This is a genomic window from Halalkalibacter oceani, assembly GCF_040544555.1.
GTDB lineage: Bacteria > Bacillota > Bacilli > Bacillales > Bacillaceae_D > Halalkalibacter > Halalkalibacter oceani.
In genome coordinates, this window is record NZ_JBEPKD010000022.1 from 1 (window position 1) to 57,546 (window position 57,546).

At 48.0% G+C, this 57,546-nt stretch carries 61 protein-coding genes (1 of these 61 only partly in view); 56 read left to right on the top strand and 5 right to left on the bottom strand.

Translation table 11 applies throughout. The annotated features are described in order from the left end of the window. A partial coding sequence (locus ABMB67_RS18155; RefSeq protein WP_354572947.1) for a transposase occupies positions 1-353 on the top strand: 353 nt, incomplete at its 5' end. 204 nt (positions 354-557) lie between these two features. After that, positions 558-1,454 carry a patatin-like phospholipase family protein gene (locus ABMB67_RS18160; protein WP_251224014.1) on the top strand — a complete coding sequence of 299 codons (897 nt, stop codon included), beginning with the start codon at positions 558-560 and terminating at the stop codon, positions 1,452-1,454. A gap of 20 nt (positions 1,455-1,474) precedes the next feature. Here the strand turns inward: ABMB67_RS18160 and ABMB67_RS18165 are convergent, their stop codons facing one another. Continuing rightward, on the bottom strand, positions 1,475-1,879 hold the full coding sequence (locus tag ABMB67_RS18165) for an SA1362 family protein (protein WP_251224013.1): 405 nt from the start codon (positions 1,877-1,879) through the stop codon (positions 1,475-1,477). A gap of 286 nt (positions 1,880-2,165) precedes the next feature. On the opposite strand from ABMB67_RS18165, the gene ABMB67_RS18170 reads away from it, so the two are divergent. The 29 genes from ABMB67_RS18170 to spo0A all read left to right on the top strand — a co-directional run bounded on the left by ABMB67_RS18170 (position 2,166) and on the right by spo0A (position 26,802). Continuing rightward, positions 2,166-2,648: a YqhR family membrane protein gene (locus ABMB67_RS18170; protein WP_251224012.1), complete on the top strand. Its 483-nt coding sequence runs from the start codon at positions 2,166-2,168 to the stop codon at positions 2,646-2,648. 65 nt (positions 2,649-2,713) lie between these two features. Beyond that, a complete protein-coding gene (gene aroQ / locus ABMB67_RS18175) occupies positions 2,714-3,148 on the top strand; it encodes a type II 3-dehydroquinate dehydratase (RefSeq protein WP_251224011.1) in 435 nt (144 codons plus the stop codon). Positions 3,149-3,153: 5 nt separating this feature from the next. Then, a complete protein-coding gene (locus tag ABMB67_RS18180; protein WP_251224010.1) occupies positions 3,154-4,224 on the top strand; it encodes a M24 family metallopeptidase in 1,071 nt (356 codons plus the stop codon). Positions 4,225-4,335: 111 nt separating this feature from the next. Continuing rightward, on the top strand, positions 4,336-4,893 hold the full coding sequence (gene efp / locus ABMB67_RS18185) for an elongation factor P (protein ID WP_251224009.1): 558 nt from the start codon (positions 4,336-4,338) through the stop codon (positions 4,891-4,893). Positions 4,894-5,163: 270 nt separating this feature from the next. After that, positions 5,164-5,445 carry a YqhV family protein gene (locus tag ABMB67_RS18190; protein ID WP_251224008.1) on the top strand — a complete coding sequence of 94 codons (282 nt, stop codon included), beginning with the start codon at positions 5,164-5,166 and terminating at the stop codon, positions 5,443-5,445. Positions 5,446-5,463: 18 nt separating this feature from the next. Further along, a complete protein-coding gene (spoIIIAA, locus tag ABMB67_RS18195) occupies positions 5,464-6,393 on the top strand; it encodes a stage III sporulation protein AA (protein ID WP_354572948.1) in 930 nt (309 codons plus the stop codon). Further along, positions 6,390-6,902 carry a stage III sporulation protein SpoIIIAB gene (spoIIIAB, locus tag ABMB67_RS18200; protein ID WP_251224006.1) on the top strand — a complete coding sequence of 171 codons (513 nt, stop codon included), beginning with the start codon at positions 6,390-6,392 and terminating at the stop codon, positions 6,900-6,902. Before spoIIIAA ends, spoIIIAB begins: the two co-directional genes overlap by 4 nt. 21 nt (positions 6,903-6,923) lie before the next feature. After that, positions 6,924-7,130 carry a stage III sporulation protein AC gene (gene spoIIIAC / locus ABMB67_RS18205; protein WP_251195445.1) on the top strand — a complete coding sequence of 69 codons (207 nt, stop codon included), beginning with the start codon at positions 6,924-6,926 and terminating at the stop codon, positions 7,128-7,130. Between the two features lie 14 nt (positions 7,131-7,144). Beyond that, on the top strand, positions 7,145-7,534 hold the full coding sequence (spoIIIAD, locus tag ABMB67_RS18210) for a stage III sporulation protein AD (RefSeq protein ID WP_349775623.1): 390 nt from the start codon (positions 7,145-7,147) through the stop codon (positions 7,532-7,534). A 59-nt stretch (positions 7,535-7,593) separates the two neighbouring features. Continuing rightward, complete coding sequence (gene spoIIIAE / locus ABMB67_RS18215; protein WP_354572949.1) at positions 7,594-8,769, top strand: stage III sporulation protein AE; 1,176 nt, start codon at positions 7,594-7,596, stop codon at positions 8,767-8,769. A 13-nt stretch (positions 8,770-8,782) separates the two neighbouring features. Beyond that, a complete protein-coding gene (spoIIIAF, locus tag ABMB67_RS18220) occupies positions 8,783-9,439 on the top strand; it encodes a stage III sporulation protein AF (RefSeq protein ID WP_354572950.1) in 657 nt (218 codons plus the stop codon). Then, positions 9,436-10,098 carry a stage III sporulation protein AG gene (gene spoIIIAG / locus ABMB67_RS18225; protein ID WP_251224002.1) on the top strand — a complete coding sequence of 221 codons (663 nt, stop codon included), beginning with the start codon at positions 9,436-9,438 and terminating at the stop codon, positions 10,096-10,098. Before spoIIIAF ends, spoIIIAG begins: the two co-directional genes overlap by 4 nt. Next, a complete protein-coding gene (locus ABMB67_RS18230; protein WP_354572951.1) occupies positions 10,098-10,742 on the top strand; it encodes a SpoIIIAH-like family protein in 645 nt (214 codons plus the stop codon). Before spoIIIAG ends, ABMB67_RS18230 begins: the two co-directional genes overlap by 1 nt. Before the next feature lie 171 nt (positions 10,743-10,913). Continuing rightward, a complete protein-coding gene (locus ABMB67_RS18235; RefSeq protein ID WP_251224000.1) occupies positions 10,914-11,285 on the top strand; it encodes a hypothetical protein in 372 nt (123 codons plus the stop codon). A 234-nt stretch (positions 11,286-11,519) separates the two neighbouring features. Further along, positions 11,520-12,017 carry an acetyl-CoA carboxylase biotin carboxyl carrier protein gene (accB, locus tag ABMB67_RS18240; protein WP_354572952.1) on the top strand — a complete coding sequence of 166 codons (498 nt, stop codon included), beginning with the start codon at positions 11,520-11,522 and terminating at the stop codon, positions 12,015-12,017. 14 nt (positions 12,018-12,031) lie between these two features. Then, entirely contained in the window at positions 12,032-13,417 is a 1,386-nt protein-coding gene (gene accC / locus ABMB67_RS18245) for an acetyl-CoA carboxylase biotin carboxylase subunit (protein WP_354572953.1), read from the top strand. Positions 13,418-13,419: 2 nt separating this feature from the next. Continuing rightward, entirely contained in the window at positions 13,420-13,815 is a 396-nt protein-coding gene (locus tag ABMB67_RS18250; protein ID WP_251223997.1) for an Asp23/Gls24 family envelope stress response protein, read from the top strand. 257 nt (positions 13,816-14,072) lie between these two features. Beyond that, positions 14,073-14,480, top strand: a complete 408-nt coding sequence (gene nusB / locus ABMB67_RS18255; RefSeq protein WP_251223996.1) for a transcription antitermination factor NusB — start codon at positions 14,073-14,075, stop codon at positions 14,478-14,480. Between the two features lie 13 nt (positions 14,481-14,493). Next, complete coding sequence (gene folD / locus ABMB67_RS18260; RefSeq protein ID WP_251223995.1) at positions 14,494-15,339, top strand: bifunctional methylenetetrahydrofolate dehydrogenase/methenyltetrahydrofolate cyclohydrolase FolD; 846 nt, start codon at positions 14,494-14,496, stop codon at positions 15,337-15,339. Between the two features lie 8 nt (positions 15,340-15,347). Next, positions 15,348-16,709: an exodeoxyribonuclease VII large subunit gene (xseA, locus tag ABMB67_RS18265; protein WP_354572954.1), complete on the top strand. Its 1,362-nt coding sequence runs from the start codon at positions 15,348-15,350 to the stop codon at positions 16,707-16,709. Further along, positions 16,706-16,939, top strand: coding sequence for an exodeoxyribonuclease VII small subunit (xseB, locus tag ABMB67_RS18270; protein ID WP_251223993.1), 234 nt, complete (start codon positions 16,706-16,708; stop codon positions 16,937-16,939). Before xseA ends, xseB begins: the two co-directional genes overlap by 4 nt. A 3-nt stretch (positions 16,940-16,942) precedes the next feature. Further along, positions 16,943-17,833 carry a polyprenyl synthetase family protein gene (locus ABMB67_RS18275; RefSeq protein ID WP_354572955.1) on the top strand — a complete coding sequence of 297 codons (891 nt, stop codon included), beginning with the start codon at positions 16,943-16,945 and terminating at the stop codon, positions 17,831-17,833. Between the two features lie 700 nt (positions 17,834-18,533). Beyond that, positions 18,534-19,142, top strand: a complete 609-nt coding sequence (locus ABMB67_RS18280) for a CNNM metal transporter family protein (RefSeq protein ID WP_251223991.1) — start codon at positions 18,534-18,536, stop codon at positions 19,140-19,142. A gap of 10 nt (positions 19,143-19,152) precedes the next feature. Beyond that, a complete protein-coding gene (dxs, locus tag ABMB67_RS18285; RefSeq protein WP_251223990.1) occupies positions 19,153-21,042 on the top strand; it encodes a 1-deoxy-D-xylulose-5-phosphate synthase in 1,890 nt (629 codons plus the stop codon). Positions 21,043-21,047: 5 nt separating this feature from the next. Continuing rightward, a complete protein-coding gene (locus ABMB67_RS18290) occupies positions 21,048-21,866 on the top strand; it encodes a TlyA family RNA methyltransferase (protein WP_354572956.1) in 819 nt (272 codons plus the stop codon). A 313-nt stretch (positions 21,867-22,179) separates the two neighbouring features. Beyond that, positions 22,180-22,629: a transcriptional regulator AhrC/ArgR gene (gene ahrC / locus ABMB67_RS18295; RefSeq protein WP_251195463.1), complete on the top strand. Its 450-nt coding sequence runs from the start codon at positions 22,180-22,182 to the stop codon at positions 22,627-22,629. Positions 22,630-22,642: 13 nt separating this feature from the next. Next, positions 22,643-24,364 carry a DNA repair protein RecN gene (gene recN / locus ABMB67_RS18300; protein ID WP_251223988.1) on the top strand — a complete coding sequence of 574 codons (1,722 nt, stop codon included), beginning with the start codon at positions 22,643-22,645 and terminating at the stop codon, positions 24,362-24,364. 123 nt (positions 24,365-24,487) lie between these two features. Next, positions 24,488-25,765 carry a SpoIVB peptidase gene (gene spoIVB, locus ABMB67_RS18305; protein WP_251223987.1) on the top strand — a complete coding sequence of 426 codons (1,278 nt, stop codon included), beginning with the start codon at positions 24,488-24,490 and terminating at the stop codon, positions 25,763-25,765. Positions 25,766-25,995: 230 nt separating this feature from the next. Then, positions 25,996-26,802: a sporulation transcription factor Spo0A gene (gene spo0A / locus ABMB67_RS18310; protein ID WP_251223986.1), complete on the top strand. Its 807-nt coding sequence runs from the start codon at positions 25,996-25,998 to the stop codon at positions 26,800-26,802. A 591-nt stretch (positions 26,803-27,393) separates the two neighbouring features. On the opposite strand, the gene ABMB67_RS18315 is transcribed toward spo0A, so the two are convergent. The 3 genes from ABMB67_RS18315 to ABMB67_RS18325 all read right to left on the bottom strand — a co-directional run bounded on the left by ABMB67_RS18315 (position 27,394) and on the right by ABMB67_RS18325 (position 30,241). Then, the gene (locus ABMB67_RS18315) at positions 27,394-28,416 is read right to left on the bottom strand and encodes a DctP family TRAP transporter solute-binding subunit (RefSeq protein WP_354572957.1); all 1,023 of its coding nucleotides are present in this window, start codon (positions 28,414-28,416) and stop codon (positions 27,394-27,396) included. Between the two features lie 63 nt (positions 28,417-28,479). Then, positions 28,480-29,745, bottom strand: coding sequence for a TRAP transporter large permease (locus tag ABMB67_RS18320; protein WP_354572958.1), 1,266 nt, complete (start codon positions 29,743-29,745; stop codon positions 28,480-28,482). Between the two features lie 13 nt (positions 29,746-29,758). After that, positions 29,759-30,241, bottom strand: a complete 483-nt coding sequence (locus tag ABMB67_RS18325) for a TRAP transporter small permease (RefSeq protein ID WP_354572959.1) — start codon at positions 30,239-30,241, stop codon at positions 29,759-29,761. Positions 30,242-30,466: 225 nt separating this feature from the next. Between ABMB67_RS18325 and ABMB67_RS18330 the strand changes: the two genes are divergently transcribed. From ABMB67_RS18330 to ABMB67_RS18345, 4 genes are all read left to right on the top strand, one after another. Then, positions 30,467-31,123: a cyclase family protein gene (locus ABMB67_RS18330; protein WP_354572960.1), complete on the top strand. Its 657-nt coding sequence runs from the start codon at positions 30,467-30,469 to the stop codon at positions 31,121-31,123. A gap of 218 nt (positions 31,124-31,341) precedes the next feature. Beyond that, positions 31,342-32,466 carry a putative cytokinetic ring protein SteA gene (steA, locus tag ABMB67_RS18335; protein WP_354572961.1) on the top strand — a complete coding sequence of 375 codons (1,125 nt, stop codon included), beginning with the start codon at positions 31,342-31,344 and terminating at the stop codon, positions 32,464-32,466. Beyond that, positions 32,459-33,121: a glycosyltransferase family 2 protein gene (locus tag ABMB67_RS18340; RefSeq protein ID WP_354572962.1), complete on the top strand. Its 663-nt coding sequence runs from the start codon at positions 32,459-32,461 to the stop codon at positions 33,119-33,121. The genes steA and ABMB67_RS18340 overlap by 8 nt, the downstream gene beginning before the upstream one ends. A 2-nt stretch (positions 33,122-33,123) precedes the next feature. Continuing rightward, entirely contained in the window at positions 33,124-33,918 is a 795-nt protein-coding gene (locus ABMB67_RS18345; RefSeq protein ID WP_251223979.1) for a hypothetical protein, read from the top strand. A 75-nt stretch (positions 33,919-33,993) separates the two neighbouring features. On the opposite strand, the gene ABMB67_RS18350 is transcribed toward ABMB67_RS18345, so the two are convergent. Beyond that, a complete protein-coding gene (locus ABMB67_RS18350) occupies positions 33,994-34,236 on the bottom strand; it encodes a DUF2627 domain-containing protein (RefSeq protein WP_251223978.1) in 243 nt (80 codons plus the stop codon). Between the two features lie 253 nt (positions 34,237-34,489). Here ABMB67_RS18350 and ABMB67_RS18355 point away from each other — a divergent pair, with 253 nt between their 5' ends. The 21 genes from ABMB67_RS18355 to ABMB67_RS18455 all read left to right on the top strand — a co-directional run. Next, positions 34,490-36,535 (top strand): sigma 54-interacting transcriptional regulator, encoded by a 2,046-nt coding sequence (locus tag ABMB67_RS18355; protein WP_354572963.1) that lies wholly within the window; start codon positions 34,490-34,492, stop codon positions 36,533-36,535. Positions 36,536-36,698: 163 nt separating this feature from the next. Next, positions 36,699-37,796: a branched-chain amino acid dehydrogenase gene (gene bcd, locus ABMB67_RS18360; RefSeq protein WP_251223976.1), complete on the top strand. Its 1,098-nt coding sequence runs from the start codon at positions 36,699-36,701 to the stop codon at positions 37,794-37,796. Between the two features lie 18 nt (positions 37,797-37,814). After that, positions 37,815-39,236: a dihydrolipoyl dehydrogenase gene (lpdA, locus tag ABMB67_RS18365; RefSeq protein ID WP_354572964.1), complete on the top strand. Its 1,422-nt coding sequence runs from the start codon at positions 37,815-37,817 to the stop codon at positions 39,234-39,236. A gap of 27 nt (positions 39,237-39,263) precedes the next feature. After that, positions 39,264-40,256, top strand: coding sequence for a thiamine pyrophosphate-dependent dehydrogenase E1 component subunit alpha (locus tag ABMB67_RS18370; RefSeq protein WP_251223974.1), 993 nt, complete (start codon positions 39,264-39,266; stop codon positions 40,254-40,256). An 18-nt stretch (positions 40,257-40,274) separates the two neighbouring features. Then, positions 40,275-41,258: an alpha-ketoacid dehydrogenase subunit beta gene (locus tag ABMB67_RS18375; protein WP_251223973.1), complete on the top strand. Its 984-nt coding sequence runs from the start codon at positions 40,275-40,277 to the stop codon at positions 41,256-41,258. Between the two features lie 16 nt (positions 41,259-41,274). Beyond that, positions 41,275-42,534 carry a dihydrolipoamide acetyltransferase family protein gene (locus tag ABMB67_RS18380; protein ID WP_354572965.1) on the top strand — a complete coding sequence of 420 codons (1,260 nt, stop codon included), beginning with the start codon at positions 41,275-41,277 and terminating at the stop codon, positions 42,532-42,534. A gap of 91 nt (positions 42,535-42,625) precedes the next feature. Continuing rightward, positions 42,626-43,084, top strand: coding sequence for a hypothetical protein (locus tag ABMB67_RS18385; protein ID WP_354572966.1), 459 nt, complete (start codon positions 42,626-42,628; stop codon positions 43,082-43,084). A gap of 895 nt (positions 43,085-43,979) precedes the next feature. Then, positions 43,980-45,026 carry a LacI family DNA-binding transcriptional regulator gene (locus ABMB67_RS18390; protein WP_354572967.1) on the top strand — a complete coding sequence of 349 codons (1,047 nt, stop codon included), beginning with the start codon at positions 43,980-43,982 and terminating at the stop codon, positions 45,024-45,026. Positions 45,027-45,040: 14 nt separating this feature from the next. Further along, positions 45,041-45,580 (top strand): TRAP transporter small permease, encoded by a 540-nt coding sequence (locus tag ABMB67_RS18395; protein ID WP_354572968.1) that lies wholly within the window; start codon positions 45,041-45,043, stop codon positions 45,578-45,580. Between the two features lie 26 nt (positions 45,581-45,606). After that, on the top strand, positions 45,607-46,884 hold the full coding sequence (locus ABMB67_RS18400; RefSeq protein WP_251223969.1) for a TRAP transporter large permease: 1,278 nt from the start codon (positions 45,607-45,609) through the stop codon (positions 46,882-46,884). 90 nt (positions 46,885-46,974) lie between these two features. After that, complete coding sequence (locus ABMB67_RS18405; protein ID WP_251191888.1) at positions 46,975-48,033, top strand: TRAP transporter substrate-binding protein; 1,059 nt, start codon at positions 46,975-46,977, stop codon at positions 48,031-48,033. A 96-nt stretch (positions 48,034-48,129) separates the two neighbouring features. Next, entirely contained in the window at positions 48,130-48,555 is a 426-nt protein-coding gene (locus ABMB67_RS18410) for a MaoC family dehydratase (protein WP_251191889.1), read from the top strand. 29 nt (positions 48,556-48,584) lie between these two features. Next, positions 48,585-50,351 carry an FAD-binding protein gene (locus ABMB67_RS18415; protein WP_354572969.1) on the top strand — a complete coding sequence of 589 codons (1,767 nt, stop codon included), beginning with the start codon at positions 48,585-48,587 and terminating at the stop codon, positions 50,349-50,351. Beyond that, a complete protein-coding gene (locus ABMB67_RS18420; RefSeq protein ID WP_251191891.1) occupies positions 50,332-51,105 on the top strand; it encodes an enoyl-CoA hydratase/isomerase family protein in 774 nt (257 codons plus the stop codon). The genes ABMB67_RS18415 and ABMB67_RS18420 overlap by 20 nt, the downstream gene beginning before the upstream one ends. Before the next feature lie 19 nt (positions 51,106-51,124). Then, a complete protein-coding gene (locus ABMB67_RS18425) occupies positions 51,125-52,336 on the top strand; it encodes a CaiB/BaiF CoA transferase family protein (RefSeq protein WP_354572970.1) in 1,212 nt (403 codons plus the stop codon). 69 nt (positions 52,337-52,405) lie between these two features. Beyond that, positions 52,406-53,557: an acyl-CoA dehydrogenase family protein gene (locus tag ABMB67_RS18430; protein ID WP_354572971.1), complete on the top strand. Its 1,152-nt coding sequence runs from the start codon at positions 52,406-52,408 to the stop codon at positions 53,555-53,557. A gap of 13 nt (positions 53,558-53,570) precedes the next feature. After that, the gene (locus ABMB67_RS18435) at positions 53,571-54,017 is read left to right on the top strand and encodes a MaoC family dehydratase (protein WP_251223963.1); all 447 of its coding nucleotides are present in this window, start codon (positions 53,571-53,573) and stop codon (positions 54,015-54,017) included. A 17-nt stretch (positions 54,018-54,034) separates the two neighbouring features. Further along, positions 54,035-55,234, top strand: coding sequence for a hydroxyacid-oxoacid transhydrogenase (locus tag ABMB67_RS18440; RefSeq protein ID WP_354572972.1), 1,200 nt, complete (start codon positions 54,035-54,037; stop codon positions 55,232-55,234). A gap of 66 nt (positions 55,235-55,300) precedes the next feature. Then, the gene (locus tag ABMB67_RS18445) at positions 55,301-56,071 is read left to right on the top strand and encodes an electron transfer flavoprotein subunit beta/FixA family protein (RefSeq protein ID WP_354572973.1); all 771 of its coding nucleotides are present in this window, start codon (positions 55,301-55,303) and stop codon (positions 56,069-56,071) included. A 14-nt stretch (positions 56,072-56,085) separates the two neighbouring features. Continuing rightward, positions 56,086-57,066, top strand: a complete 981-nt coding sequence (locus ABMB67_RS18450) for an electron transfer flavoprotein subunit alpha/FixB family protein (protein WP_354572974.1) — start codon at positions 56,086-56,088, stop codon at positions 57,064-57,066. A 113-nt stretch (positions 57,067-57,179) separates the two neighbouring features. Beyond that, positions 57,180-57,546, top strand: partial view of a (Fe-S)-binding protein gene (locus tag ABMB67_RS18455; RefSeq protein ID WP_390188852.1) — the start only. Its footprint extends 1,730 nt past the window's final position; the window shows 367 of its 2,097 coding nt (coding positions 1-367); it begins with the start codon at positions 57,180-57,182; its stop codon lies off the right edge, out of view.

Here is a 57,546-nt window from a genome sequence, read left to right on the forward strand (position 1 = left end):
GAATATCTTATCGACTCGGTAGTATTATCCTAGCAGAAATAGGCGATATACACAACTTTAAGACACCTAGTCAGCTATTGGCTTTTGCGGGGATGGAGCCATCCATTTATGAATCGGGTGATGGAAGAGGGAAAGGGAAGATGGTCAAACGTGGCTCTCCTTATTTGCGTTGGGCTCTGTATCATGCCGCACGATTGGTTGCCATTTATTCACCGACCTTTAAGAATTATTATCAAAAGAAACAATCGGAAGGAAAACATTATCACGTCGTGCTTAGTCATATCGCGAAAAAACTGATAAGAGTCATCTTTCATTTACTTCGGAAAGAAGAAACCTATAAAGAAGCCCAATAACCCCCATTTTTTAAAAGGAGGCCATTATAGGCTTCTTTGTCATGCTTACATTTCTATTTTACGAAAGCTTTACCCTTCTCCTATTACTGCTTGACTTTATATAGTTAGTCTCTTACATCATGAACAGTACATAACAACTTAGCAAAAAACATAGGCTTGGTTCCCTTCTCCTCTCACATAGGATGGAGAAGGGGGTGTGTACACATGAAGGTTGATGGAGTGTTTGCGGGAGGTGGCGTGAAAGCATTTGCCTTTGTCGGCGCGCTGCAGGTGATGGAGGAAAAGGGGTATGCCTTTGAACGTCTGGCCGGAACGAGTGCCGGCTCGATTATTGCTGCGCTGATAAAAGCCGGCTATCAGAGCGGCGAGCTTTACACCCTACTAGATGAACTCGATGTCGAATCGTTGAAAGATGAGCGGATGTCTTATTTGCCGTTCCCGATGATGAAATGGATTCATCTCTATTTCAAATTGGGCTTATACAGAGGGGATCGCCTTGAAGCCTGGATGAAACAGCTGCTGGATGCAAAAGGAATCAGAACTTTTGCTGATTTGCCGCATGGCTCGCTTCGCATCATTGCTTCGGATTTATCAAGGGGAAGGCTGCTTGTGCTGCCCGATGACCTAAAGGAATACGGCGTCATTCCGGAGAAGTTTCCCGTGGCGCGGGCTGTCCGGATGAGCTGCAGCATCCCGTTTTTCTTTGAACCTGTGAAAATGTATAATCGGACGGATGGCGGCAAAGGTTCTTATATTGTCGATGGCGGCGTGTTGAGCAATTTTCCGATGTGGCTGTTTATGGACGGGAAAAAAAGAAAAGGGAAACGGCCGGTGATCGGCTTTCAGCTGACCCCCGAATTGAAGGAAATGCCGACGAATGATATTAAAAACGCGATTTCGATGTACCGCGCGCTTTTTGAAACGATGAGCTCGGCCCATGACACACGGTACATTGTCGCTGATCATGCGAAAAATATCGTCTTTATCCCGATTCTGGATGTGAAGGCGACGGATTTTGAGCTGTCCGAGGAGCAGAAGGAACAGCTCATTACTCTTGGAAGAACAGAGACGGAGGACTTTATTAGAAAATGGTGTTATTAAACGCAAAAAACCGGGAGCGATTAAAATAAAGCCCGGTTCTTTTTTTTATTTTTCTTGCCCTCAATCACCGTTAAATGAGGGTTGGCTGTTCTATGTTTTGCAAGCCGCGCAGGCTTGGATTTAGATGCTCGTAATGTTTTGCCTCGTGCGAGAAAGGATGGGGGTGCGGACTCTGCTTTCTTCGAGCTTGTTCGCTTCGCTTTACGGAGCTGGGCCCGCGTCGGTCCAGTTCGAGAGGGAAACAGGCTGGTGCCGTAGCGTCGCGCCATCACCCAGCGGATCACGAGAAAAAGCAGTCCGGCAAACCCGGCAATGACAAGCAAATTAACAAGAAAACCGGCAGCATTAAAGATCAGTTGATACCCAAGCCCGATTAGAGCAAACAGAAAAACGACCGGAATGATATATTTCATAAATGAACGCATGTGCCCACCTCCGTAGAAAATAGATGCGTTACCACCTGTTTTAGAGCATGCTTCTTCTTAGTAAATTCCCATTTTTCATGTGGTTTAAACAGAGAATCCTTTCATTATAATATATATGCTTTATGATGAAAAGGGAATCACATTCGTGGAGTTTGTATAGTATTTCGCTAAAATAGGGAAAAAATCCTTTTTACAAGCTGTGACAACTTTTTGAGAAACAGACTGTTCATAGAAGGCTATGGAAATCCTGTCAGGCGGACATACTAAACCCGTGGAGGTGAGATGATTGGGAAAACAGCATCTGGAACAGAATGAGCAGGAAATGCAAATGTCATTTCCGGCCAAAGTGGCGCTGATCGGGATATTTGGCGGGATCATTTGGTCGCTTTTAGGCTATTTTGCCTTCTTTTTTCATTTCATTCGTGTCGGGCCGGCTCTGGCCTTGATGCCGTTTGCGTTAGGCGACTGGAAAGACACCTATATCGGCCAGTTTGTCGGAGTGGCGGTCATCGCTGTCTTATCAATCGGAGTGGCGTTTACTTACAAGCTTCTTTTGCAAAAACAGCATAAGATGTGGGTTGGTGTCGTCTTTGGTCTCGTTCTTTGGGGCCTCGTGTTCTATGTTCTTAATCCTATCTTTCCGGGACTTAAACCGATCGGGCAATTGGATTCAAATACGTTGATTACGTCGCTTTGTTTGTATGTACTTTACGGTGTGTTTATCGGCTATTCGATTTCATATGAATATGAGCAGCAGCGTCGAAACTAATTCAATCAGCGGTTTAGTTTGTGCTACAATGAAAGCGTACAAATGATGGAAAGAGGGGAAACGATTTGAAGCATTTCTATGTGATTAATGGGCCTAACTTAAACCGTTTAGGAAAAAGAGAACCGACTGTATACGGGAAGGAAACGCTTGAAGATCTGGAAGCGTATGTTTCGACGAAGGCTGAGGCATTAGGGTGTAAGGTGACATGTTTTCAATCGAATATCGAAGGCGAGATTGTCAACTGGATTCACCAGGCGGAAGATGAGCAGGCTGCTGGGATTCTGCTTAACCCGGCAGCCTTTACGCATTATAGCTACGCCATTCGCGAAGCAATTTCCAGCGTTGCGGTTCCCGTGATTGAAATTCACCTTTCTAATGTGCACGCCCGTGAACCGTTTCGCCATCAATCTGTGACGGCGGCTGTCACGAAGGGGCAAATTGTCGGATTTGGCTTTAGAGGCTACGAGCTTGCCTTACGTGCTTTACTTGAAGAGGAGTGATGAAGATGGATCGATTAACGAAGCTGAGAGAGCAGTTTACCACGTATAACATTGACGGGCTTTTGATTACAAGCAGCTACAACCGCCGCTACATGGCCCGCTTCACAGGGACGGCAGGCGTTGTCCTGATCGCGGCCAAGGAAGCGGTGTTTATTACCGATTTCCGCTACGTAGAGCAGGCGAAAGAACAGGCCGCAGGTTTTACGATTGTCCAGCACACTGGTCCGATTTATGAGGAGGTCGCGCGGCAGGTCGAGCGGCTTGGCATCACGAAGCTCGGTTTTGAACAGGCGCAGCTTACATACGAGGCGCACTCGATTTACAATAATGTTATTAAAACGGCAGAACTTGTCCCGGTTGGTGGACTCGTCGAGGACATTCGCTTGAAGAAGGATGATGAGGAAGTTAAAATCATCCAGGAGGCGGCGGATATTGCCGATGCCGCTTTTGCGCATATTACCACGTTCATCCGGCCGGGTGTAACAGAGCTTGAGGTCGCCAATGAGCTTGAATTTTTTATGAGAAAGCAGGGGGCGCAAAGCTCTTCCTTTGATATTATTGTCGCCTCCGGTTATCGTTCAGCTCTTCCGCACGGCGTCGCCAGTGAGAAGGTCATTCAAACGGGAGAACTTGTCACGCTTGATTTCGGCGCCTATTATAAAGGCTACTGCTCTGATATTACCCGCACCGTTGCGGTCGGACAAATCAGCGAGGAGCTTCATACGATTTACCATACTGTGCTCGAGGCTCAGCTCCGTGGAATGGCGGGAATCAAAGCAGGGATGACCGGCAAGGAGGCCGATGCGTTGACGCGCGACTATATTACGGAGAAAGGCTACGGGGAGTATTTCGGTCACTCGACAGGCCATGGGTTAGGCTTGGAAATCCATGAAGGACCGACGTTATCGATGCGTTCTGAAACCGTGCTTGAACCGGGGATGATCGTCACCGTGGAACCGGGTATTTATATTGCCGGTGTCGGCGGGACGAGAATTGAGGATGATATTCTCATTACGGAGGATGGCAACTCGACCTTTACCCACTCGCCAAAGGAATTGCTTGTCATTGGTGGATGATCACTTGAAAAAGCAGGGTGAAATAGTAAAGGAAACTTTTTCAAAGCTGTGGTATAGTAATGGTTGTGAGTGAACATCTGATGATGCAGATGGAAGATGGAGGAAACGAATATGATTTCAGTAAACGATTTTAAAACAGGTTTAACGATTGAAGTGGATGGTGGAATTTGGCAGGTTATCGAATTCCAACATGTAAAACCGGGTAAAGGGGCCGCCTTTGTTCGTTCAAAGCTGCGCAACCTGAGAACGGGAGCGATTCAGGAAAAAACATTCCGCGCGGGCGAGAAAGTGTCAAAAGCCCATATTGAAAATCGCCGTATGCAATATTTATATGCCAGCGGTGATATGCACACGTTCATGGATAACGAATCCTACGAGCAAATTGAACTGCCGAGTGCGCAAATTGAGCGGGAGCTGAAATTTTTAAAAGAAAACATGGAAGTGCAAATCATTACGTATCAAGGGGAGACCCTTGGTGTCGAAGTCCCTAACACGGTACAGCTTGAAGTGACGGAAACGGAGCCGGGTATTAAAGGGGATACAGCGTCTGGCGGCACGAAGCCGGCTACGCTGGAAACCGGATTAACGGTTCAGGTGCCTTTCTTTATCAATCAAGGGGACGTCCTTATTATTGATACGCGCAGCGGCGCTTACGTATCACGGGCATAACATGATAATACAGAAATCTCCATCAGGTCATGTGCTTGATGGAGATTTCTTTGTTTGCGCGACAAAAGCAGGAAAATAGGGGGCGGGGCTGTTCTAGCGCTTCAGGGCTGTGTCTATCAAGAGGTAAGCGCAGAGAAGAATCGGACGGCGGCTTGCTTTAAGCTTGAGAAAAAGGTGGAAAACGACCTTTTTTCTCAAGCTTTTTTTATAGTTCTAAACCGGGGCCGCCCACTCATAGGTTGTACAAAGAAAGAATGTCGAGGTGAAGGTATGAAGACATGGTTTCACGCGGTGGAAATGACGCTGTTGGTCATGGTCGGGTTACGCGTTCTTTCAGGCTTAATAGAACTGACCGCGGCCGGTTTGATGCTTCGTTTTAATAGTGTTGAAAAAGCGATTGGCTTAAATGCGATGCTTGTCATAATTGGTCCGACTATTTTTATTACTTCGATTGCAGTTGGACTGATCGGGATGTCGGATCGTTTATCGTTTTCAAAATTTGCTTTTATTGGAGCTGGTGTCCTGCTTATTTTAATCGGGATCAGAAAGTGACGAAAAGGAGAGAGGGCTATGCTTGAGGATGTGCTGCGCATCTTGCCGGAAACGATACGCCAAATGCTGAAAAACATCGAACCTGCTTTGCAGAATAAAATCGAAGAGATCCGGGTCCGTGTCTCAAGGCCGCTGGAGGTGATGATTGCCGGCAAGCCCTATTATCCGTCCAGTTCTGCCGGTGTTTATCAAGTAAAAGGTGATGATGCCGCTTTTTTGTTAAGCCAGCTTAGTCAATATTCGATTTATGCCTTTGAAGAAGAGTTGCGCAGAGGCTTCATTACGATAAAAGGGGGCCATCGCGTCGGTCTTGCCGGAAAGGTCGTTCTTGATAAAGGACAAGTCAAAACATTGCGCGATATTAGCTCGTTCAATATCCGGATTGCCCGCGAAACGATTGGCGCAGCGGATCGGCTGGTGTCCGAGCTTTATCAGGGCAGGTGGCTTAACACGCTGATTATCGGTCCGCCGCAGGCCGGAAAAACCACTTTGCTGCGCGATTTGGCGCGATTGATCAGCGAAGGGATGCCGGAGCGGCAGATTCCGTCATTAAAGGTCGGAATCGTCGATGAGCGCTCTGAAATCGCCGCCAGTATGAAAGGCGTTCCCCAGCTTCAGCTAGGAGGCCGGGTCGATGTGCTTGATGGTTGTCCGAAGGCTGAGGGAATGATGATGATGATTCGTTCGATGAGTCCGGATGTGCTCGTCGTTGATGAAATTGGGAGAAAAGAGGACGTCATCGCCGTTCAGGAGGCGCTGCATGCCGGGGTGAACGTCATGACAACAGCACACGGCTTTTCCGTTGAGGATGTGAAGCGGAGGCCGGCGCTTCAGGAACTGCTCGCCCAAGGCGCATTTGAACGGCAAATCGAGCTGACAAGGCGAACAAAACCGGGAGTCGTCAAGCGGATTCATCAGCAGAAGCGAAATGACGTGATCATCCGATGAAGCTGCTCGGTGCGATTTTCATTCTGTTGGCGACGACAAGCATCGGCTTTGAATATGCGAAGCGGCTGAGCGAACGGCCGCGTCAGCTGCGCCAGCTGAGGGTGGCGATTCAATCATTGGAGGCTGAAATGATGTATGGTCTGACGCCGTTGGCCGAGGCGAGCAGGCATATTGCCGAACAGCTGCCAAAGCCGCTTTCACTCTTTTTCATGAGCTTCTCGGAGCGGCTTTCCCACTACGAGCAAACGGCGTTTGACGCATGGAAGGAAAGCGTGGACGAGACATGGCAGAGGACGTCTTTGTTGGATAGTGAACGGGAAATCATGCTGCAATTTGGCACGACGCTCGGCCAGCATGATCGGGACCAGCAGCAGAAGCAAATTAAGTTGACCCTCGCTCATTTAGAAAGAGAAGAGCTGGAGGCGAAGGACAGACAAACACGGTATGAACGGATGATTAAGAGCCTCGGCTTTCTTAGCGGCTTATTGATTGTTGTACTGATGTTGTAGGCGGACGAAGGAGGAGAGGTTGTGATGTATGATGTAAACACCATTTTCCAGATTGCCGGAATCGGCATTGTTGTCGCGATGATCCATACGGTTTTAAAGCAGATGGGAAAAGAAGATTGGGCGCATTGGGTGACATTGATCGGCTTTATCATCGTCCTTTACATGGTGGCGACAATGGTTGATGACTTATTTCAAAAAATCAGGGGTGTTTTTTTGTTCCAAGGGTGAAGGAGTGGGTTGCGATTGACATCATTCAAATTGTCGGGTTAGGGCTGATTGCGACCTTCCTAGCCCTCGTTGTCAAAGAGCAAAAACCGATATTTGCTTTCATGCTAACAGTTTTTGTCGGCGTTTTGATTTTTCTTTTTTTAATTGATGAAATTACAAAAATTATCGCGATGCTCTCCGGGATTGCCGAGCAGGCGAATATGAATATGATGTACTTGCAAACGATTTTGAAAATCATCGGAATTGCCTACATTGCGGAGTTCGGGGCGCAAATTGCCAAGGATGCGGGACAAGCCGCCATCGCCTCGAAGATTGAACTGGCAGGGAAAATTTTAATTCTTGTGATGGCAATTCCGATTTTGACGGCGGTGATCGAAGTCGTTCTTACGTTGATTCCGAATTGAAGCTTCTAAGCGATGGACATGATGACCACCTTCGTACGTGGAATGGAAGTGAGATCAAAATGAAGAAAATCATCTTTATACTGAGCTTTACGCTCCTGCTCTTTATCGTATGTCAGCCGGCGGCAGCCGAGGAAGAGAGAATGGACGAGCATGGCTTTGTCGAGCAGCAGCTTGAGCAGCTTCAGCTTGACGAAGTAAGAAGCTATTGGGAGCAAATTTCGAACGAATATGGTGGTTTTTTGCCGGAGAGCCAAAAGGGTTCATTTCTGGAATTCGTCCGCGGTGAAAAGCAATTCTCGCCCAAAGAATGGGGCGTTGGCGCAGTAAAGTTTTTGCTGCATGAGCTGTTAGTCAGCGGCAAGCTGCTCGGTTCGCTTATTTTGCTGACGGTGTTCTGCATGATTCTCCAATCGCTGCAAAACGCTTTTGAACAGCATACGATCAGTAAAGTCGCCTATGCGGTTACGTATCTCGTGCTGATGATTATTGCGTTAAACAGCTTTCATGTCGCGATCAGCTATGCCTCTGACGCGATCAGCAGCATGATTCATTTTATGATCGCGCTCCTCCCTTTGCTGCTGGCGATCATGGCTTCGATCGGCTCGATTACATCGGCCGCTTTGTTTCATCCGCTGATTATTTTTTTCGTCAATACGAGCGGCCTCCTTATTCAGCATCTTGTGCTGCCGCTATTGTTTCTGTCAACGATTCTGAGTATTGTCAGCACGTTGACCGATCATTACAAGGTGACGAAGCTGGCGACTTTTCTCCGCAATTTGGCGGTCGGCATTCTCGGTGTTTTTCTGACGATTTTCCTAGGGGTTATCTCGGTCCAGGGAGCATCGACGGCGGTCACGGATGGCATCACGGTCCGTACGGCTAAGTTTCTCGCCGGAAATCTGGTGCCTGTCGTTGGCCGGATGTTTACCGATGCCGCCGATACGGTACTGAGCGCCTCGCTGCTGTTAAAAAATACAATCGGCGTCGCCGGGCTTGCGATTCTTTTATTGCTTTGCGCGTTCCCGGCGATGAAGGTCCTCTCACTGGCGCTGATTTTTTCGATTTCCTCAGCCGTGCTGCAGCCGCTTGGCGGGGGGCCGATTATCGATTGTTTAAGCATCATCGGCAAATCAATGATGTTTGTCTTTGGCGCAATGGCCGTCGTTTGTCTGATGTTCTTTCTGGCGGTGACGATTATGATTGCTGCGGGAAATGTCTCGTTAATGATCAGGTGAGGAGGATAAGGGGATGGAATATATCACGGAATGGCTAACGACGATTATTTTGCTCATTTTGTTTGCGACCGTACTGGAGCTGATGATCCCGAATTCAGCGATGCAGCGCTATGTCAAAATGGTCGTCGGCCTTATGCTTCTTGTCGTCATGCTCCAGCCGCTTCTCTCGATTTTTCAGGACGATGTCGACAGCTGGCTCTTTGCTTTAACAACCGAGGAGACAAATCGTGCCGAGCAGAACGTCACGAATTCGATAAATTTGCAAAAAAGAGAAATAGAGCTCGGACAGCGTGCATATATTTCTGAACAGGTGGCTGTCCAATTAGAGAGTCAGGTGGAAGACATGCTGGAAGAGGAGCATCACTTGAATATTGCGCAGGTCGAGGTGGAACTGGCGGAGGATGCCGGTGCAGAGGAGCCTTTCACAGAACAGCAGGTCAAAGCGGTCCATGTCGAGGTGCAGGAGCGCGAGCGGGAGGATGAGCTTGAGCCGTCCGACGCGGTTGATGCTGTGGAAGTTGTTCGGATTGACACATCTCTGTCAGTGGAAAGTCAAGCTTCGCCCCGCACCGACGAGCTTAGTAACATCGTGCCGCTGCTCTCCGAATATTGGGACATCCCTGAAGAAATGATTTCAATCGCGTGGGAAGGGGGGAAACGAGCCGAATGAATCAGGATGAACAGAAGGATCGCCAATGGCTGACGGCGTTATTCAAAAAGACGGATAACGGCAAAGGCCGGAAATGGCCTCTCCACTATGTGCTGCTTGTAGGCTGCATTGGAGTCGCGCTGATGATCACAGGCAACCTTCTGACAAACACTACAGATGAAGAAGAACCATCCTTGCCCGTCTATCAGGAAGATCAGGAGGATGAAGCAGTCTTTGGATCAAGATCCTCAGCTGAGCCGAATTCAATGGAAGATTATGAGATTCAATATGAAAATCAGCTGAAGGAGGCGCTTGAGCAAGTGGTTGGCTTATCGGATGTTTCCGTCATGATCAACTTGGCCGAGACGGAACGTTATGTTTACGAAAAGGATACGAATACAAAGGTTCAAAACACCGATGAAACGGATCGTGAAGGGGGAACACGACAGGTGGAGGATCACAGCAGGGAGGAGCAGGTTGTGATTATCCGAAATGGCGATAAAGAGGAGCCGCTTCTCATTCAAAAAGAAAAACCGGAAGTCCGGGGAGTGCTGATCGTCGCCAAAGGCGTTGAAAATGCTCAGATTAAAAGCTGGGTCGTAGAAGCCGTTAGTCGGGTGCTGGACGTTCCGTCTCATCGAGTATCGGTCATGCCGAAAAAAACAAGGGAGGATTCATAATGGTCTTGAAGAAACAAACGGTTTGGTTGTTAACAATGTTGAGCTTAATTGTCGTGCTTTCTGTCTATTACGTCACGTCTCCTGATCAAATTCCGGGTGATGAGGTCGCGTATGTGGGGGATGAAGAAAATGGCGAGATGACACTGGAGCAGATGCCGCATGATGATCAGGGATCTGTCGTCGATATGGAAGAAGAGCTAGCAGAAGCAATGGAAGGGGAAAGTGAAGAAGGAGAGGCAGCGGGAAGTGAAGAAGAAGCAGCAAGTGAGACACTCTCAAATGCGGCCGGCAATGACACGTTCTCGACCATTCGCATGGATCTTCAGGCATCAAGAGACCGGATGGCTGAGGAGCTGACGCAAATCGTCGCTTCCGCTGATGCTTCGGCTCTGATGAAGAGTGAAGCCCATGATAAGCGGATGGAGCTCCAGCGACTGGCGCAAAACGAAGCGACATTAGAGACGCTGATCAAAGCGAAAGGCTATGAGGATGTCCTCGTTATGACAGAGGAAGACAGAGTCCGCGTGATCGTCCAGACGGATGAATTATCACGGGCTGAAGCGAATGAAATTTATCATATGACCTTTGATCAGCTTGGCGTAGGGATGGATGTCGCGGTAACGCACCAGGCGGCAGCTCAATAATAAAGCCCGATTGAAAAAAAAAAGCGGTTTTGCTGTGGAGCGGGTCTCCGCCGCGAAGCCGCCTTGCTCATTTCGACCCTTCTTTTAGCCGGATCTTTCGTCAGAAGGTGCATCTCCTTATTTGTCTATGATATAATACGCAACGTAACTTACTCGTGAGGAGAGATTGCCATGGAATGGACGGATTTAACGGAAGGTGCGAAGGCAGTACTTGAGCAAACACGCAATATGAAAAATGATAATATTCAAATCGTCGAATTTGAAATTGGATTTGAACAGGAATTTGAAGCCGGGGATCAAGACACCTACAAGGTTTCCATCCAAGAAGAGGATTATGAGAATTTAAAGCGTTACACGCAGGAAAATGAATATGGTGATAAATACCATATGGCCCGCAATAAGAATATCGTCAAAATCATTTTGTTGGAGGATGGGAAGATTCCGGATAACTTATCTGAGTTTCCCGTGTTTCGTCAATACAAAAAGGACGCGCTCGTAAAAGCAGAGGAAGAGAAGGAAATCACTGTCGACAGCGAAGAATAATCAAAAAGGGGAAGAGGGAGGCCGCCAGAAGCAGAGGCGACTCCGCCCGCTGTCATAAAGAGGTGTGTTAAAAAGGAGAGACGACCTTTTAACGCACCTCCTTCTTTCTGTCATGTTTTTTTGTTTGACGAATGTCAATCGAAAAAAGGGATATGAAATTTCCTGACGAAGATAAATAGGGTCAGCCGAATTGTATGATATAATATGAAAAAATAAGATTAGGAGTGTACATATATGTTGAAAGTGCAAGAAATAAAAGAGTTAATCAGAGCGCTTGATCAATCGGATGTAGATGAGCTGAAGTTTGAGCAGGATGGAACAAAGCTCGTTTTGAAAAAGCAGCAGGCAATACCTGTACAAGTACAAGCACCAGCTTCACCTGCTCCTGCCGCGGTAAGCCAGCCGCCGCTGAAACAGGTGGAAAACGCAGTGTCCGAAGCACCTGCTGCAGAAAAAGAAGCGGGTTCAGAAAGCAAGGCCAATGATGACAAGCTTCACACGATTACATCACCAATGGTTGGAACATTTTATGCAGCACCTTCGCCTGATGCCGATCCGTATGTCGCTAAAGGAGACCAAGTCAAAGAAGAAAGCGTTGTCTGCATCGTCGAAGCGATGAAGCTGATGAATGAAATCGAAGCAGAAGTAAACGGAAAAATCGTCGATATTCTTGCTGAGAATGGGGAGCTTGTTGAGTATGGACAACCCCTGTTTGTTGTGGAGCTTAGCTAATTAGGAGAGATATGATGATAAAAAAGGTATTAGTTGCAAATCGAGGAGAAATTGCTGTCCGGATTATCCGCGCCTGCCGGGAGCTTAACATCGAAACAGTCGCGATCTACTCAGAAGCAGATAAGGATTCGCTTCACGTCCGCCTGGCTGACGAAGCTTATTGCATCGGACCGACAGCATCCAATAAGAGCTATCTTAATATCACAAATATTATGAGCGTCGCCACATTGACAGAGGTTGACGCGATTCACCCGGGCTATGGCTTTTTAGCTGAGAACGCTGATTTCGCTGAAATTTGCGGCGCCTGCAATATTACGTTTGTCGGGCCGAGCCCTTTTGCGATTAATCAAATGGGAACGAAGGATGTTGCCCGGAAAACGATGGAGAAAGCCGGCGTGCCGATTGTCCCGGGATCTGACGGAATTGTCGCCAATACGGAAGAGGCTGTGAAAATAGCGGAGGAGATCGGCTATCCGGTCATTATTAAAGCGACAGCCGGCGGCGGTGGAAAAGGAATTCGCGTGGCGCGCAACGAAGAGGAACTGAAAAAAGGAATGAATGTCACTCAGCAGGAAGCGGCTACCGCTTTTGGGAATCCCGGCGTTTACCTGGAAAAATTCATCGAGGACTTCCGCCACGTTGAAATTCAGGTGCTGGCAGACAATCACGGAAACGTCATTCATCTTGGCGAGCGTGATTGCAGCATTCAGCGCCGGCTGCAGAAGCTGGTCGAGGAAACGCCTTCTCCGGCCCTGACACCGGAAAAGCGGGCGGAAATGGGTCTGGCAGCGGTAAACGCAGCGAAGGCCGTCAACTATTCAGGAGCAGGGACAGTGGAATTCATTTACGACCATACAAATGGAAACTTCTATTTTATGGAAATGAATACACGGATTCAAGTTGAGCATCCTGTAACAGAAATGGTGACGGGGATCGATTTAATTAAAGAGCAGCTTCGCGTCGCAAGTGGAGAGGTGCTTTCTTTGAGGCAGGAGGAGGTTACCTTCCAGGGCTGGGCGATGGAATGCCGGATTAACGCGGAGAACCCGCGGAAAAATTTCATGCCGTCCCCAGGTAAGATCACGAATTATTTAGCGCCGGGAGGCTACGGAGTTCGCGTTGATTCAGCTGTTTATCCCGGCTACGTCATCTCGCCATTCTACGATTCGATGGTAGCCAAAGTGATTACGCATGGGGCGACGCGTGAAGAGGCCGTGGCGAAAATGAGAAGAGCGCTTGAAGAATTTGAAATCGAAGGGGTAGAAACGACGATTCCTTTCCATCTTCGTCTTCTGCATCATGATACGTTTCTCTCAGGTGATTTCAATACGAAATTTCTTGAACAGCATGATGTGATGTCCGTCCAACTAAAATCCAACAGTGCAAAAATGGAGGAATAATGATGAACGAGAATCATATTTTAGAGCTTGAAGAGCAAAAATCAGAGCTGGGAAAAGTTGAAATTTCACCGGAAGTCATCGAAGTTATTGCCGGCATTGCCGCTTCGGAAGTCGAAGGCGTCGCCACGATGCGCGGCAACTTTGCGACGGATGTCGCTGAAAAGCTTGGCCGCAAAAATCACGGCAAAGGCGTCAAGGTCGAGCTTGGCGAGGATGGCATTACCGTCGATGTATCGGTCGTGATCACATACGGCGTGGCCGTCCCTGAGGTGGCGAAATTTATTCAATCGAACATTAAGCAGGCGCTGCAAACGATGACCGCAATCGAGCTTCAGGCTGTGAACGTCCATGTCGTCGGCGTTCAGTTTGAATCTACTGAAGCAGAAGCCGATGAATAATAAGTAATCCGGTTTGAGGATGTTTCCAAAGAGAAATTTGCTTCCCTTTGGAAATATCCTCTTTTTTCTGGGTAAACTATACCATTAGAAGAAATCGCCAAAGTCTTGTAAAAGATCGAAAATGAAGCGTTGAACCGTTTTGCCCGAGCCTACGCTTTGTCACATTTGAAAACTAAATTGTTCTGTTTTCACGAAACATGTTATGCTATTATCAACATAATAACTGTGCAAAAACGCATGCTTAAAGGAGTTTGACAATGAACCGAAGACTAGCAAGACTAAGAGCTGCTCAAGCGCTCTATCAAATTGATTTAGCAGAAAGCTCTGTGGAGGAAGCGATTGAAAGCGTGCTTGAAGAGGGAGAAGAGCCAAGCCCTTTTATGATCGAGCTCATTCGTGGGACGCTTGAGCATCTGCAAGTAATTGATCCTGTTATTTCTTCAAGTCTTCAAGGCTGGAGTCTCGAGAGAATGGGATTGGTTGACAGAGCCATTGTACGGATGTCTTTTTATGAGATGAAATACATTCATGATGTTCCTCTAAGCGTTACGTTTAATGAAGGGATTGAACTGGCCAAGGCATTTGGCGGGGAAGAGTCGGGACGTTTTATTAACGGAGTCCTTTCAAAAGCAATGGAAACAATTCAGGAAGATGTGCAAAAGTGAAGGAGTGGAGAGCATGACCGCAAAGTTGTTGAACGGAAAAGAACTTGCCCAGAAAAAGAGAGAGCAATTGAAAAGTGATGTCGAAGCATTGACAGAGCATCATCGCCAGCCTGGACTGGCTGTTATTCTTGTCGGGGAAGACCCGGCATCAACGACGTATGTTCGTTCGAAGCAAAAGGCCTGTGAACAGGCCGGCATTTATTCCGTATTGATCAAGAAGGATGATACGATTTCAGAAGAAGAGCTGCTTGCTGAAATTGACCGCCTGAATGAAGATCCGAAAATTGATGGAATCCTCGTCCAGCTCCCGATTCCGAAGCATATTTCCGAGCAGGCGGTGATCGAACGGATTCATCCGGACAAAGATGTCGATGGTTTTCATCCGATCAATATCGGGAAAATGATGACCGGGGAAGAAACCTTTTTACCTTGCACGCCATACGGTGTTGTTGAAATGTTAAAGGAAGCGAAAATCGAGATTGCCGGAAAGCACGCTGTCATCGTTGGCCGAAGCAATATCGTCGGAAAGCCGGTTGGCCAGCTACTGCTTAATGAAAATGCGACCGTTACATATTGTCACTCCCGCACAAAAAATTTAAGAGAGATGACAAAGCAGGCCGATATTCTGATCGTCGCGATCGGACGTCCGAACTTCATTGAAGCCGCGGATGTAAAGCCGGGTGCTGTCGTCGTCGATGTCGGCATTAACCGTGTTGACGGCAAGCTTTGCGGAGATGTTGATTTTGAAGGAGTCAAAGAAGTCGCTTCGCATCTTACTCCGGTACCAGGCGGAGTTGGTCCGATGACGATTACGATGCTGCTTGAAAATACCGTTCAATCCGCCAGGAAGCGCGTATAGGTGGTTGGATGAAAGCGCAAGACATCTATACGATCTCAGAAGCGACGAGATACATAAAGGCTTTGATTGAAGAGGATATTCTTCTTCAGGACATTTGGCTTCGTGGAGAGCTGTCAAATGTAAAATGGCATAGCCGTGGTCATCTGTACTTCACGATCAAAGACGATCAATCCAGAATGCAGGCAGTGATGTTTGCCGGACATAATCGTTACTTAGCCTTCAGGCCTGAGAACGGCATGAAGGTCCTTCTGCGCGGAGAAATCAATGTGTACGAGCCCTATGGCCAGTATCAGTTTTATGCAAAAGAAATGCAGCCAGATGGAATCGGCAGCCTCTATCTCGCTTATGAAGAGCTGAAAGAAAAGCTGCAGGCTGAAGGGCTGTTTGACGCTGAACGGAAACGGGCGATTCCCGTCCATCCTAAGCGAATCGCGATAATTACCTCGCCAACAGGGGCGGCGATCCAGGATATTTATACGACGCTGAAGCGCCGCTATCAGTTGGCCCAGCTGACGTTATTTCCTGTCCTCGTCCAAGGAGAGCAGGCACCGGGATCAATCGTCGCGGCGCTTGAACAGGCGACAACCGCCGATTGCTTCGATGTGATCATTGTCGGCCGTGGTGGCGGCTCGATTGAGGAGCTTTGGGCATTCAATGATGAACGGGTGGCAAGGGCGATTGCCCAAGCAACCGTGCCTGTCATCTCGGCTGTCGGACACGAAACGGACTATACGATCAGCGATTTTGTCGCTGATTTGCGCGCCCCGACCCCGACTGCCGCCGCTGAGCTGGCGGTGCCGGATCAACAGGAGCTGACAAGAACGATCCGCTCGTTGGAACGGCAGCTTATCCGCGGAATGAAGGAACGCCTTGACCGGGAAGCGAACAAGCTGAACCGGCTTCAGCGCTCCTATGCTTTCCGTTATCCAGGCCAGTTAGTGAGACAGAAGGAACAGGAGCTGGACGGCCTGATCGAACGGCTGAAGCGGGCGATGAAATACCGAGTCACCGAACCGGTTAACCGGCTGAATGCAACGAGGGGACGCTTAAAGCGGCTTCATCCTGAACAACAGCTGAATCAGGCGAAGGAACGGACGCAGCGGCTTGAGCAGGCTCTGATCAAAAGCATGCAGGCCCGGCTTACAAACAGTCAGCAGGCTTTCCAGCAGAAGATCGGCGAATTACAGCTGCTCAGTCCATTGCGCTTAATGGATCGGGGCTACAGTCTTGTGTACGATGAACAAAACAGATTGCTTAAATCAGTCGCGCAGGTCGAGCTTGATCAACCGGTCCAAATTCAATTTCAGGACGGGGAAGTGACCTGCCGCGTCGAGGATAAACAATTCATTGCCAGGGGGGAGAAGAAATGACAGAGGAAAAAGAACGCAGCTTTGAAGAGGCGCTGAGTGAGCTGGAAGAGGTTGTCGAGAAGCTCGAAGAAGGGGATGTTCCACTGGAAGAAGCGATCTCGATGTTTCAGGTAGGGATGGCACTCTCGAAGCAATGCCATGAGAAGCTGATGAAAGTTGAAAAGCAGATGGATCAGATTCTTCACCCGGATGGAGAGATTGAAGAACTAACTTTCCGGGAGGAAGAGTAAAACGTGGACAAACAGCTACATGAATTTTTGCAGAAGCAAAGAGAAGTCATTGAACAAAAGCTGCCAACCTACCTTGAACGGCTTCAGGCGCCGGAAACGTTAAAGGAGTCGATGCTCTACTCCTTGCATGCCGGCGGAAAACGGATTCGTCCGGCGCTGTTGTTGGCGACGCTGCACAGCTTCGGCAAACCGACTGAAGCGGGCCTTGATGTCGCCTGTGCGATTGAAATGATCCATACCTATTCCTTGATTCATGATGATCTTCCGGCGATGGATGATGATGATATGAGAAGGGGAAAGCCGACGAATCACAAAATTTACGGCGACGCTGTCGCGATTTTAGCTGGCGATGCCCTGCTGACGTTCAGCTTTGAGCTTGTCGCCGGCTCTGAAAAAGGAGAGCTGACGCCTGAACAGAAGTTGCGGATCGTCGCCGAAATCGCTAAAGCTTCCGGCCCTGAAGGAATGGTCGGTGGACAGGTTGCCGACATCGAAGGGGAAAACCGGCAATTAACGCTCGAGGAGCTCACCTATATTCACCATCATAAAACGGGTGACCTGCTTACGAGTGCGATTGTTTCCGGAGCGATTATTGCCGGAGCAGACCGGGAGGATACGGAATGTCTCCGCCTGTTTGCGAAAGAACTCGGCTTATTGTTTCAAATCAAGGATGACATTCTTGATGTCGAAGGCGACGCCGCGATGATCGGCAAGCCTGTTGGAAGCGATCACGACAATAATAAGAGCACCTATCCGAGTTTGCTGGGGATGGACGGGGCAAAACGGGAAATTGAAGCGCATAAGAGAAAAGCAAAGGAATATTTATATAAAGTAAAGATGGATCACATGCTTTTGGACGCTTTTACCGATTATGTGGCAGACCGGGATCACTAGTGCCTGGCTTTTCCATTGAGCAACACCCCTACACATGTTATAATGAATAGTAAACGAGAGTGGTGCAGTATTCTAGTCGGTTCTCCGTTCTTGAAGGCGGGGCTAAAAATCCGCCAAAGGGCACATCGATGAAGCTCCTTGTTTCGGCTTGAGGCGCCCAGCCTTGGGTCGAAGCTGGGAGATAAGGTAGGAGGGCGATCCGCAAAGGCATGTGGGCGATGACCCTGTTACCGTGGAGGCCTTTTACCCGGTGGATACGCGTGTATTTTACCAGGGTAAAGGGTATGAACCTGCAACGGCAAGCTAGGGAGCTTGTCTGCAGCGTAGCCTGCCTTGAGTGGAGGAAGAGGGGATTATGGATAGAGGATTTAGCGGCAGTCGGCCAACTGCTTCTAAATTTTACCCATATGAAATCTACTCTGCAAAAGAGGATAAAAGAACGGCACGGGACCGCTGAGGAAATCTCCTAGACTGTTCGATTGACATTTAAAGAGGATTACAGTGTAGACTAAGTGGTAATCCAGTCTGGCGTCTGGCGACAGCGTCAAATTCAGCATAAAGGGAAACCGCCGTTGCGGCGACGCAGCGGTGCTGAATTGGGAAATCCTACTGGACCTAAGCTACAGAGTTTACTCTTTAAATGACCACTCCATTACATAGGTACGGGGACTTTATAAAAAAAGGTGATAGAGAAGCGCTTATGAAACCTCTTCAGAAATCAATACAGTGGAGCTTGGGAATTGCCGTTATCACTCTGGTGCTAGCGGCTATTTTTTCAGTTATTTCAACGTTTATATTAAGCGGCGTTACATGGGCGCTCGGGATGCTTATTGTCCTTTTGATTGTCTTTATCGGGGTGTTTTTTGATACAATAGGAGTCGCAGCGACGGCGGCTGATGAGAAGCCCTTTCATGCGATGGCCTCTGAGCGGCTCCATGGCGCAAAGCATGCTGTGCTCATTACGAGAAATGCAGACCGGTTTGCGAATTTCTGTAACGACGTCATCGGCGATATTTCAGGGATTGTAAGTGGAACCGCTTCCGCTTATGTCGTGCTCCAGCTCTCTTTGCAGCTCGGCTACGGGGAGACGTCGGTTCAGCAGTTTGCGATATCGATTTTGTTTACAAGCGTCGTTGCCGCTTTGACAGTCGGAGGAAAAGCGCTTGGAAAAACGTTAGCGATCCACTATTCGACTTCGATCATTTATCAAGTCGGTAGATTATTGTACATTTTAGAGGTAAACTTGAAAATAAAAGTGTTTGCAACAAATGGAAAAGGGAAGAAAAAAGACAAATTGACACGAAAGTGAGGGTTCTCACGTGAAGCTAGAGGATTGGAAAGACCCAAGCGAGCTGAAGAACTATTCGAAGAAGCAATTGGAGGAGCTCGGTGAGGAAATACGCCATTTCCTTATTGAAAAGCTCTCCGTCACTGGCGGTCATCTCGGTCCTAATTTAGGAGTCGTGGAACTAACCTTGATTCTACATCAGCTGTTTGACAGTCCAAAGGATAAATTCATTTGGGATGTCGGACATCAGGCTTATGTTCACAAAATCTTAACAGGACGGGCTGACCAGTTTGACAAGCTTCGCCAATATAAAGGATTGTGCGGCTTTCCAAAGCGCAACGAAAGCGAGCATGATGTGTGGGAAACGGGGCACAGCTCAACATCGCTTTCCGCGGCAATGGGGATGGCGACAGCGCGTGATTTAAAAGGAACGGACGACCATGTTGTCGCGATTATCGGCGATGGCGCGCTGACCGGCGGAATGGCATTAGAGGCGCTCAACCATATCGGCCATGAACAGACGAATTTAATTGTTGTCTTGAATGATAATGAAATGTCGATTGCGCCGAATGTCGGAGCGTTGCATAACGTTCTCGGACGGCTGCGCACGGCCGGAAAATATAAAAAGGCGAAAGAAGAGCTTGAGCAATTAATCAAGAAAATCCCGGCTTTTGGCGGTAAGATTGCTTCGACGGCTGAACGCGTGAAGGACAGCCTGAAATACTTGCTCGTTTCCGGTATTTTCTTTGAAGAACTTGGCTTTACTTATTTAGGACCGGTTGATGGACATGATCTTGACGACCTGGCGGAGAACCTGACCTTTGCGAAGAAGACGAAGGGACCAGTACTCGTCCATGTTCTGACGAAAAAAGGAAAAGGCTACGAACCGGCGGAGAATGATGCGAAAGGGACATGGCATGGTCTCGGGCCGTACAAAATTGAATCAGGGGAAGTTGTGAAAAAGCCTGGGCCGCCGAGCTACAGTGGTGTTTTTGCTGAAACGCTCAAGAAAATTGCCCGCGAGGACAAGCGGATTGTCGCCCTAACAGCAGCGATGCCTGGCGGGACAAAGCTGGACGTTTTTGCGAAGGAGTTCCCGGAGCGGATGTTTGATGTCGGGATTGCCGAACAGCATGCGACGACGATGGCCGGTGGATTGGCAACGCAAGGGATGAAGCCTGTCTTTGCTGTTTATTCGACATTTCTGCAGCGCGGCTATGACCAGCTTGTCCACGATGTATGCCGGCAAAATTTGAACGTCGTCTTTGCGATTGACCGCGCTGGTTTGGTCGGAGCTGATGGAGAGACGCATCAGGGTGTCTTTGATATCGCTTATCTCCGTCATTTGCCAAATATGAAAATTTTAATGCCGAAGGATGAAAACGAGCTTCAGCATATGATTTTCACCGCAACGCAATATGACGATGGCCCGATCGCCGTCCGCTACCCGCGCGGGAACGGCTATGGCGTTAAGATGGATGAAGAGCTGCAACGGCTGCCGATTGGCAAATGGGAGCAGCTTGAGGAAGGAACGGATGCCTGCATTTTGACATTTGGTACGATGCTGCCGGTCGCCGAGGAAGCGATTGCCCAGCTGCGGGCGCAAGGCTATTCGATTCGTCTCGTCAACGCCAATTCAGCAAAGCCGCTTGATGAAGACCTGCTTCATAGTCTCGCGAAGGAACAAATTCCCGTGCTGACGGTTGAAGAAGCTGCATTACAAGGCGGTTTCGGCAGCGCCGTACTCGAATTTTTCCACGATCATAATTATCATCATATGGAAGTGAAGCGGATGGGGATCCCGGATCAATTTATCGAGCACGGCAACGTCTCCCAACTGTTGGAGGAGATCGGCTTAACCTCAGCGGCGATTACTGAGCAGATGCGCTCGATGCTTCCGCAAAAAAGACAGAGGGCGTAAGGGCGATGGCGAAGAAAGAACGAATTGATGTACTGCTTGTGGAACGGGGGCTGGCAGAGACACGCGAAAAGGCGAAGCGCTCGATTATGGCTGGACTCGTTTTTACAGGAACAGAGAGAATAGACAAGCCGGGGTTGAAGGTGGAGCGTGATCTCCCGCTGGAGATTAAAGGAAATCCGCTGCCCTATGTCAGCCGCGGTGGCTTGAAGCTTGAAAAAGCGCTGCAGCAGTTTGATTTGGACCTTGCTGATAAAGTCGTCCTTGACATCGGCGCTTCGACCGGCGGATTTACCGATTGTTCGTTGCAAAATGGGGCGGCAACGGTGTATGCGCTCGATGTCGGCTATAACCAGCTCGCCTGGAAATTGAGGCAGGATGAGCGGGTCGTCGTCATGGAACGGACGAATTTCCGTTATGTCAAACCTGCTGATTTTGTTAACGGCTTACCGCAGTTTGCGACGATTGATGTGTCCTTTATTTCCCTCAAGCTGATTTTGCCAGTGCTAAAGACGATTCTTGTCGAAAGCGGCGATGTCCTTGCACTTGTAAAGCCACAGTTTGAAGCGGGGCGGGAGCAGGTTGGCAAAAAGGGGATCGTTCGTGATAAGAAGGTCCATCTTGACGTTCTTGAACACATCTCCGGGTTCGCTCTTCAGGAAGGCTTCGATGTGTGCGCCCTAAGCTATTCCCCGATTACAGGAGGCGAGGGAAACATTGAGTTCCTGATGCATTTGCGCTTGCGTCAGCGGGATGGTGAAGGACGACTGCTCGAAAAGACGTCGTTTGCCGAGCTGGTTGAGCAGGCTCACCGGGAATTAACATGAGGACAAGGCTTTCTTGAAAGTGAAGCAATCATTTCAAGAAAGCCTTTTTTTAGGGCTTGATCGACACAGCTCCATATGGGTCTTTTTAGAAAATAGAAACATTTTTGCACTAATTCAAGGGAGGCGGCTGCTTCGTAAGTTACGCGAATGGCTGAAAAAAGCCCGTTTTCAGCCGCTCTTTAAAGATTGTCACAGCTCCGCACGCCGCTTCTAAAAAAAACGCGTAGCGGTTTTCTTATTTTTCGTAGTTGTATTAGGAAACGAATATGTAGATAATAGTAGGTAAGATAAGGGAGGAATGGGTGGAAAGGTTATGAATAAGGGACAACGACATATTAAAATTCGCGAAATTATTTCCAATCATGAAGTGGAAACACAGGACGAGCTTGTTGAGCAGCTGCGACGCTCCGGCTATAATGTCACACAAGCGACTGTTTCACGGGATATTAAAGAGCTTCATTTAGTGAAAGTGCCAATGCTCGACGGCCGTTACAAATACAGTCTGCCGGCCGACCAGCGCTTTAATCCATTGCAAAAATTAAAGCGGGCGTTAATGGACAGCTTTGTCAGCATTGACTGTGCAGAAAATCTTGTCGTGATCAAAACGCTCCCAGGAAACGGGAATGCGATTGCAGTCTTAATTGACAACCTCGATTGGGAGGACGTCATCGGGACAATATGCGGCGATGATACGATTTTGATTATTTGCCGCACGAAGGAAGCAGGTCCGAAAATAACGGACCGTTTTTTAGAGATGCTATAAAGGTGGAGGGTATATGCTAATCGAATTATCGATCAAACATTTCGCGATTATCGAAGAGCTGACAATTCCATTTGAGAAAGGGTTAACTGTTCTAACCGGGGAGACCGGAGCCGGAAAATCGATTATTATTGACGCGATTGGTCTTTTATTAGGCGGCCGGGGCTCGGCTGAATATGTCAGATATGGTGAAAAACGGGCTGAAATCGAGGGGCTGTTTATCGTCGAGGACGCTCATCCGGTGATGAAAAAGGCGGAAGAGCTCGGGATTGACGGGCGCGACTCGATGTTTATTTTACGGCGTGATATTACGTCGCAAGGAAAAAGCATTTGCCGGATTAACGGCAAGCTCGTTACGATCGCCGTCCTGCGGGAAATTGGACAGGCTCTCGTCGATATTCACGGCCAGCACGAGCATCAATCATTGCTCCAGGCTGAGCAGCATCTCGGGATGCTTGACGGCTTTGCCTATCAGGAGCTGCGCCAGACGCAGCTTGAATACCAGGCGCTTTACCGTCGGGCAATGCAGCTCCAGAAGCAGGTGCGCAGCTTAAGCGAAAATGAACAGGAAATGGCGCAAAAGATCGACTTATTCAAATACCAGCTTGAGGAAATTGAAAAAGCCGGGCTTAAGCCGAATGAAGATGTGGAACTGAGTGAGGAGCGTCATAAGCTGTCTCATCTTGAACGGCTGTTCTCCCTATTGGAGAACAGCTACCGCAGTCTGTACGGTGAAGGAAGCGGGCTCGACTTTCTAAGCAATACCGTTGCCCATCTGGAGGAAGCAGCGACGATTGACAAAGAGCTGAAGGACGTTCAGGAAACCGTCAGCAACAGTTATTACCTGCTTGAGGAGGCGGCCTTTTCGCTGAGGGATTATATAGAACAAATCGAGTTCGATCCTAACCGGCTTGAATACATTGAAAGCCGGCTTCATGAGATTCAGCAGCTGAAGCGGAAGTACGGCTCGACCGTTGATGACATTTTAGAATATGCCGCTAAAATTGAAGAAGAGCTTGACTCGATTATTCATAAGGATGACCGCCTGATCAAGCTGCAGGAGCAGCTGCAGACGATCTGGAATGATTTATATGTCGAGGCTAACGCGTTACGGACGATTCGAAAGGAAGCGGCCCTTGCCTTAACGGAGGCCATTCATCATGAATTGCGCTCGCTTTACATGGAGAAGACATCCTTTGCCGTCCAAATCGAGCAGCTTGAAAGCAGTAAACATACAGCTGTCATTCAGGGCGAGGAAATGGCTTTTGGCCCGGATGGAGCGGATTCGGTTGAATTTTATCTTTCGACGAACCCGGGAGAGCCAATGAAGCCATTGGCGAAAATTGCTTCCGGCGGCGAAATTTCCAGAATTATGCTTGCGTTGAAATCGATTTTCTCCGACCAGCAGGGCATTACGTCGGTTATTTTTGATGAGGTCGATACAGGCGTAAGCGGTCGTGTCGCCCAGGCGATTGCCGAAAAAATTCACGGCATTTCAAGCGGCTCGCAAGTCCTTTGCATTACGCATCTGCCGCAGGTCGCTGCAATGGCTGATACGCATTTGTTCATTGAAAAGCATGAAACAAACCAAAGAGTCGTGACGTCTGTGACGCCATTAACGAAAGACGAGCAGGTTGAAGAAATCGCCAGAATGATTTCCGGCGTGGAAGTGACGGAGCTGACGAGAGAGCATGCCAGAGAGCTGCTGGAATTAGCGGGTCAGCATAAGCAAGTTTGAAAAGCTAGCCAATAGTGGTTAGCTTTTTTCTGTCGCCGCAGTTATAAATGTAACGCTGCAAGGCAACATTAGTATTACAGCCAATTATGGAGGTGTGGGCAAGGAGCTAGGAGAGTGAAGTGAGTGAAAGGTGAAGTGGTAAGAAAGACAATAGGTGTAATCCTTCTAACGGTTGTCGTAGGCTTGGGCTTCTCCGCCGGAGTACGTGAGTGGATCAGCATTCCAACCAGCATGGTTGTGTTTGAAGGGGATGACAGCCCGATTACAGACGCTGTCGAGTCATTTGAAGCTGTCACTGCAGCTACTATGGCGGAAACGAATGTGAATCCGGATGGCAACAACGCCGGATTCGACAAGCAGATATCCTTAGAAGTAGCAGGATTTCCAGTTAAAAATATCGATGTCTCGGTTTTGCCAAAAATAGAAGTCATTCCAGGAGGGCAGTCAATCGGGGTAAAGCTGAATACGGAAGGTGTCCTCATTGTTGGTCATCACCTGATCCAAACCGGACAGGACGAGCGTTCACCTGGAGAAGAGGCGGGCATCGAAGTCGGCGATATGATCACAAAAATTGACGATCATCCAATCCAGCGAATGAGCGAGGTTGGGGAATATGTTCAGGCCGCCGGGGAAGCTGGTCGTCATGTAAAGCTCGAAATAAAAAGAGATAAGCAAACGATTCACAAAGAATTAAAGCCGGTTAAGGCGGACGGAGAGCATTTTTACCGGATGGGTCTCTATATTCGGGATTCAGCCGCCGGAGTCGGAACCTTGACATTTTATGAACCTGAATCACAAAAATACGGGGCGCTCGGTCACGTCATTTCTGATGTAGATACTCATCAGCCAATCATTGTTCATGATGGACACATCATCCGTTCCTCAGTGACATCCATTGAAAAGGGCAGCAATGGGGATCCGGGAGAGAAGCTGGCCAGTTTCACCGGGCAGCGTGATATTTTAGGCAATATTGAGAAAAACAGCTCTTTCGGTATTTTTGGGACATTGAAAAAAACGAACTTAAAAAATCATCATCATGATGAAAAAATGCCTGTAGCCTTATCAACGCATGTGAAAGAGGGACCGGCTAAGATTTTGACAGTCGTCAATGGAGAAGATGTGGAAGAATTTGATATTGAAATTGTCAGCTCAGTACCTCAGAAGCAGCCGGCTACAAAAGGAATGGTTATTAAGGTCACTGATCCTAAACTGTTGGAAGAAACAGGCGGAATTGTCCAGGGAATGAGTGGAAGTCCAATTATTCAGGATGGAAAAATAATTGGTGCTGTTACCCACGTATTTGTCAATGATCCAACCTCAGGTTACGGTTGTCATATTAGCTGGATGCTGGAAGAAGCCGGGATCACGGAATTATCTACTGAAAAAGCCAAAGCGAGTTAATCGCTTTGGCTTTTTCAGGCAGCTTTTTATGTTATAATAAAGAAAATTCGACAAAAACGCTTCAGTAACGATTGTCAAATATCGAATGAAGTCGAAAATCGAAGTAAAACGTAGAATTCATTAGGAAATGTGAAAAAAACAAATAAATTCAAATAATTAGAAGGAAATTACATGCCACTGTCGAATTCGTACACTATGCCATATCATAGGGAAACAAGGAGGACTTTTTTGTGCAAAAAGTAAATGTTTGTATAGCGGACGATAATCGGGAGTTAGTAAATTTATTGAATGAATACATTTCGGCTCAAAATGACATGCAAGTCATTGGAACAGCATTTAACGGGCAGGAATGCCTGAGCTTAATTGAGGAGAAAGAGCCTGATGTCTTAATTTTGGATATTATTATGCCTCATTTAGACGGTTTGGCCGTTTTAGAAAGAATGGGACAAATGAAAATGAGCAAAAAACCGAATATTATTATGCTGACGGCATTTGGTCAGGAGGATGTCACAAAGCGGGCTGTTGACCTGGGGGCTTCCTACTATGTATTAAAGCCGTTTGATATGGAAGTGCTGATTACGAATATTCGTGACATAAGCGGGCAAAAACGGAGCTTTATCCAAAATCAGCATTCCTCACCTTCCGTCCACGCACAGGTATCAACGGATAACCGCGGCGGTTCCTTTAATTTGGATGCCAGCATTACGAGCATTATTCATGAAATCGGCGTTCCGGCGCACATTAAAGGGTATATGTATTTACGCGAAGCCATTACGATGGTGTATAACAATATTGAATTGCTTGGCTCCATTACAAAAATTCTTTATCCGGATATTGCGAAGAAATTCAACACTACTGCGAGTCGGGTGGAAAGGGCTATTCGGCATGCGATCGAAGTCGCATGGAGCCGTGGAAATATTGACTCGATTTCCAGCCTATTCGGCTACACGGTAAGCCATTCAAAAGCCAAACCGACAAACAGCGAATTCATTGCGATGGTGGCTGACAAGCTGCGGATTGAACATAAAGTGTCTTAACAGTAATCGATTAGCATCTTCTATTTTAAGGGGACTCTCTATAAATAGGAGGTGCTTTTTGTGTTGGTTAGAGAGAGGGATTTGCAATTGGATAATTTTATGGTGTATTGCGACCCATCTACACATAGTAGGGGGAGGTTTTGTTTATCTAAGCAATTTTGCTATTTTTTAGCGCAGCCTCAAATAGCAATAAATTTGCAAGATAACTTTCTCTGTTGAAACAGTTACTTAGGCAATGAGAAGGAAAAAATTTGCTGAGGAGGTTGTTTTTTTTACCTTTTTCCCAGCCGCTCTAAGCAATGAGTGGAACCGCCACGATTTTTTTAAGCCCGTTGTGAGGAAGCTGCTGAAAAAGTGAAAATCGTACTTTTTCAGCAGCTTTTTCGTAGTAAGGCGCGCAACGCGCGGAGCCATTACTCTTCTTCGAGTTACGGAAAAAGAGGTTTTTCAGTGGCCTCGTTGTGAGTGGGTTTCTCACAACGGGCTTGTGGCGTGTGAAGCCATTGCCAGTAGGTCCAAAGCTAGTTTTGTCTCAAAACAGCATAACGCGGAAACAGCTCACATTTTTTTTACGCCCTTAGAGAAATGAGGCTATTGCGCGGAACGAATCTCTTCAATAAGTTCATCGCCGTGGCTCTTGATAAATTCATCATAGGCGTCGACAGCAATTTCTGCAAAGGCTTCCACATTCGGATTTTCTTCAACGGTGACTCCGTTCTCTTTCAGTAATTCTATACTGACAGCTTCTTCCTCATCATTTAAATGGCGCTGAAACTCCTTTGCTTCTTCGGCTGCTCTCATCATGCCTTCTCTCTGGCTTTCGTCTAATTTTTCCCATGTTTGCTCACTGATCGCTAACGTCATTGGTGTGTAGACATGAGCCGTTAAACTGATATAGTCTAACACTTCGTATAAATTGGCACTTGTAATGTCACTGAAAGGGTTTTCTGTTCCGTCTACGACGCCTTGCTGTAATGCTGTATATAATTCACTGAAGTCCATCGGTGTCGGCTGGGCACCTAGCAGTTCCCATGTTTTAACTTGGACGGGAGCAGGCAAAGTGCGTAATACGATTCCTTCAAGGTCGCTCGGCTCTTTTACCGGACGGACGCTGTTGGCTAAATGTCTGAATCCGATCTCCCAGAAATACATCGGTTTAAGGCCCGTTCCTTCAAACATGGCGATCAATTTCTCACCGACGGGTCCATCAACGGAGGCCCTGGCTGCTTCATAGGAATCAAACAAAAACGGAAGCTCAAACACCTGAAGCTCAGGAACAATGCCGGAAAAATAGCTGTTACCAGTCACGACGATGTCTACCGTTCCTTGAGCGACATTGCTGACTAATGTTGTCGGATCTCCCAGCTGATTATCATAAAATACATCGACCTCGACAGTACCGTTCGTATATTCAGCGATTTTCTCGGCCATCAGATCCATCGCCTGACTGGCCGGGTTAGAGGCAGGCAACCCTGAAGACGCAGATAGAGTAATGCTTTCACCGTTACCTGAAGCTGCTTCCTCTTCCGTTGAAGCGCTTTCGGAATCTCCACAGGCGACAAGCAGCATCATGAGCAGTAGGACCAAAGTAAATGGTTTAACGGAACAGTTCATCGACGATACCTCCAAATAAATTTAAATTCTCTCCCTCACCTTTCTTTGCCGAAGCAAACATCGTTAATTAAGTAAAACAAGTGATAGCGCAGGGAACAATATAATCAGGATCAGTGAAATGATAGCAGCAAGGAAAAACAAGCCAATTTCAGGAATGATTTTATGAATCGGACGATTGGCAACCCCTGAAACGACAAACAAATTCAGTCCGATTGGCGGAGTGATTAAGCCGATACACATGCTGGCCAAAACGATCACACCGAAGTGAACAGGGTCGACGCCAAACTCAAGCGCGACCGGAGCCAAGATTGGTCCCATGATCAACACCGCCGGAGCAGAATCTAAAAAGCAACCGACTAGTAGTAAAAGAATGGCCGCGGTAAATAAGAAGACCATTTGGTTAGAGCTGATTCCCGTAAAAAATTCAGCAAGCAGCTGCGGCAAGCCTTCTCTCGTAATCACCCAGCTAAAGGCGGCAGAAGTAGCGACAATCGCCATCACACCCGCCGCGAGCAAACCGGACTTATAGAGGACGTTAGGAATTTCAGAAATGGAAAAGCCCTTATAAATGAACAGCCCGACAAGCAGACTATAAAGACAGCCGACGGCGGCGGCTTCAGTCGGAGTGAAGATGCCGCTGTAAATGCCTCCGATCATGATAAACGGCATTAGCAACGCCCAGATCGCTTCTAAAAATGTTTTCCATAACCTGCTGAAGCTAAAGGTAATATCGCTTTTATAGCCTCTTTTTACAGAAATAATAATCGTGAGAATCATAAAACATAAAACCATGATCAGGCCGGGAATCAGCCCCGCCAAAAGTAAATCTCCAACAGACACCCCTACACTCACAGCGTATAAGACGGCCAGAATACTTGGTGGAATTAACGGCCCCACAATAGCTGATGAAGCCTGGAGCGCACTGGAAAAATCGCGGTCATAGCCCGAACGAACCATCGCCGGGATTAAAATGCTTCCCAAGGCGGCCGCGGTAGCAACACCTGATCCGGACATACTTGCAAAAAGCATGCTGGAAACGATCATCACAAGAGCAAGTCCACCAGGGAAAAAACCTACAGCAGCATTAGCAAAATTAATAATCTTATTGGAAATACCACCTGCTTCCATCAAGCCACCGGCAATAATAAAGAAAGGGATAGCCAACAGGGCATACGTATTGACCGTACTGATCATTTGTTGGGAAATCACAATTACCGAAATGTCCATAAATAGGACCATATAAACTAAAGAGGAAAGCCCTAAAGCAATGACGACAGGGACTCGCAGGACTAAAAAAAGAAGGAAAAAAACAAGTATCATTAAGGCCATAAAATATCTCCCTCTAATCGTAAGATGTAAATACACGTCTGAGCGCTGCTAAGATTTTAAAGATGGCAAAAACGGCCCATAAACAACCGCCAATCAGAAGTCCTGCTGTCATGATCCAAACAGGGATTTCCATAGCTGCTGATATTTCGCCTGTGCTCATTTGTCCACGCATAATGATAAAACTTTGATAAGAAATCATAACGATAAATAGAAAAGTTAACAGGTGTCGCAATAAATCAAGAAGTAACGCAAATTTTCCTTTAGCAAAATCAGTCACTAACGTTAAATCGACCAACTGATCTTTCTTGTAAACGATAGCCGCCCCAATGAATACAATCCAAACAAACATATATCTCAGCAATTCATCGCTCCAAGGAAGGGATTGTTTCAAGATATATCTGTTGAAAACCGCATAATTGGCAAGAAGAACAGTAAACAAAATCGTTAACCCAAAAACATAGCTTTGTGCTTTTTTCAAAAAAGGAATGGTACTCAAAATAAATCACCTACCTTTCATTCTGGAACTTTAAAATCGAAGATGCGATGACACCCCAGACAGTATAAATCTATAATTATCCATTAAAAAATAGAACAATCTAAATAATTTGAATATTATTGACGGCTTAGTTGAATAATCTTACAATAGTGAAGGTTGTTGTGTATGTTTAGTGATTTTCCTTTTTCTGAACGAGAAAAGAGAAACCATTACAGGAGGTTATCCATGAAAATGATTGATGTCTCTATGACAGCCCGCGATCACTGGCGTTGGAAAGTGACCCATGATATTACAAGTGACTTCGGGGAAGACTCTGATTTTCGCTCATCCCGTGTGCAGCTCAGCGCTCATGCCTTTACTCATGTAGATACACCGCTGCACTGCAAGCCAGGTGAGAACACGATGGAGGAAATGGCTGCCGATGCCTACAGCGGGGAAGCGGTAGTGGTAGATCTGTCCTCGAAAAAAGCTGACGAAGCCATTACGGTTGAAGATCTTCAAAATGCCGGTATCAAAGATCATGAAAAAATTATCATTTTAAAAACATGCTGGGATAAAACGTATGGGTATGAGACGCGTGAATTCTGGTCAAAGGCTCCTTATGTGACGATGGAAGCGGCTCAGTGGCTGCTTGAGAAAAAGCCGGAAGCTGTGGCGTTTGATTTTCCGCAGGACTATCCACTGAAGCTGATAGACAGTAAAAACCCTTTTCAAGTGAAAGATATGCCGACGCATGAGCTGCTTTTAAAGAACGGCATCCTCTTAATTGAGTATTTGTGCAATCTTTCACAAGTGACGAAGGAACGTGTTCAGTTTATCTGCTTGCCGTTAAAGCTTGAAGGGTTTGAAGGGGCGCCGGCCCGGGCGGTCGTGATTGAGTAGAAAAGCCCGTTGCGAGTGAATGTCTCACAACGGGCTTGTGGCGCAGGAAGGAAACTATTCAACGCGCCCGCCTGCCGAAAGCGTGCCTCCCATCCCGGTAGCGAGGTCGAAGAGCCAAACCCTGGAGATCCTTGGGCAACAAGGGTCTTTTTCTTTGAAGCTAATAATTCTGCTGAAACTGCTTATATTATGAACAAACGATGTAAAGAGGGATCACGATGGCAGAAATCATTAAAGGGCCGATTTATGAGCATGAAAAAACAAAAGAATTGCTCCACTATGTTCCACAGCAGACGATCGTTTTTTTATGGCATGAGGATTTAGATGGCGTCGCCGCCGACAGCCTGGTGAAAGCGAACGTAAAAGCGGTTATTAACGGCAAGCCGTCGATGAGTGGAAAGTACCGTCAAAAGCATGTGATGACCTTGCTTGCAGCCGGGATCGCTGTATATGATGTGCTGCAGCAGGAAAAAAGAGCGCTCCCGTTCAATGGAGAAGCGGCGGCGATTATCGGTGATGAGTTGTTTATATCCGTCAATACCCGCCCTGTTTTGGCGGCAAAGCTGCTACGGTACAATGAGCGAATGCTGCAGGAAAAGCTGCGCCAGGCTGAACGACATTTTTCCACCGCTTTTGCCGGGTTTGTGGAAAATACCCTTCACTATGCAGAGAGAGAGAGCGGCTGGTTCCAATCGGCATTTCACTTGCCGCCCGTTCTTCAATCCATTAAGGAGAAGCCTGTTTTCATCGTCGCCCGCAATACGAATTATGAGAAGGATATTCGTGTCGTTCGCTCAAAGCTGCTTAAGAAATCGGCGGTCATTATGGCTGTCGACGGGGCAGCGGATGGTCTGCTGCGACAAGGAATATGTCCGCATTTCATCATCGGCGATATGGATTCAGTAAGCGGTGAGGCATTAACATGTGGGGCGACTCTGCTCTGTCATCAGCATCCTGACGGCCATTCGCCCGGAAAATCCCGACTCGAGGCATTAGGATTAACAGCCGAGACAATCTGCTTTGTCGGTACAAGTGAAGATGTGGCGATTTCAGCCGCATTCTGGGCCGGAGCAGATCATATGTATTTGATCGGCTGTCGAATCGGAATGATCGAATTTCTGGAAAAAGGACGGGCCGGGATGGGGGCAACCTGGCTGGCGCGCATTCAAGCCGGAGAAAAAATTACAGACTTAAAAGGCATTCATACTCTTTACGGCAAAGCGGAGGGCGTATTTCCGAATTTGTTGCAGGCAAAGCTGCAGACTTATAGCAGAAGCTTGTATCAATTAATTCAGGAACGGTTTAACGAATGGAAAAAGAAGGAGGCTCTTCATCATGATTAAACAATCCTTTATCATTCCTGCCTATAATGAAGAGAGCTACCTTGAAAAGACGCTTCTTGCCATTCAGCGTTTTACGGAACGAGCGGAAATCATAGTCATCGATGACGGCAGTCAGGACAACACAAAACTGATTGCCGAGCGCTATGCAGACAAGCTGATTACTTTTCCAGAAAACATGGGCAAAGGCTTTGCCCTTCAGGCAGGCTGGAAAGAGGCTAGAGGTGACATCATTATTTGTCTTGATGCTGACCTTGGGGAAAGCGCCGAGGAAATCGGAGCGTTGATCGAGGCGCTGGAAAGGGAAGAGGCCGACCTCGTCATTTCAGTCATGAAACCCGGGAAGAAGGCTGGCTTCGGACTGGTAAAACGTAGAGTTCAGGCGATGATTTACCGGAAAACGGGGGTGAAGCTTGCTTCTCCGCTTTCAGGCCAGCGGGTTTTTCGGAGGAAATGGCTCCCTGTTTTGCTGGAAAAGGACTATAAACGTTTTGGCGTGGAGGCGCAGATGACACTCGATTTGCTTCGCGCCGGGGCGACTTGCCAAGAGATGGTGACGCGGATGACGCACCGGGAAATGGGAAAAAATATCCGGGGATTTCTCCATCGGCTGAAGCAATGGCTTGAAATTGAACGACAGCTGCGTGAGGCTCAGTAGCCATGATTATTTTATTACTAACATTGCCGCTCATTGCTTATTTGAGCATGATTGCCTTTCAGTCGATGCAGCTCGCCGTGCGAAATTATCAATGTCAGCTTGTTCCTTACAGTCTCGGTGTCGTGATTTTTTACAGCTATTGCGTTCTCTATTCTTTTCCTCCTTTCCAGGATGAAGTGTTTTCGTTTCAAGCCTTTCTTTTTATTTTTAGTGTCTGGCTGCTTGGCTTTATTGATGATCGTCTTGGAACAAGCTATCCTAAAGGATTAAAAGGCCATCTCGTTTTTGCAAGGGAGCACCGCAAAGTAACGACAGGGCTGTTAAAAGCAGGAGGAACGATCATCGTCGCCCTGCTTTATCTCTGGTCAAAGCAGCCGATGACCTTCATGCAAAATCTGCTGGCGTTTTTTTTACTGACCGGTCTTCCGCATGTGATGAACCTGTTTGACACAAGGCCATTGCGTGTCTGGAAAGTAGCGCTTTGTTTTACCGTTCTTTTATTTTACCTTCTTCCTTTACCTCCGCTGCTATTTGTCGTAACGGTGCTGGCGGTCTTCTATATTTCGTTTGTCCTTGAAGGGCATCGGAAAGTGATGCTTGGCGATAATGGGGCAACAGTTACCGGAGCGATTTTCGCTGTGATTTTGATTCATCATAGTGAAGTGTCCGTTCAGTCCGGCGTGCTGCTCTTTGTTTTCGTGATGATGATCCTTGCTGAGAAAATCTCACTCTCCGCCGTGATTGAGCGCTGGACAGTGCTCAAAAGACTCGACCAGCTTGGAGTTTCCAAAAAATAAAAGGGGTTGGGCAAAAGGCTATTAATCCTTTTGCCCAACCCCTTGTCGAGGGTAAAGCGATGGCTGTGTAAGCAGCTACTTGTTTCTTTTTTGAAACCGGGGGGCGATTTTCCCGTTTTTTCGATCGCGATAAAAAATGAACCCGCCGATAAAGCTGAGCCCTGCAAGAAACAGGACAAATCCTGCGGCGAATTGCAGCGTTAAATTAGGGTAAGGAGAATTGCTGATTTGAAAAATCGTATCTCTCATTTGCTTAATGCCATAGCCGGCGACAATGATCGGAATGATCATAATCATCAATGCGATAAAACGTCCCATCTTCATTCCTCTTTCATGTATGAATTCCATCTCAGTGTGCTTCGCTTGAACGAGATAACTCATAAAAATCAGGTGATAAAAATAAAATGTATGATCCGGAATTTTTCTTGTTTAGTATCAGTTTAGCGGATTTTTTTGCTGATGTACAATCTTAGGAGTTGCATCTTTGTGACATTTGCGTAATAGTGAAGAGAGAGAAATTATTAGCAGCAATTAGGACCCGGTCTTAATTTTTTAGGAGGGGATTCTTTTCATGCAGCGAGCAATGATTGTTGGCGCAGGACGAGGAGGGGTGGCCCTCTTTCAAATGCTGATGAAGATGGAGCATATTCATGTCGCGGCGGTTGTCGACCGTGATCCAGAAGCGCCCGGGCTGGCGCTGGCCCGGCAGCATCAGCTTGTGACCGCGGCGACGTGGCACAACCTGATTGGAGAACAGTTTGATTTTGTTTTCGAAGTGACGGGTGATCCGGATGTTGCTGCATCCTTACAGGCTGATTTTGCTGAGCGGACACTTGTCGTTCCGTCAGAACTGTCGCGTTTGTTTTTTTCGCTATTGAGGGAAAAGGATACATTGATCCAGCAATTGAATCAGCAAACCTCTCTGCAGGAAACGATCTTAAATGCGACTCATGACGGGATGATTGCGATTGACCGCAATGAACGGATACTGATCTGTAATCAAGCCGCGGCAAAAATCGTCGGTGTCGACGCGGAGCAAGCAATCGGCCGGCCGATCACTGCCGTCCTTCCGTCAAGCGGATTGCCACGGGTCGTACAGACGATGGAGGTTGAATATAACCGCCGCCAGCAGCTTAGCAATGGGACGGTGATTGTGACGACTCGGGTGCCTTTATTTGAAGGGCGTCACTGTATCGGAGCCCTTGGCGTATTCAAGGATGTCACCGATCTCGTGGCGATGACGGATCAAGTAAGCAATTTGAAAGAAATCCAGACGATGCTTGAAGCAATTATTCAATCTTCGGATGATGCGATCTCGGTCGTTGATGAAAATGGGAACGGCTTAATGATTAATCCGGCTTATACGCGCTTAACAGGTCTTTTGCCGGAGGAAGTGATTGGTCATCCGGCGACAGCGGATATTTCCGAAGGGGAGAGCATGCATTTTCAAGTGCTGAAAACAGGCCAGCCGGTACGGGGAGTCCCTTTGAAGGTTGGTCCGAAAAAAAGAGATGTGATCGTTAACGTAGCGCCGATCATCGTTGACCAAAAGACGCGTGGAAGCGTCGGTGTCATTCACGATGTCTCGGAGCTGAATTCCCTCCATGCCCAGCTGGAAAAAGCGAAACGGCGAATTCGGACACTCGAAGCGAAATATTCCTTTGCTGATATTGTCGGCACGTCAGCTGAAATGCAGCTCGCCATTGATCAGGCGAAGCTGGCAGCGGCGACCCCTGTGACGATTTTGCTGCGCGGGGAATCCGGCACTGGCAAGGAGCTTTTTGCCCATGCGATACATAATCAAAGCGAGCGAAGAAGGCATTCTTTTGTCAGGGTCAACTGTGCGGCCTTATCGGAACAGCTGCTTGAAAGCGAGTTGTTTGGCTATGAAGAAGGAGCGTTTTCGGGGGCGAAACGCGGTGGCAAGCGGGGATTGTTTGAAGAAGCAGATCAAGGCAGCATCTTTCTTGATGAACTCGGTGAGCTGTCAGCGGCGATGCAGGCCAAACTGCTCCGCGTCCTGCAGGAACAGGAAATTGTGCGCGTAGGGGGGACGAAGCCGATTGCGATTGATGTCCGGGTGATTGCCGCGACAAATATGAATGTAGAAAAAGCGGTTGCCGAGCAGCGTTTTCGTGAAGACTTGTACTATCGCATTAATAAAATGCCAATCCATATTCCGCCTTTGCGGGAGCGGATCGAGGATCTGGAGCAGCTTGTCGCCCATTTGCTGGCGAAGCTCAATCACGATTACGGCCGTTTTGTCCAATCTGTCTCGGATGAAGCACTTGCTGAATGGAAGGCTTATCATTGGCCGGGAAATGTCCGGGAGCTTGAGAATGTGCTAGGCAGAACGATGATTTATATGGAACCATCACGGCAAATCATTGAACGGGAGGATCTTCCGCCATTGTATGAGCAGCCGGTGGAAGCGGCCAGACGATTGAAAAGCAAAGCGGATGGCAGCACGCTGGAAGAGAAAATGGCGCAGCATGAAAAGCAAATTATTCTGCACTCCTTAAGGCAGTGTGATGGCAACCGGACGAGGACGGCGAAGGAGCTTGGCATTTCCTTACGAAACTTATATTACAAGCTTCACAAATATGACCTTGCATAAATGTGCATGCAATTTGTTGCGTGATGTGCAAGTTTTTGCATGGTGAGAATGTGAGATTGGAACGAGATATGTGAAGAAATGGCAATTTCCGAAGCGGATAGTAGGTTGGCATAGAACTTGCGTGATGAAAAGCAACAATGGTTCACTTTAAGGAGGAAAAAGCATGAAGCTATTCTCTTATATGGAAAAATATGATTATGAGCAAGTTGTCATTTGTCAGGACCAATTATCCGGATTGAAAGCAATCATTGCCATACATGATACGACGCTCGGCCCGGCGCTCGGAGGTACGCGGATGTGGAACTATCAGAGCGAGGAGGAAGCCTTGGAAGATGCGCTGCGTCTGGCAAAGGGAATGACCTATAAAAATGCCGCCGCGGGCTTGAATCTCGGCGGCGGCAAGACGGTGATCATCGGTGATCCGCGTACTGATAAGAACGAAGAGATGTTTCGCGCTTTTGGCCGTTATATCCAGGGGCTAAATGGACGCTACATTACGGCGGAGGATGTCGGTACGACCGTCGAGGATATGGATACGATTCATGAGGAAACGGACTATGTAACTGGCATCTCACCAGCATTCGGTGCTTCCGGGAATCCATCACCTGTGACAGCGTACGGCGTCTATGTCGGGATGAAGGCCGCGGCAAAGGAGGCGTTTGGCTCTGATCAGCTGAGCGGCAAAACTGTCGCGGTGCAAGGCGTTGGAAATGTCGCCTATCATTTATGCAAGCATCTTCATGAAGAGGGGGCACAGTTGATTGTGACCGATATTAATCGGGAAGCAGTGAAGCGGGCGGTCAACGAGTTTGGTGCAAAGGCAGTGGACATTGATGACATTTATCAAGTCGATTGTGACATTTTTGCCCCCTGCGCCTTAGGAGCCGTAATCAATGACCAAACGATTCCGCAACTGAAAGCAAAAGTCATTGCCGGTGCCGCCAATAATCAGCTTAAAGAAGACCGGCACGGTAATGTGGTCCATGAGATGGGGATTTTATATGTGCCCGACTATGTGATTAATGCCGGCGGGGTGATTAATGTCGCGGATGAATTGAACGGCTATAACCGTGAACGTGCGATGAAAAAAGTTGAAGGTATTTACCAAAATGTTGCGAAAGTATTTGAGATCTCTAACCGCGATGCGATTCCGACGTATCAGGCGGCTGATCGCATGGCTGAAGAGCGGATTGCTCGGCTGAGACGGTCGCGCAGACAATTTTTGCAGCAGGAACACCATATTTTATCAAGACGTGATTAGGAGCAGGAGGGGAAGCAAGTGGCTGAAGAATATGATCTTGTCGTGTTAGGAGCAGGAACGGGAGGCTATGTGGCGGCCATCAGGGCGGCGCAGCACGGTTTGAAAGTCGCTGTTGTCGAAAAAGAAAAACTGGGCGGCACATGTCTCCATAAAGGCTGTATTCCAAGCAAAGCGCTGCTAAGAAGCGCAGAAGTGCTCACAACTGCCAAACGGGCCGGCGAATTTGGCGTGGAAACGGGCGAAGTGACGTTTAATTTTGCGAATGTCCAGAAGCGCAAACAGCAGATTGTCGATCAGCTGTACCGCGGTGTCCAGCACTTGATGAAAAAAGGAAAAATTGCCGTTTACGAAGGGAAAGGTCGGATTTTAGGTCCTTCGATTTTCTCGCCAACCCCGGGGACGATTTCAGTTGAACGGACGGACGGGCAGGAAAATACGATGCTTATCCCGAAAAACGTGATCATCGCAACAGGCTCCGCGCCAAAAACCTTACCAGGACTGGAGCCGGACGGGACGTATGTTCTCACTTCAGATGAGGCGCTCGCGTTGACGGAGCTGCCTTCTTCGATCATCATTGTCGGGGGAGGAGTGATTGGAATGGAGTGGGCCTCCCTCTTGCATGACTTCGGAGTAGAAGTGACCGTCGTCGAATATGCCAAGCAAATATTGCCAACCGAGGATGCTGATATTGCCAACGAAGCGGCGAGATTGATGCAAAAAAAGGGGATTAAGCTTTACACCAACGCGAAAATCATGCCGGAAACCTTGAAAAAGGGCGCGGGCGTTCAAATAAAGGCCGATCATCAAGGAGAGGAAATCAGGCTGACCGCCGACCAGTTGCTTGTCTCAGTCGGACGGGCGGCAAATGTGAATGATCTCGGGCTGGAAAACACCGAAATCGCCGTTGAAAATGGGGGAATTGCCGTCAATGAATGGTATCAAACGAAAGAGTCGCATATTTATGCGATCGGTGATGTCATCGGCGGACTGCAGCTGGCCCATGTCGCTTCACATGAAGGAATCATCGCTGTCGATCATCTAGCGGGAAAACAGCCGGAGGCACTGAACTATCAGACCGTTGCTAAATGTATCTACAGCCAGCCTGAAATGGCGAGTGTCGGCTTGACAGAAGCCGAAGCGGTGCGGCAAGGCCACACGATCAAAACAGTGACGTTTCCGTTTAAGGCAATTGGAAAAGCGCTCGTCTACGGCGAAACAGACGGCTTCGCCAAAATGATCGTTGATGCGTCCAATGACGACGTCCTTGGGATTCATATGATCGGGCCGCATGTGACCGATATGATTTCGGAGGCGGCATTGGCGAAGGTGGTCGATGCGTCCCACCTTGAAATCGCCGATATGATTCACCCTCACCCAACGCTTTCTGAAATAGTCGGCGAGGCGGCGCTCGCCGTCGAAGGAAAGGCCATTCATTTATAAAGGAGCAAGCAAAAGGAGGACACAACTATGACTGATAATCGCCATAATGCTTTAGGACTTAGCGATGAAAAGGTACTGGAAATGTTTGAGACAATGCTGCTGGCGCGCCGCATCGATGAGCGGATGTGGCTCTTAAACCGCGCTGGTAAGATTCCCTTCGTCATCTCATGTCAAGGGCAGGAAGCGGCCCAAGTCGGGGCTGCCTTTGCGCTTGATCGCGAGAAGGACTATATTTTGCCATATTACCGCGACATGGGTGTTGTGTTGACATTTGGCATGACGGCCCGTGATTTAATGTTGTCAGGCTTTGCCAAAGCAGAAGACCCGAATTCGGGTGGGCGGCAAATGCCAGGCCATTTTGGCCAAAGAAAAAATCGGATCGTCACAGGCTCTTCCCCGGTGACGACGCAAGTCCCTCATGCTGTAGGCATCGCGCTTGCCGGAAAAATGAAGGGCGAGGATTTTATCACCTTCACCACCTTTGGCGAAGGATCTTCCAATCAGGGAGATTTCCATGAAGGGGCTAATTTTGCCGGTGTTCACAAACTGCCGGTCATCTTTATGTGCGAAAATAATAAATACGCGATTTCCGTCCCGATTGAAAAGCAGCTCGCCTGCAAGCAGGTGTCGGACCGTGCAATTGGCTATGGAATGCCCGGCTTTACAGTCGACGGGAATGACCCATTAGCAGTCTATGAAGCTGTCAAAGCGGCAGCTGACCGGGCAAGAAACGGCGAGGGGCCGACGTTGATCGAGACCGTTTCGTACCGCTTGACGCCTCATTCCAGCGATGATGATGACCGTGCCTACCGCGACCAGGATGAAGTTGAAGAAGCGAAGAAGCTTGATTCGATTTTTACCTTTGAGACATATTTGCGCGAGGTTGGCCTGCTGACAGATGAGCTGAAGAACGAGATGGAGGCGCGGATGGCGAAGGTGATCGACGAGGCAACGGAGTACGCCGAGCAGGCGCCGTATGCTGATCCGGAAGATGCGCTGCGCTACGTCTATGCAGATTAGGAAGGGGGAAATGAGGCAATGCCAGTAATTTCATATATCGAAGCAGTGACGCAAGCTCTCCGCGAGGAGATGGAACGCGATCAGGATGTATTCATTTTAGGGGAGGATGTCGGAGCACGCGGCGGTGTTTTCCGGGCGACGAATGGCTTGTACGAGCAGTTTGGCGAAGAGCGGGTAATCGATACGCCGCTAGCTGAATCGGCGATTGCCGGCGTCGGGGTCGGCGCGGCGATGTACGGTATGCGCCCTGTGGCCGAAATGCAATTTGCCGATTTTATTATGCCGGCTGTCAACCAAATTATCTCTGAAGCGGCTAAAGTCCGTTATCGTTCCAATAATGATTGGCAATGTCCGATCACGATCCGCGCTCCATATGGGGGCGGCGTGCATGGCGCCCTGTATCATTCGCAATCAGTCGAAGCGATTTTTGCCAATGTACCGGGCTTGAAAATTGTCATGCCGTCAACTCCTTATGATGTGAAAGGACTACTGAAAGCGGCTATTCGTTCCGATGACCCCGTTTTGTTTTTTGAGCATAAGCGGGCCTACCGTTTGATTAAAGGCGAAGTTCCGGCAGAAGAATACACACTGCCAATTGGAAAAGCTGATGTAAAGCGGGAAGGCGACGATATTACCGTCATCACATACGGCCTGGCGGTACATTTTGCCCTGCAGGCGGCGGAGCGGCTTGAAAAGGACGGTATTCAGGCGCATATTCTCGATTTACGTACGGTCTATCCGCTTGATCAGGAGGCGGTGATCGAAGCGGCACGCAAGACCGGGAAAGTGCTGCTCGTCACAGAGGCCAATAAGGAAGGCAGCATTATGAGTGAAGTGGCCGCGGTTATCGCCGAGCATTGTTTGTTCGATCTTGATGCGCCGATTCAGCGGTTAGCTGGTCCGGATATTCCGGCGATGCCGTATGCGCCGACAATGGAGAAATTTTTTATGATCAATCCGGATAAAGTAGAAAAAGCAATGCGTGAACTGGCTGAATTTTAGAAATGAGGTGAGATACGTGGCAACTGAAATGAAAATGCCTCAGCTTGGGGAAAGTGTAACGGAAGGAACGATCAGCAAATGGCTCGTTAGTCCGGGAGACCATGTGAACAAGTATGATCCCATTGCTGAAGTCATGACAGATAAAGTCAATGCCGAGGTACCTTCCTCCTACACAGGGATTATTAAAGAATTGCTTGTCCAGGAGGACGAGACGGTAGAGGTTGGCGTCGTCATCTGCACAATTGACGTCGAAGGCACAGAGCCAAAGGGCGAACAGCAAGACGCTGCCGTGCCGCAGCCCGAGCCGACAAAGCCGGAAAGCGATTCGGCGGCACCGTCACAGAAGCATCGCTATTCACCTGCCGTGTTAAAAATGTCGCAGGAGCACGGGATTGATCTGACACAAGTAACCGGCTCTGGAAAAAGCGGGCGGATTACCCGCAAGGATATCCAAAAGCTGATTGCTGAAGGAACGGTCCCGGTGGCTAAAGCGGAAGCACCAGCTCGGTCAGAAACGGGAACTGAGCCGAAGTCGCGCACAGCTGAGCCGATCCAAAGCACCGAGGGTGATCTGGAGATCCCAATTTCCGGCGCGCGCAAAGCGATCGCCGCCAACATGGTGAAAAGCAAGCGGGAAACCCCGCATGCCTGGATGACGGTCGAAGTCGACGTGACAAATCTTGTCCGTTATCGCGATCAACAAAAAGCGGCATTCAAAGAAAAAGAAGGGCACAGCCTGACCTTTCTCCCGTTTTTTATTAAAGCGGCAGTGGAAGCTCTGAAAGAGTACCCACAGCTGAATGCAATGTGGGCAGAAGATAAAATCATTCAGAAAAAGGATATTCATATTTCTCTGGCCGTAGCGACAGAAGATGCGTTATTTGTACCGGTAATCAAGCACGCTGACGAGAAGTCAATCAAAGGTCTGGCGCGTGAGGTGAACGAGCTGGCGATGAAGGTCCGTTCCGGTAAGCTGGCGCAGACCGATATGCAGGGCGGCACGTTTACGATTAATAACACCGGCTCATTTGGTTCGATTTTGTCAACGCCGATTATTAACCATCCACAGGCGGCGATTTTGTCCGTTGAATCAATCGTTAAACGTCCCGTCGTAATTGAGTCGGAGAGCGGAGATATGATTGCGATCAGAAGCATGGTCAATCTCTGCCTTTCGCTCGATCACCGCGTCCTTGACGGCTTAGTGTGCGGCAGATTTCTGGCAAGTGTGAAGCAACGGCTCGAGCAGATGAATGCCGAGACGATTTCGCTTTATTAATAGGAGCGGTGCGAGAGAGAGGCTGTAACGGATGCATGTTTTTAACAATGATGGTTATTCTACTACTAAAACGTGGAAGGAATGATCATCTGTGAAACATTTTTGGAGGCTGTTTCTCGTGCTGCAAATAGTCGGTATCACCGCAGCGCTGACCGCTGTCAGCTTGTCTGATTTTGTTCAGGCGGAGCAAGCGGAGAGCGAAGAGGAAAGACCATGGCCATGCGCGGAAGGAATCAATGATCACATCGATTATTATTACGAGCTGCTTGCTGAAAAAAATCAGCCGCATGAGGTGGAGCGCTGGCAGAATATCAAAAAAGAGCGCGATCTTTTGCTGAAAGCGATCAATGAAGCGCAAAAGCGGGAGCTGCTCGCCGAATCAAAGCAGGAAAAAGAATGGGCGGCTCAACATGAGAAGCTGCAGAAGTCGTTTCTTGAAGCGGTGAAGAAACGGGATGAGGAACAAATCAGTCAATTGCTGACCGAACTTTTTGCGCAATATGAGCTGAGAAACAAGCTGCTAAAGGAAAAAGTCGTCGAAAGCGAATAGCCGCCTTGCCATTCTTCTATTGAAAAATGAAAACGTCAAAAACATCGTAACATTGAGCTTGAGACAAAACTAGCTTTGGACCTACTGGCAATGGCTTCACACGCCACAAGCCCGTTGTGAGAAACCCACTCACAACGAGGCCACTGAAAAACCTCTTTTTCCGTAACTCGAAGAAGAGTAATGGCTCCGCGCGTTGCGCGCCTTACTACGAAAAACCCACTCGTAGCAAGGCTTTCAAAATCAGGCAACGGCTACGCTCATTACGAAAAAGCTGCTGAAAAAGTACGATTTTCACTTTTTCAGCAGCTTCCTCACAGCGGGCTTTAAAAAAAGATCGTGGTGGTTCCGCTCATTGCTTAGAGGCGGGGATAAAAGGTAAAAAAACAACCTTTTATCCCGTCTCTTTTTTATCGTAGGAAGGGGGGCGACGAGCCGCTTGGATCATGTAAAATCGATATGTAAAACAGACCAACTTCACACTCTTGAATCCGTTACGTATGGAGGCCACTGAACCCCTTCTTTTTTCGTAACTCGAAGAAGAAGCTCACCAGCTTCCGTGGAAAGCGAAGTCTATTTCAGCTGCGGGGGTCTCCCCTTCATAAGCGTTAAAAGAAGGTACGAAAAGGTGCTTGACTGGGATAGAAGCTTTTTTTCCTTTTTTCCAGCCCTTTAAAAAAAAGAACTTGACTATTACGTCATCTTATAATATTCTGAATTTACGAAAAAGAAGCCTATTTTTGCAAACGATTACAAAGATGAAAAGAAGGAAAACACAATCGTTGAGAAAAAAAGGAGGCGAAGGAGGAAGGAACAACAGTTTACTTGTAATCGTTTACAAGTAAATGGATAATTGTAAACGATTACAAAATAGTAGGGAAAAAGTGAGTGTGTCCCGATGCATAAACCAACGATGAAAGACATTGCCAAAAAAGCAGGCGTATCGACAGCTACGGTGTCCCGTGTAATTAACAACTATCCTTTTGTGAAGGAAAGGACGAAAAAGAAAGTTCAGGAGGCGATCGATCAGTACAAGTACTACCCCGATCTTATCGCGAGAAGCATGATTAAAAAAAGAACGTTTACAATTGGTCTTATAGTCGGCGGGCTAGATAATCCGTTTTTTGCTGAAAGCGCAGAATGTATTGTAAAAGAGGCTTCAAAGTTTGATAGTCATGTCATGCTGTATGTCAACGAAGAAAAGTCGAGCAAGATGGCAGAATATATCTCCTTTCTGATTGCGAAACGGGTCGATGGAATCATCATCGGCTCGATGTACAAGGATGATCATAGGCTCATAGAGCAGCTGGATCACAGTCAGATTCCATATGTGCTGTACAATCGGAAGAACAAGCGGAAGCAAGTGGATTATATCGTCCAGGACAACTATAAAGGAGCCTTTGAAGCAGTGAGTCACTTAATTCGGCTCGGCCATAAACGGATTAGTATGATTTACGGCTCAAGTGAATCTGAAACGGTCGAGAGCCGGTTTGAAGGCTATCATAAGGCGCTCACTGTCAATGGATTGAAAGTCTATCCCCATTTAATGCACGAGGTTGGCTTTAAAAACATTGAAACGAAAGTTAGAGAGGCGATCCGGGTGATGTACAGTGATAAAATCAAGCCGACTGCAATCTTTACTTCGGCCGATTTCATCGCAATGGAGGCAATGGAAGGCCTGTCGGAGCTCGGCTATCGCGTTCCTGAAGAGGTCGCAATTGTCGGTTTTGATAACATTCGCCTGTCTGGTCACAGCTTTATCGGTCTGACGACGGTTAATCAGGCCGTAGAGGAAATGTCAAAGCTGGCAGTGGAAAGGCTGATGCAGAAAATTGATGAACAGGAAAATAATTTGCCGCCTTCTGAATTGAATGCATGGCAAATTAAATTAAGTCCACAGTTGATTATCCGAAAAACGTGTGGCGCTACTGTTCAGGAAAAATAAGGAGGAGGGAAAGTATGAGGTTCGTCAGGTTGGTTGATCGTTTAAACCGCTTCGCTGTCATCTCTCTTAGTGCGGCGTTCGCGGTGATGACTTTATCGATCTTTTTACAGGTGCTCGTTCGTTTTGTCTTCACGGCGATGGATATTCGCCTGTCTGTGCCGTGGACGGAGGAACTGGCAAGGTATTTAATGATTTGGTCTGTTTTTATCGGAGGAGCTGTCGCCGTCAGGACAGATAAGCTGATCGCGCTTGAGGTGCTGATTCATTCCTTGCCGGCGAGCTTAGGCAAAGCGCTGAAAACCGGTGCTCATTTGCTGACGATGGTCTTCTTTGGATATTTACTTTACTTAGGCTTTGAGTTTGCGCTGAATCAGGGTGGGAGACAGACGTCACCTGTTATGGGGATTCCGATGCTGGCTGTCTATCTTTCGATGCCGATTGGCGCTTTATTAGGAACGTTGAATTTGATCACATTATTCATTAATGTCTTCCTCAAAAAAGGCGATATCCGATTTGTTTCAATGGAAGATGAAGCCTACGAATCTTTAGATTAAAGAAAGTGTAAAGGAGGGGTAGATTAATGACTTTGAAATTGTTTTTGTTACTTGGTGTTTTATTTATAATCGGGGTGCCGATCGCGATCTCGCTCGGGCTTTCATCGATTTTGCTGTTGCAGCTGGAAGGCAAAGCGATTGGCGTTGTTGCCCAAAAGGTTTTCGAAGGACTGGATAAGTTTTCATTAATGGCTGTTCCGTTTTTCATTCTCGCAGGTGCGTTGATGCAGAAAGGCGGCATTGCCAAACGGCTGCTCGCTTTGGCGAATGTGCTTGTCGGCTGGTTCAGAGGGGGGCTGGGGGCTGCCTCGGTTCTGACGACGATGTTTTTTTCAACAATGTCAGGTTCTTCGTCGGCAACAACTGCGGCAATTGGCTCGGTCATGATCCCATCAATGGAGAAAAAAGGCTATCCGCGAAATTTCGCGACCGCTTTGACGGCGTCATCCGGTGAATTGGGCGTTATTATTCCTCCTTCTATTTCGATGATCGTCTATGGACTGGTAGCCAATGTTTCAATCGGTGGCTTGTTTCTTGCCGGCATCGTTCCCGGCATTTTAATCGGCTTGTCATTAATGATAACGGTTTCAATTGTAGCCAAAATAAAAGGCTTTGATGAAGTCACGCAAATTGACAAAGGCAGCTGGTTTAAAGAGCTGTGGAAAGCGTTTAAGGATGCTTTCTGGGCGCTCTTGATGCCGATCATTATTCTTGGCGGAATTTACTTTGGCCTCTTTACTCCGACAGAGGCGGCAGTCGTGGCGGTTGTCTATGGTTTTATCGTCGGCTATTTTATTTACCGCGAAATTACAATGAAAGATATCGGCGACATCCTTGGTAAGGCGGCGGTCACGACCGGGATTATTCTTCTGCTCGTCGGGTTTGCCTCGATTTTCGGTTATATCCTGACGATTAATCAAGTGCCTCATATGGTTGCAGAAACAATAGCGCAAATCTCAGACAGCCCGATCGTCTTTCTCATTCTCGTTAATATCCTCTTATTTATTACAGGGATGTTCATGGAAACCTTGGCGGCGATTATTATTTTAGGGCCGATTCTTGCACCGATTGCTGTCCAGTTTGGCATCGATCCGATTCATTTCGGAATTGTGATGATTGTCAACCTGGCAATCGGAATGGTTACACCGCCTGTAGGGGTCAATCTGTTTGTTGCTTGTCAGATTGCAAAGCTGAGAATCGATCAGCTTTTCAGGCCGCTGGCGATCTTTTTAGCGGTTTTGATTACGAATGTATTGTTAATAACTTATCTGCCATTTTTGACATTGTGGCTTCCGAATCTGTAAAGGAATACAGGTTAAAAGGGGGGATTTTACACAGGAAGCCGGTCGCTGGTTGAAAGTTATCATAAGAATCAAAAGAGGAGAGTGAAAACAGTGAAGAAGTCATTATTAATCTTAGTTGCTTTACTTACAGCCGTTTGCATTGGATTAGCTGCATGTGGAGGAGAGGATACGGCAGCTTCTGATACGTCTGGTGGAACCGGAGGCGGAGAAAATGGAGAGGCATCTGCCGGGGAAGAGGAAAGCTTTGAATTTAATATCGGACATACGCTTGCTCCGGACAGTCATTATCACGTCGTCTCGGAAAGACTGGCTGAACTTGTCGAGGAAAAGACAGGCGGTAGCATTACAATTAATGTCTTCCCTCAATCACAGCTTGGTGGGGAAGTAGCGATGATTCAAGCTGCGCAGGCCGGAAATCAGGAAATGCTTATTACAGCGCAGGCTCCATTGACAAATATGGTGCCGGAATGGTCGATGTTTGACTTGCCGTACTTGTTTGATGACCTGGATGAAGCGAATGCGATTTTACAAAGTGAAGTAGGAGATCAATATTTGGAGATGCTTGATGAGCACGATTTAATAGGACTTGGCTTCTTATCGGCGATGGAGCGAAATGTGTTTTCTTCTAAACCGCTTGACACAGCTGATGATTTTAATGGGTTTCGCGTTCGCGTGATGGAGGCTCCCGGGTATGTGGCAGCATACGAAGCATTGGGAGCCCAGCCAACCGCGATGGCTTATTCAGAAGTGTATACAGCATTACAACAAGGCGTCGTTGATGGCGCTGATACATCTCCGGACCAATTTGTCATGGACCGTTTTGTAGAAGTAGCCGATTATTACAATATTACAAAAGTCCATTATTTACCAGCAACGCTAATTATTTCGAAAGCGGTCTGGGAGCAATTAAGTGAAAATCAACAGCAGGCGTTAACAGAAGCTGCGGAGGAAGCATTGGCCGAAGGAATGGATTACTATTATCAGTCGTTTGATGAATCGATTGCCGAGATGCAGGAAGCAGGCGTCACCGTCATTGAGAGTGACACTGCGGGTATGCAGGAGCAGGCTTCAGCGATCTATGATGACTTGTTAAATGGAATTCCAAATGGACAGGAGCTATATGAAGCCATTCAGGCTCAAAAAGAATAACCGCAACAATTAGAAAGGAGCAGCCTGCCAGCATTTGGAGCCAGTCCAAAGATCCAGATGCGGCCAGCTGCCACCTAAGTGAAGGAGAGTGAACATATGGCTAAGCGTGCCAATATGGATGTGTTTCAAATTGGAGACAATTCTCAGTTTTCGAAAACGGTCAGCGAATATGATGTATATGGGTTTGCCGGGATTGTCGGTGATTTTTACGGGGTGCATGTCGATGAGGAATATGCAAAGAAAACCCGTTTCGGCACAAGGATTGCCCAAGGAGCGCTTTCTGTCGGATATATCGCGACGGTGATGGGGTTCATGGCTCAGCGCGTTCCGGATCCGGGCGCGGTCTCGTATCGTTATGACGTGACCTTTACCGCGCCCGTTCTGATTGGTGATACGGTAACGGCCCGGCTCGATTTAAAAGAAAAAGACGAGGAAAAAAACACGTGCATCTTTGATGCGGTCGTCACAAAACAGGATGGAACCGTCGTTCTGAAAGGAAACACGTACTTGAAAGTATTATAGGAAAAAAGGAGAGAAGAGGAGGGAGATCAATGAGAAAAGATATTCAATGCGATGTGCTTGTCATCGGCGGTGGAGCCGCAGCCGGAAAAGCGGCGATCGCCGCGCATGACAGCGGGGCTTCGGTAGCCGTTGTCATGAAGGGCGCATTTGGAACGAGCGGGGCAAGTGCCTACAAAATAGCGGAGATTCTAGGTTATAACGTTGCTGATGGGCAAGCCGACCCTGAAGACTCACCGGAAGTCCATTACGCCGATGTTATGCGGGCGGCGGCCGGAATGGCTGATCCTGAGCTGGCGAAAGTGTTGACGGATGAATCAATTGAAACGCTGCGGGATTTGGAAAGGTTAAACATTCCCTTCCATAAAAATGAAGATGGCAGTTATTTTGAAGTGTTAGGCTGCTTTGCGACGAAGCCGCGAATGCATTTAATTCCCGGGCATGCTGAACCGATCGTTCATGCGCAAAAGGAGGAGATTTACAAGCGGGGCATTCCGGTATATGAATGGACGATGTTAACGAAGTTTCTCGTCGAGAACAACCAGGTTTGCGGGGCGGTCGGTCTTAATCGCCAGGGGGAAACCGTTGTCTTTCAGGCGAAGGCGATTATTATGGGCACAGGCGGTGCCGGGCAATTATTCTCTTATAATATTAATCCGTCCGATATTACCGGCGACGGCTATTCACTTGGGTTTAAAGCGGGAGCCGAGCTGATTAACATGGAATTTATGCAGGCCGGACCGGGGTTGATCTATCCGTGCAAAAATATGTTTAATTCATGGCTGTGGGCGCTTCATCCAGAGGTGACAAATGGCCGGGGCGAACATTTTATACGAAACTATTTGCCGGAAGGAATGACGGTTGAACGCTGTATGGATTTACGTTCAGGTCACTATCCATTTTCAAGCTATGACGGTTCGCAATGGATTGATGTCTCGATTCAGACTGAGATCAAGGAAGGCAGGGGGGGGCCGCATGGCGGGGTGATCGTTGACTTTACAAAGATTGATTTGGATAAACTGCCGCATAATGCCCGCGGCGAGGAGATTCGCAAGTCATGGAACATTACGGTAAACTGGCTGATTGAAAATCGCGATCTCGATTTGCGAACGACCCCGGTTGAGGTGGCGATATTAGGGCATGCGATCAATGGCGGTTTATTGATTGATGAACATGGATGCACGACGATCAAAGGACTGTACGCCGCCGGAGAAACATCGGGTGGACCGCATGGAGCCGACCGGCTGGGCGGAAATATGGTGCTGACTTGTCAGGTTTACGGGAAGCGTGCAGGACTGGCGGCGGCTGAATTCATCAAACAGGTTGAGGCATTGCCTGTGCCGGCCGAGCAGGTAACAGGAGAAACCGAGCGCCTGCAAATGCTTCTTGACAAACAAGGAACGGTAAAGCCGCATCATCTTAAAAAGCAATTGCAGGAAATTATGTGGAAGTATGTCCTCGTGACGCGCAGCGAGGAAAGCTTAACGACAGCGATTGAAAAGCTGCAGGAACTTCGCCGGACGTTTGAAATGGATATCGTCGTTAACAATCGCAAAGAGCTGACGCACGCGATTGAAGCGGAAAACTTACTGTTAATCGGTGAAATTATTTCACGGGTGGCGCGGATGAGAAAAGAAACACGCGGCAGCCACTTCAGAGTTGATTATCAAAAGCGCGATGATGAGCAGCATTTATACCGGATCGCCACAAGGCTGGAGGGAGAGGAGATCAAGCACCGGAAAATCGCCAGTGATCCTGAGACGGTAAGGAGGTTCCCGTATGACATTGTCCACGCTTAACACGTTGCTGACCAAAAGAGAAGATGCGGTATTTACCGTCACGGTAAACCGCGCTGATAAATTGAATGCGTTTAACCCGGAGGTTTTGAGTGAGCTGAATCAGGTGCTTGACCGGATTGAGAAGGAGGAGACGCTCAAGGTCGTCATCATAACCGGAGCCGGCGAAAAAGCATTTGTCGTCGGCAATGATCTCGAGCAATTGGCTAAGCTCGACCCAGTAGCAGCCTATGAGCAAATGCGCCTTGGCCAACGGACTTTTTTACGGATTCATGAATTTCCGAAGCCGGTGATCGCGATGGTTAATGGCTACGCGCTCGGAGGTGGCTTTGAGCTGGCGCTTTCCTGCGACTTGATCGTTGCATCTGAAAAAGCGACGTTCGGATTTCCGGAAATTAACTTAAATACGATGCCTGGCTGGGGAGGAACACAGCTTGCCGCCAAGAAGCTCGGCTTGAATAGGGCGAAGGAAATGATTTTAACGGGAGCATATTACCCGGCAAATGTCTGCGCGGAGTTTGGTTTTCTAAACCGGATCGTCAGACATGAACAGCTGGAAAGAGAGACGATGGCTTTAGCGGATCAGCTCGCTGAAAAAGCGCCATTTCCTTTAAAAATAGCAAAGGAGGCGATCAATAAAGGAGCAGAGCTCAATCTTTCAGACGGCTTCCAATTTGAAGCCCACGCTTATGCTGTCAATTACAGCGCCCCGCACACAGAGGAAGGATTTGCGAAATTTCTCACCCGCACGAAATAAAATACGAGGAGGTTAGGTCATGCTGGAAAATGTCAAGGTGCTCAGCTTTACTCATTTTTTACAGGGACCGTCAGCTGTCCAGATGCTAGCTGATTTAGGAGCAGAAGTCATTAAAATTGAATCACCTAAAGGAGCGTTTGAACGTCATTGGGCCGGAGCTGAATCTTATCTTGATGACGTAAGCGTGTTTTTCTTACTCGGCAACCGCAATCAGCGGAGCTTGAGCATTGATTTGCGAACAGATGAGGGCAAAGAGATTATTTACCGCCTCGTCAAAGATGCCGATGTTGTCGTCGAAAATTTTAGACCGGGTGTCATGGAGCGACTCGGCTTTGGCTATCAGGAGCTGGCCGCGATTAATTCACGGATTGTCTACTGCTCCTGCACTGGTTACGGCTCGGATGGCCCTTATCAGCAGCGTCCGGGACAGGATTTGCTTCTTCAGGCGATGAGCGGACTGGCGAGCTTGAGCGGTAAAAAAGACGATGCGCCAGTGCCGGTCGGAACAGCTGCCGTCGATCAGCACGGGGCGGTTCTGGCTGCCTTTGGAATCGTCGCCGCGCTTTATGAACGTGAAAGGACAAAGAAAGGACGGAAGGTCGAGACCAATTTATTAAACGCCGCCCTTGATTTACAAATCGAGCCATTGACCTATTATTTAAATACCGGCCCGCTTGATGAACGCAGTCCAACAGGCTTAGGCAGCCGCTTTCACCAGGCTCCTTACGGCATTTATGAAACAGCAAACAGCTGGATTGCGATTTCCCTTACCTCGATTGAAAAGCTGGCAAAGGTTTGTAAGAGCGCGGTTCTTGCTCAATTTTCAGATAAGGAGCAAATGAGCAGGCGCGAGGAAATCAACAAGAGCGTTTGTGCCGAAATCAAAAAGAAAACAACGGAAGAATGGTTTGATATTTTTGAAGAAAATCAGATCTGGTACGCGCCGGTTAATGATTATGAGGACGTCGTTCAGGATCCACAGGTCCGCTGGAACAAAATGATTATGGAGGTGGAGCATCCTGACGTCGGCACAGTAAAGCTATTAAGTCATCCAGTTCGCTACGATGGCGAGGCGCCGCCCGTCAAGCGCTATCCGCCGCGTTTAGGTGAGCATGCCGCAGAAATTTTACAAAGCTACGGGTACTCGGATGAGGAGATTGCCAGCTTCAAGGAGAAAAACGTCATTACCTCGTATCACGATCAAGTGAACAAGCAGGTTCGTCCGAAATAGGGGAAGCACGGCTTTGATTGTAAACGATTTCAAAGTATGGAATGTGGAAGAAAGGTGGAGATGATACCGATGGCGATACAATTAACAGAAGAGCAGCAGATGATTCGTAAAATGGTGCGCGAATTTGCGGAAGCGGAAATTGCTCCGGTTGCCGAAAAGCTGTGGGAAGGGCAAGCCTTTCCGTATGACATCTGGAAAAAGGGCGGGGAGCTTGGCTTGGCCGGCTTCCCGTACCCTGAGGAAGTAGGAGGAGCCGGAGGTGACTGGCTCTCCTTTACGATTATTTTAGAGGAACTGGCCCGAGTGGATTGTGCCGTGGCGAATGCCTTTATGGCGAATTCGTCGGCCGCTAGCCTGATTAACAACTATGGTTCAAAAAAGCTGAAAGAAAGCTACTTGCCGCCGATTTTGACCGGTGAGCAAGTCGGGGCGATCGGCCTTTCCGAACCGAATGCCGGCTCCGATGCCGCCAATATTCAAACAACAGCCAGGCTTGAAGGGGACGAGTGGGTGATCAACGGTTCAAAGATTTTCATCAGCAACTCCGATAATGACATAACGGGGCCTGTCGTCGTTGCTGCTGTGACCGGGAAAAAGCCTGACGGACGGAATCAAATCTCGAACTTTGTCATCCCGAATGGGGTGGCCGGATTTACGTATGGCAGAAAGCTGAACAAAATTGGCTGGCGTGCTTCAAGCACCGGAGAATTGTTCTTTGATCAAGTGCGCATTCCGAAAGACCATTTATTAGGTGAAGAAGGAAAGGGACTGAAGCAAACATTATCCACGATCAGCACAGGGCGGATTTTAATTGGAGCAATGGCGCTTGGAATCATCCAAGGTTCGATCGATCGCAGTCTGCAATATATGCAGGAACGAAAAACGTTCGGCAAGCCGTTAACCGACTATCAATCGTTGCAATTTGCATTGGCGGACATGGCGACCAATGCCCATGCGGCACGGCTGATGCTCTATCAGGCGGCGATGCTCAAGGATGAAGGCAAGCCATTTGACCAGGAGTCATCAATGGCGAAGCTGTTCGCAACGGAAAAGGCGATGGAAGCTGCGCATCAGGCAATTCAACTCCATGGGGGTTACGGCATCATGTCTGAATATCCGGTCAGCCGAGCGTTCGGTGATGCGAAGGTGCTTGAAATTGTCGAAGGGACATCAGAAATCCAACGGCTGATTATTTCCCGACATGTTATAGCTGGAAAGTGAGGAGAGAACAGCGATGGGACATACGAGAAAACCATTTGACCAAATGGAGATTGGCACGACTCATGTTGAGATGAGAACGATTACAGAGGAGGATGTCAATACATTTGGCCGGCTTTCCGGTGATTTGAATCCGCTTCATATGGATGAAGCATTCGCTACGAAAACGATTTTTCAAAGGCGTGTCGTTCACGGGATGTTTACGGCTGCGATTATTTCGACAGCCCATACGAATTTGACTGATCCGGGCTATGTGTACGTCGGGCAGGAGCTGAACTTTAAAGCGCCTGTTTTTATCGGTGATACGATTACCGTGACGCTAACGGTCGTTGAAAAAAAGCCAAAAAAGAAGATTCTTGTGCTTGAGGCAGTTGTGACAAACCAGGATGAAAAAGTTATCGTCGAAGGACGATCCGCTCTGATGGAGCTAGATGATTTATATACGAGGCGAACGAATTCGTAAAAAGGTGGGGGCTTTGAGTGAGAAACGCATGGACATTTACGAGTGCCGGGTCAATTGTCTTTGGCAACGGATCATTGCAACGGCTTCCGGGAATTGTTGAACGCTTCAAGGTGACGCGCGTAGCGGTAGTAACCGACAAGGGAATCATTCAAGCCGGTTTGCTTCAACCGCTACTAACTGTGCTTGAGCAGGCGGACATTCAACCGACGGTTTATCAGCAGGAAACGACGGAGCCGTCCGTCGCATCCGTTTCAGCCTGTTTTACTGAGCTCAAAAAAAGCAGCCCGGAGCTGTTTATCGCTCTGGGCGGCGGTTCAAGCATCGACTTGGCGAAGATGACCTCTTTATTGCTTTCCCATGGAGGACCGCTTTCAGACTATTATGGAGAGAATCGTGTACCGGGAGCGATACGTCCAGTCATCGCCATTCCAACGACAGCCGGGACAGGCGCCGATGTTTCGCCGGTCGCGGTCGTGACAGACGATGAGACAAAGCTGAAAATCGGCATCTCCGATCAGAATTTGCGACCCGCTGTCTCGCTTCTCGATCCGGAGCTGACGCTGAAGCTGCCTCCGTATTTAACAGCATGTACGGGGATGGACGCGTTATCGCAGGCGATTGAAGCTTACTTCGCCAAGGATCATCGCTATATCGAAGCAGGAGATAACGTCATTTATCAAGGAGGAAACCCGCTTTCCGATCAGTTAGCCGAAAAAGCAATTGAATTAATTGGCCGCAATCTTCAGCTTGCTGTTCATCAGGGCAGTCATCTTGAAGCGAGAGCGAACATGATGTTAGGCAATCTTTTTTCCGCATTGGCATTTACAAACTCGGGGACATCACTGATTCACGCTCTCGCCTATCCGATCTATGAAATCAGTGAACGGCCTCATGGCGAGATTATCGCCTTGTTGCTCCCATATGTCATGCAATATAATGCTTCCGTCTGTACAGAGAAGTTTGCGCGAATTGCCGAGCTGCTTCGGGTGACTACTGGCGGGGAGACCGCCGGGCAAAAAGCTGAGCAGGCCATTTCAGCTGTTTTTCAGCTCGTCGCCGATCTCGGCTTACCGACGAAGCTGTCGGAAATCGGCATTGAGCATGACGATATTCCCGGGATTGTCGCGAAGGCGCTTCCGCTTGAACGTCTCGTCCGTTTAAATCCGCGAACAGCAGTAGCTAAAGAGGTTGAAGAAGTGTTATATCAAGCTTTATAAAAGCCGAAAAGAGAAAAGCAGAAGTTTTATTGTGAACGATTACAGTAAAGAGGAGTGGAGAAGCGAATGAACATTTACGTCGTCATGAAACAGACTCTTGATACAGAAGAAAGGATCGCGATTGATCAGCAACAAATTGTCACCGAAGGGGCGGAGCTGATCATTAATCCGTATGATGAATACGCGATTGAGGAAGCGGTGCAACTAAAAGAAGCGCACGGTGGGGACGTAACGGTTGTAACAGTGGGAAGCAGTATAGCGGAGAGCGCCTTGCGAACCGCTTTAGCCATCGGAGCTGATAAAGCTGATCTGATTGAGGTCGACGAGCAAACCGAACTCGATTCTGCGGCGACAAGCATGCTGCTCGCAGCCTATTTTCAAGACCGCGAATATGACCTGATTATAGCCGGAAATGTCTCAATTGACAACGGATCAGGCCAGGTCGGTCCCCGTTTGGCTGAGGAATTGGCGATTCCGGCTGTGACAACGGCGACGAAGCTTACGGTCAACGAAAACAAGGCGACGGTAGAGCGCGATGTCGAAGGAGATCTGGAAATTGTTGAAGTTCCTCTCCCGGCCCTCATTACCGCCCAGCAAGGACTGAACGAGCCGCGCTACCCGTCGCTGCCAGGTATCATGAAAGCAAAGAAGAAGCCATTAACAGTCCTTGAGCCGGAGGAGCTTGAAGTAGCAGTCGAAGCGCTAAATGCAAAAACGAAAACAATCAAGCGCTATCTTCCACCGGAGAAAAAGACCGGGGTGATGCTTGACGGAGACATTCAGCAGCAGGTTTCCGAATTAGTCTCGCGCTTAACGACTGAAAAGAACATTTTATAGGAGGAGTGGAGACAATGAGCCAAAACATGTTTGTTCTTGCTGAAATTCGTCACGGTGCATTGCGCCACGTTTCATTTGAAGCGATTGCGGCGGCAAAGAAACTGACCACAAGCGGCAAAGTAACGGCGGTGCTGCTTGGGGAAAAGGTGGAAAGATTCACAGAGCCGTTGTTTCAGTACGGGGCCGACCGTGTGATCATCGCTGAGCATCCGGACTTAGACGCTTATCGGCCAGAGGCATACAAGCAGGCGCTGCTTCAGATTATTGAAGAGGAGAGACCGGATGGATTCCTTTTTGCCCATACATCCCAGGGGAGAGACCTTGCGCCAAGAATCGCCACAAGCTTGAAAAACGGTCTAATCTCGGATGTTGTCAAGCTCGAGCTTGTCGATGATCAAGTCGTATTCACTAGGCCGATTTATTCTGGAAAAGCATTTGAAGAAAAGATAATCGAGGAAGGAATGATCATGGCGACAATTCGTCCGAATAACATCCAGGCGGCAGAAAGCGATCCGTCACGAAGCGGCGAAATAAAAACGGTTTATCCGGACATAAAAGATTTTCACACTACGATTAAAGATATTGTGGAAAAAACAACGAGCGGTGTCGATCTGACGGAAGCTAACATTGTTGTCGCCGGCGGGCGCGGTGTCAAAAGCAAGGACGGATTCCGCCCGCTCCAAGAGCTTGCCGATGTACTTGGGGCAGCTGTCGGTGCCTCCCGCGGAGCATGCGATGCCGACTATTGCGATTATTCCTTGCAAATTGGGCAAACCGGCAAGGTCGTGACCCCTGACCTCTACATCGCTTGCGGGATTTCCGGAGCGATTCAGCATGTTGCCGGAATGTCAAACTCGAAAGTGATCGTCGCGATAAATAAAGATCCAGAAGCACCGATTTTTTCGATTGCAGATTACGGCATCGTCGGCGACCTTTTTGAAGTGCTTCCCGTTTTAACGGAAGAATGCAGAAAGGTAGTCGCTAGTAAAGCGTAAAACATAGACAGGGAGTGGCTAAAAAAGACGGGAAATGCCAAAAGGAAAACAGCCCATTTGGCACCCGTACACTCTCACTAATACAAACATCATCACGAAAAGGAGTGGGAAAGGTGGACGTTTTTCTAGTTATCACGAGAATCTTGTTTGTTATGATAACGGGCTATGCTCTTTTTTTATTTGCCTCGCTTGTCAAAACACGGTACCAATTTGTCAAGCTCGGTAAAAAACCTGACTTCCAACAGACAATGAAAGAGCGGATTCGGGCGGTGATCGTCAATGTCTTTGGACAAAAAAAGCTGTTAAAAGATCGAAAAAGCGGGTTGATTCATCTCGTCTTTTTTTACGGATTTCTGCTCGTTCAGTTCAGTGCGCTCGATGTTATCATGAAAGGATTGAAGCCGAATGCTCATTTGCCGCTGGGAAGCTTTTATCCTTATTTCACGTTCATCCAAGAAGTGATCGTTTTCCTCATTTTAC

What these genes read in the sequence shown, in the direction of transcription:
- ABMB67_RS18160 (WP_251224014.1), top strand. Translation starts at nt 558, where the DNA reads ATGAAGGTTGATGGAGTGTTTGCGGGAGGTGGCGTGAAAGCATTTGCC.
- ABMB67_RS18165 (WP_251224013.1), bottom strand. Translation starts at nt 1,879, where the DNA reads ATGCGTTCATTTATGAAATATATCATTCCGGTCGTTTTTCTGTTTGCT.
- ABMB67_RS18180 (WP_251224010.1), top strand. Translation starts at nt 3,154, where the DNA reads ATGGATCGATTAACGAAGCTGAGAGAGCAGTTTACCACGTATAACATT.
- efp (WP_251224009.1), top strand. Translation starts at nt 4,336, where the DNA reads ATGATTTCAGTAAACGATTTTAAAACAGGTTTAACGATTGAAGTGGAT.
- ABMB67_RS18190 (WP_251224008.1), top strand. Translation starts at nt 5,164, where the DNA reads ATGAAGACATGGTTTCACGCGGTGGAAATGACGCTGTTGGTCATGGTC.
- spoIIIAA (WP_354572948.1), top strand. Translation starts at nt 5,464, where the DNA reads ATGCTTGAGGATGTGCTGCGCATCTTGCCGGAAACGATACGCCAAATG.
- spoIIIAB (WP_251224006.1), top strand. Translation starts at nt 6,390, where the DNA reads ATGAAGCTGCTCGGTGCGATTTTCATTCTGTTGGCGACGACAAGCATC.
- spoIIIAE (WP_354572949.1), top strand. Translation starts at nt 7,594, where the DNA reads ATGAAGAAAATCATCTTTATACTGAGCTTTACGCTCCTGCTCTTTATC.
- spoIIIAF (WP_354572950.1), top strand. Translation starts at nt 8,783, where the DNA reads ATGGAATATATCACGGAATGGCTAACGACGATTATTTTGCTCATTTTG.
- spoIIIAG (WP_251224002.1), top strand. Translation starts at nt 9,436, where the DNA reads ATGAATCAGGATGAACAGAAGGATCGCCAATGGCTGACGGCGTTATTC.
- ABMB67_RS18230 (WP_354572951.1), top strand. Translation starts at nt 10,098, where the DNA reads ATGGTCTTGAAGAAACAAACGGTTTGGTTGTTAACAATGTTGAGCTTA.
- ABMB67_RS18235 (WP_251224000.1), top strand. Translation starts at nt 10,914, where the DNA reads ATGGAATGGACGGATTTAACGGAAGGTGCGAAGGCAGTACTTGAGCAA.
- accB (WP_354572952.1), top strand. Translation starts at nt 11,520, where the DNA reads ATGTTGAAAGTGCAAGAAATAAAAGAGTTAATCAGAGCGCTTGATCAA.
- accC (WP_354572953.1), top strand. Translation starts at nt 12,032, where the DNA reads ATGATAAAAAAGGTATTAGTTGCAAATCGAGGAGAAATTGCTGTCCGG.
- ABMB67_RS18250 (WP_251223997.1), top strand. Translation starts at nt 13,420, where the DNA reads ATGAACGAGAATCATATTTTAGAGCTTGAAGAGCAAAAATCAGAGCTG.
- nusB (WP_251223996.1), top strand. Translation starts at nt 14,073, where the DNA reads ATGAACCGAAGACTAGCAAGACTAAGAGCTGCTCAAGCGCTCTATCAA.
- folD (WP_251223995.1), top strand. Translation starts at nt 14,494, where the DNA reads ATGACCGCAAAGTTGTTGAACGGAAAAGAACTTGCCCAGAAAAAGAGA.
- xseA (WP_354572954.1), top strand. Translation starts at nt 15,348, where the DNA reads ATGAAAGCGCAAGACATCTATACGATCTCAGAAGCGACGAGATACATA.
- xseB (WP_251223993.1), top strand. Translation starts at nt 16,706, where the DNA reads ATGACAGAGGAAAAAGAACGCAGCTTTGAAGAGGCGCTGAGTGAGCTG.
- ABMB67_RS18280 (WP_251223991.1), top strand. Translation starts at nt 18,534, where the DNA reads ATGAAACCTCTTCAGAAATCAATACAGTGGAGCTTGGGAATTGCCGTT.
- ABMB67_RS18290 (WP_354572956.1), top strand. Translation starts at nt 21,048, where the DNA reads ATGGCGAAGAAAGAACGAATTGATGTACTGCTTGTGGAACGGGGGCTG.
- ahrC (WP_251195463.1), top strand. Translation starts at nt 22,180, where the DNA reads ATGAATAAGGGACAACGACATATTAAAATTCGCGAAATTATTTCCAAT.
- recN (WP_251223988.1), top strand. Translation starts at nt 22,643, where the DNA reads ATGCTAATCGAATTATCGATCAAACATTTCGCGATTATCGAAGAGCTG.
- ABMB67_RS18315 (WP_354572957.1), bottom strand. Translation starts at nt 28,416, where the DNA reads ATGAACTGTTCCGTTAAACCATTTACTTTGGTCCTACTGCTCATGATG.
- ABMB67_RS18320 (WP_354572958.1), bottom strand. Translation starts at nt 29,745, where the DNA reads ATGGCCTTAATGATACTTGTTTTTTTCCTTCTTTTTTTAGTCCTGCGA.
- ABMB67_RS18330 (WP_354572960.1), top strand. Translation starts at nt 30,467, where the DNA reads ATGAAAATGATTGATGTCTCTATGACAGCCCGCGATCACTGGCGTTGG.
- steA (WP_354572961.1), top strand. Translation starts at nt 31,342, where the DNA reads ATGGCAGAAATCATTAAAGGGCCGATTTATGAGCATGAAAAAACAAAA.
- ABMB67_RS18340 (WP_354572962.1), top strand. Translation starts at nt 32,459, where the DNA reads ATGATTAAACAATCCTTTATCATTCCTGCCTATAATGAAGAGAGCTAC.
- ABMB67_RS18345 (WP_251223979.1), top strand. Translation starts at nt 33,124, where the DNA reads ATGATTATTTTATTACTAACATTGCCGCTCATTGCTTATTTGAGCATG.
- ABMB67_RS18350 (WP_251223978.1), bottom strand. Translation starts at nt 34,236, where the DNA reads ATGGGACGTTTTATCGCATTGATGATTATGATCATTCCGATCATTGTC.
- ABMB67_RS18355 (WP_354572963.1), top strand. Translation starts at nt 34,490, where the DNA reads ATGCAGCGAGCAATGATTGTTGGCGCAGGACGAGGAGGGGTGGCCCTC.
- bcd (WP_251223976.1), top strand. Translation starts at nt 36,699, where the DNA reads ATGAAGCTATTCTCTTATATGGAAAAATATGATTATGAGCAAGTTGTC.
- ABMB67_RS18370 (WP_251223974.1), top strand. Translation starts at nt 39,264, where the DNA reads ATGACTGATAATCGCCATAATGCTTTAGGACTTAGCGATGAAAAGGTA.
- ABMB67_RS18375 (WP_251223973.1), top strand. Translation starts at nt 40,275, where the DNA reads ATGCCAGTAATTTCATATATCGAAGCAGTGACGCAAGCTCTCCGCGAG.
- ABMB67_RS18390 (WP_354572967.1), top strand. Translation starts at nt 43,980, where the DNA reads ATGCATAAACCAACGATGAAAGACATTGCCAAAAAAGCAGGCGTATCG.
- ABMB67_RS18395 (WP_354572968.1), top strand. Translation starts at nt 45,041, where the DNA reads ATGAGGTTCGTCAGGTTGGTTGATCGTTTAAACCGCTTCGCTGTCATC.
- ABMB67_RS18400 (WP_251223969.1), top strand. Translation starts at nt 45,607, where the DNA reads ATGACTTTGAAATTGTTTTTGTTACTTGGTGTTTTATTTATAATCGGG.
- ABMB67_RS18410 (WP_251191889.1), top strand. Translation starts at nt 48,130, where the DNA reads ATGGCTAAGCGTGCCAATATGGATGTGTTTCAAATTGGAGACAATTCT.
- ABMB67_RS18415 (WP_354572969.1), top strand. Translation starts at nt 48,585, where the DNA reads ATGAGAAAAGATATTCAATGCGATGTGCTTGTCATCGGCGGTGGAGCC.
- ABMB67_RS18420 (WP_251191891.1), top strand. Translation starts at nt 50,332, where the DNA reads ATGACATTGTCCACGCTTAACACGTTGCTGACCAAAAGAGAAGATGCG.
- ABMB67_RS18425 (WP_354572970.1), top strand. Translation starts at nt 51,125, where the DNA reads ATGCTGGAAAATGTCAAGGTGCTCAGCTTTACTCATTTTTTACAGGGA.
- ABMB67_RS18430 (WP_354572971.1), top strand. Translation starts at nt 52,406, where the DNA reads ATGGCGATACAATTAACAGAAGAGCAGCAGATGATTCGTAAAATGGTG.
- ABMB67_RS18435 (WP_251223963.1), top strand. Translation starts at nt 53,571, where the DNA reads ATGGGACATACGAGAAAACCATTTGACCAAATGGAGATTGGCACGACT.
- ABMB67_RS18445 (WP_354572973.1), top strand. Translation starts at nt 55,301, where the DNA reads ATGAACATTTACGTCGTCATGAAACAGACTCTTGATACAGAAGAAAGG.
- ABMB67_RS18450 (WP_354572974.1), top strand. Translation starts at nt 56,086, where the DNA reads ATGAGCCAAAACATGTTTGTTCTTGCTGAAATTCGTCACGGTGCATTG.